The 55,197-nt window shown below is 74.4% G+C and carries 54 protein-coding genes (1 of these 54 cut by a window edge); 28 read left to right on the top strand and 26 right to left on the bottom strand.

The window, feature by feature from the left end:
- The 5 genes from moeZ to ACFVVL_RS16405 form a co-directional block, all read right to left on the bottom strand.
- Positions 1-1,064 carry the 5' portion of an adenylyltransferase/sulfurtransferase MoeZ gene (gene moeZ / locus ACFVVL_RS16425; protein ID WP_380288634.1) on the bottom strand. Its footprint begins 115 nt before the window's first position, so the window shows 1,064 of its 1,179 coding nt (coding positions 1-1,064); the start codon lies at positions 1,062-1,064; the stop codon falls past the left edge of the window.
- A gap of 241 nt (positions 1,065-1,305) precedes the next feature.
- Positions 1,306-2,307, bottom strand: a complete 1,002-nt coding sequence (locus ACFVVL_RS16420) for an NAD-dependent epimerase/dehydratase family protein (protein WP_380288635.1) — start codon at positions 2,305-2,307, stop codon at positions 1,306-1,308.
- Positions 2,304-3,452 (bottom strand): hypothetical protein, encoded by a 1,149-nt coding sequence (locus tag ACFVVL_RS16415; RefSeq protein ID WP_387675570.1) that lies wholly within the window; start codon positions 3,450-3,452, stop codon positions 2,304-2,306. Before ACFVVL_RS16415 ends, ACFVVL_RS16420 begins: the two co-directional genes overlap by 4 nt.
- Positions 3,452-6,043, bottom strand: a complete 2,592-nt coding sequence (locus ACFVVL_RS16410; protein WP_387675567.1) for a DUF3492 domain-containing protein — start codon at positions 6,041-6,043, stop codon at positions 3,452-3,454. The genes ACFVVL_RS16415 and ACFVVL_RS16410 overlap by 1 nt, the downstream gene beginning before the upstream one ends.
- A 375-nt stretch (positions 6,044-6,418) precedes the next feature.
- The gene (locus ACFVVL_RS16405) at positions 6,419-7,348 is read right to left on the bottom strand and encodes an alpha/beta fold hydrolase (RefSeq protein ID WP_380288641.1); all 930 of its coding nucleotides are present in this window, start codon (positions 7,346-7,348) and stop codon (positions 6,419-6,421) included.
- A 234-nt stretch (positions 7,349-7,582) separates the two neighbouring features.
- Here ACFVVL_RS16405 and ACFVVL_RS16400 point away from each other — a divergent pair, with 234 nt between their 5' ends.
- Positions 7,583-8,224, top strand: coding sequence for a TetR/AcrR family transcriptional regulator (locus ACFVVL_RS16400; protein ID WP_380288643.1), 642 nt, complete (start codon positions 7,583-7,585; stop codon positions 8,222-8,224).
- 152 nt (positions 8,225-8,376) lie between these two features.
- On the top strand, positions 8,377-8,604 hold the full coding sequence (locus ACFVVL_RS16395; RefSeq protein ID WP_380288645.1) for a DUF3107 domain-containing protein: 228 nt from the start codon (positions 8,377-8,379) through the stop codon (positions 8,602-8,604).
- Between the two features lie 532 nt (positions 8,605-9,136).
- On the opposite strand, the gene ACFVVL_RS16390 is transcribed toward ACFVVL_RS16395, so the two are convergent.
- The gene (locus ACFVVL_RS16390; protein ID WP_380288649.1) at positions 9,137-9,868 is read right to left on the bottom strand and encodes a ferritin-like fold-containing protein; all 732 of its coding nucleotides are present in this window, start codon (positions 9,866-9,868) and stop codon (positions 9,137-9,139) included.
- Positions 9,869-10,525: 657 nt separating this feature from the next.
- On the opposite strand from ACFVVL_RS16390, the gene ACFVVL_RS16385 reads away from it, so the two are divergent.
- From ACFVVL_RS16385 to ACFVVL_RS16365, 5 genes are all read left to right on the top strand, one after another.
- Positions 10,526-12,274: a DEAD/DEAH box helicase gene (locus ACFVVL_RS16385; protein ID WP_387675562.1), complete on the top strand. Its 1,749-nt coding sequence runs from the start codon at positions 10,526-10,528 to the stop codon at positions 12,272-12,274.
- A 115-nt stretch (positions 12,275-12,389) separates the two neighbouring features.
- A complete protein-coding gene (locus ACFVVL_RS16380; protein WP_387675559.1) occupies positions 12,390-13,277 on the top strand; it encodes an alpha/beta fold hydrolase in 888 nt (295 codons plus the stop codon).
- A 371-nt stretch (positions 13,278-13,648) separates the two neighbouring features.
- Positions 13,649-13,795, top strand: a complete 147-nt coding sequence (locus ACFVVL_RS16375; RefSeq protein ID WP_380288655.1) for a hypothetical protein — start codon at positions 13,649-13,651, stop codon at positions 13,793-13,795.
- 330 nt (positions 13,796-14,125) lie between these two features.
- Positions 14,126-14,764, top strand: a complete 639-nt coding sequence (locus tag ACFVVL_RS16370; RefSeq protein ID WP_380288657.1) for a DUF6758 family protein — start codon at positions 14,126-14,128, stop codon at positions 14,762-14,764.
- 100 nt (positions 14,765-14,864) lie between these two features.
- Complete coding sequence (locus tag ACFVVL_RS16365; protein WP_380288659.1) at positions 14,865-15,725, top strand: PHP domain-containing protein; 861 nt, start codon at positions 14,865-14,867, stop codon at positions 15,723-15,725.
- Positions 15,726-15,831: 106 nt separating this feature from the next.
- Here the strand turns inward: ACFVVL_RS16365 and ACFVVL_RS16360 are convergent, their stop codons facing one another.
- Positions 15,832-16,473, bottom strand: a complete 642-nt coding sequence (locus ACFVVL_RS16360) for a suppressor of fused domain protein (protein WP_387675554.1) — start codon at positions 16,471-16,473, stop codon at positions 15,832-15,834.
- Between the two features lie 496 nt (positions 16,474-16,969).
- Between ACFVVL_RS16360 and corA the strand changes: the two genes are divergently transcribed.
- Complete coding sequence (corA, locus tag ACFVVL_RS16355) at positions 16,970-18,091, top strand: magnesium/cobalt transporter CorA (RefSeq protein ID WP_380288663.1); 1,122 nt, start codon at positions 16,970-16,972, stop codon at positions 18,089-18,091.
- 37 nt (positions 18,092-18,128) lie between these two features.
- Here the strand turns inward: corA and ACFVVL_RS16350 are convergent, their stop codons facing one another.
- Positions 18,129-19,100, bottom strand: coding sequence for a DMT family transporter (locus ACFVVL_RS16350; RefSeq protein WP_387675550.1), 972 nt, complete (start codon positions 19,098-19,100; stop codon positions 18,129-18,131).
- 120 nt (positions 19,101-19,220) lie between these two features.
- Here ACFVVL_RS16350 and ACFVVL_RS16345 point away from each other — a divergent pair, with 120 nt between their 5' ends.
- From ACFVVL_RS16345 to ACFVVL_RS16325, 5 genes are all read left to right on the top strand, one after another.
- A complete protein-coding gene (locus tag ACFVVL_RS16345; protein WP_380288667.1) occupies positions 19,221-19,781 on the top strand; it encodes a hypothetical protein in 561 nt (186 codons plus the stop codon).
- A gap of 152 nt (positions 19,782-19,933) precedes the next feature.
- On the top strand, positions 19,934-21,229 hold the full coding sequence (locus tag ACFVVL_RS16340; protein WP_380288669.1) for a magnesium transporter MgtE N-terminal domain-containing protein: 1,296 nt from the start codon (positions 19,934-19,936) through the stop codon (positions 21,227-21,229).
- Between the two features lie 76 nt (positions 21,230-21,305).
- Complete coding sequence (locus tag ACFVVL_RS16335) at positions 21,306-21,854, top strand: DUF1003 domain-containing protein (RefSeq protein WP_380288713.1); 549 nt, start codon at positions 21,306-21,308, stop codon at positions 21,852-21,854.
- Positions 21,855-21,910: 56 nt separating this feature from the next.
- Positions 21,911-23,071, top strand: a complete 1,161-nt coding sequence (locus ACFVVL_RS16330) for an Mrp/NBP35 family ATP-binding protein (protein ID WP_387675546.1) — start codon at positions 21,911-21,913, stop codon at positions 23,069-23,071.
- Positions 23,072-24,218: 1,147 nt separating this feature from the next.
- Complete coding sequence (locus tag ACFVVL_RS16325) at positions 24,219-24,350, top strand: hypothetical protein (RefSeq protein WP_387675543.1); 132 nt, start codon at positions 24,219-24,221, stop codon at positions 24,348-24,350.
- A 299-nt stretch (positions 24,351-24,649) separates the two neighbouring features.
- Here the strand turns inward: ACFVVL_RS16325 and ACFVVL_RS16320 are convergent, their stop codons facing one another.
- Positions 24,650-25,459, bottom strand: coding sequence for a protein phosphatase 2C domain-containing protein (locus tag ACFVVL_RS16320; RefSeq protein WP_387675541.1), 810 nt, complete (start codon positions 25,457-25,459; stop codon positions 24,650-24,652).
- Position 25,460: 1 nt separating this feature from the next.
- The gene (locus ACFVVL_RS16315; RefSeq protein WP_387675538.1) at positions 25,461-26,306 is read right to left on the bottom strand and encodes a sigma-70 family RNA polymerase sigma factor; all 846 of its coding nucleotides are present in this window, start codon (positions 26,304-26,306) and stop codon (positions 25,461-25,463) included.
- Between the two features lie 223 nt (positions 26,307-26,529).
- Between ACFVVL_RS16315 and ACFVVL_RS16310 the strand changes: the two genes are divergently transcribed.
- The 6 genes from ACFVVL_RS16310 (at position 26,530) to ACFVVL_RS16285 (ending at position 33,379) form a co-directional block, all read left to right on the top strand.
- Positions 26,530-26,976, top strand: coding sequence for a hypothetical protein (locus ACFVVL_RS16310; protein ID WP_387675536.1), 447 nt, complete (start codon positions 26,530-26,532; stop codon positions 26,974-26,976).
- Positions 26,973-27,725 (top strand): helix-turn-helix domain-containing protein, encoded by a 753-nt coding sequence (locus ACFVVL_RS16305; protein ID WP_387675533.1) that lies wholly within the window; start codon positions 26,973-26,975, stop codon positions 27,723-27,725. The genes ACFVVL_RS16310 and ACFVVL_RS16305 overlap by 4 nt, the downstream gene beginning before the upstream one ends.
- A gap of 699 nt (positions 27,726-28,424) precedes the next feature.
- Positions 28,425-29,000, top strand: coding sequence for a hypothetical protein (locus ACFVVL_RS16300; protein ID WP_387675531.1), 576 nt, complete (start codon positions 28,425-28,427; stop codon positions 28,998-29,000).
- Positions 29,000-30,310 carry a DUF3987 domain-containing protein gene (locus tag ACFVVL_RS16295; RefSeq protein WP_387675529.1) on the top strand — a complete coding sequence of 437 codons (1,311 nt, stop codon included), beginning with the start codon at positions 29,000-29,002 and terminating at the stop codon, positions 30,308-30,310. The genes ACFVVL_RS16300 and ACFVVL_RS16295 overlap by 1 nt, the downstream gene beginning before the upstream one ends.
- A 1,208-nt stretch (positions 30,311-31,518) precedes the next feature.
- Positions 31,519-31,749 carry a helix-turn-helix domain-containing protein gene (locus tag ACFVVL_RS16290; RefSeq protein WP_387675526.1) on the top strand — a complete coding sequence of 77 codons (231 nt, stop codon included), beginning with the start codon at positions 31,519-31,521 and terminating at the stop codon, positions 31,747-31,749.
- Positions 31,750-32,140: 391 nt separating this feature from the next.
- Complete coding sequence (locus ACFVVL_RS16285; RefSeq protein ID WP_387675523.1) at positions 32,141-33,379, top strand: tyrosine-type recombinase/integrase; 1,239 nt, start codon at positions 32,141-32,143, stop codon at positions 33,377-33,379.
- A 126-nt stretch (positions 33,380-33,505) separates the two neighbouring features.
- On the opposite strand, the gene ACFVVL_RS16280 is transcribed toward ACFVVL_RS16285, so the two are convergent.
- From ACFVVL_RS16280 to sigE, 4 genes are all read right to left on the bottom strand, one after another.
- Positions 33,506-34,180: a hypothetical protein gene (locus ACFVVL_RS16280; RefSeq protein WP_380288673.1), complete on the bottom strand. Its 675-nt coding sequence runs from the start codon at positions 34,178-34,180 to the stop codon at positions 33,506-33,508.
- Positions 34,181-34,394: 214 nt separating this feature from the next.
- Positions 34,395-34,841, bottom strand: coding sequence for a sec-independent translocase (locus ACFVVL_RS16275; protein ID WP_380288675.1), 447 nt, complete (start codon positions 34,839-34,841; stop codon positions 34,395-34,397).
- Between the two features lie 139 nt (positions 34,842-34,980).
- Positions 34,981-35,982, bottom strand: a complete 1,002-nt coding sequence (locus ACFVVL_RS16270) for a zf-HC2 domain-containing protein (RefSeq protein WP_387675520.1) — start codon at positions 35,980-35,982, stop codon at positions 34,981-34,983.
- On the bottom strand, positions 35,979-36,722 hold the full coding sequence (gene sigE / locus ACFVVL_RS16265) for an RNA polymerase sigma factor SigE (RefSeq protein ID WP_380288715.1): 744 nt from the start codon (positions 36,720-36,722) through the stop codon (positions 35,979-35,981). Before sigE ends, ACFVVL_RS16270 begins: the two co-directional genes overlap by 4 nt.
- 331 nt (positions 36,723-37,053) lie before the next feature.
- Here sigE and ACFVVL_RS16260 point away from each other — a divergent pair, with 331 nt between their 5' ends.
- Complete coding sequence (locus ACFVVL_RS16260; RefSeq protein ID WP_380288717.1) at positions 37,054-37,686, top strand: O-methyltransferase; 633 nt, start codon at positions 37,054-37,056, stop codon at positions 37,684-37,686.
- Positions 37,687-37,833: 147 nt separating this feature from the next.
- On the opposite strand, the gene ACFVVL_RS16255 is transcribed toward ACFVVL_RS16260, so the two are convergent.
- On the bottom strand, positions 37,834-38,001 hold the full coding sequence (locus ACFVVL_RS16255; protein ID WP_014137929.1) for a DUF3117 domain-containing protein: 168 nt from the start codon (positions 37,999-38,001) through the stop codon (positions 37,834-37,836).
- A gap of 298 nt (positions 38,002-38,299) precedes the next feature.
- Here ACFVVL_RS16255 and ACFVVL_RS16250 point away from each other — a divergent pair, with 298 nt between their 5' ends.
- On the top strand, positions 38,300-39,100 hold the full coding sequence (locus ACFVVL_RS16250) for an enoyl-CoA hydratase-related protein (protein ID WP_387675517.1): 801 nt from the start codon (positions 38,300-38,302) through the stop codon (positions 39,098-39,100).
- An 87-nt stretch (positions 39,101-39,187) separates the two neighbouring features.
- On the opposite strand, the gene ACFVVL_RS16245 is transcribed toward ACFVVL_RS16250, so the two are convergent.
- On the bottom strand, positions 39,188-39,775 hold the full coding sequence (locus ACFVVL_RS16245; RefSeq protein WP_380288681.1) for a DNA-3-methyladenine glycosylase I: 588 nt from the start codon (positions 39,773-39,775) through the stop codon (positions 39,188-39,190).
- Positions 39,772-40,224 (bottom strand): DivIVA domain-containing protein, encoded by a 453-nt coding sequence (locus ACFVVL_RS16240; protein WP_380288683.1) that lies wholly within the window; start codon positions 40,222-40,224, stop codon positions 39,772-39,774. Before ACFVVL_RS16240 ends, ACFVVL_RS16245 begins: the two co-directional genes overlap by 4 nt.
- A gap of 156 nt (positions 40,225-40,380) precedes the next feature.
- Between ACFVVL_RS16240 and folP the strand changes: the two genes are divergently transcribed.
- Positions 40,381-41,193: a dihydropteroate synthase gene (folP, locus tag ACFVVL_RS16235; RefSeq protein ID WP_387675613.1), complete on the top strand. Its 813-nt coding sequence runs from the start codon at positions 40,381-40,383 to the stop codon at positions 41,191-41,193.
- Positions 41,194-41,209: 16 nt separating this feature from the next.
- On the opposite strand, the gene ACFVVL_RS16230 is transcribed toward folP, so the two are convergent.
- Both ACFVVL_RS16230 and dapE read right to left on the bottom strand, forming a co-directional pair.
- The gene (locus tag ACFVVL_RS16230; protein WP_380285558.1) at positions 41,210-42,019 is read right to left on the bottom strand and encodes a TIGR00730 family Rossman fold protein; all 810 of its coding nucleotides are present in this window, start codon (positions 42,017-42,019) and stop codon (positions 41,210-41,212) included.
- A 100-nt stretch (positions 42,020-42,119) separates the two neighbouring features.
- Positions 42,120-43,193 (bottom strand): succinyl-diaminopimelate desuccinylase, encoded by a 1,074-nt coding sequence (gene dapE, locus ACFVVL_RS16225; protein WP_380288685.1) that lies wholly within the window; start codon positions 43,191-43,193, stop codon positions 42,120-42,122.
- Between the two features lie 135 nt (positions 43,194-43,328).
- On the opposite strand from dapE, the gene ACFVVL_RS16220 reads away from it, so the two are divergent.
- Positions 43,329-44,354, top strand: coding sequence for a hypothetical protein (locus ACFVVL_RS16220; protein ID WP_380288687.1), 1,026 nt, complete (start codon positions 43,329-43,331; stop codon positions 44,352-44,354).
- Between the two features lie 302 nt (positions 44,355-44,656).
- Positions 44,657-45,445 (top strand): hypothetical protein, encoded by a 789-nt coding sequence (locus ACFVVL_RS16215; RefSeq protein ID WP_387675512.1) that lies wholly within the window; start codon positions 44,657-44,659, stop codon positions 45,443-45,445.
- 138 nt (positions 45,446-45,583) lie between these two features.
- Here ACFVVL_RS16215 and dapC read toward each other — a convergent pair whose 3' ends face one another.
- Complete coding sequence (gene dapC, locus ACFVVL_RS16210; RefSeq protein ID WP_387675509.1) at positions 45,584-46,747, bottom strand: succinyldiaminopimelate transaminase; 1,164 nt, start codon at positions 46,745-46,747, stop codon at positions 45,584-45,586.
- 20 nt (positions 46,748-46,767) lie between these two features.
- On the bottom strand, positions 46,768-47,094 hold the full coding sequence (gene fdxA / locus ACFVVL_RS16205; RefSeq protein ID WP_030061559.1) for a ferredoxin: 327 nt from the start codon (positions 47,092-47,094) through the stop codon (positions 46,768-46,770).
- Positions 47,095-47,224: 130 nt separating this feature from the next.
- Between fdxA and ACFVVL_RS16200 the strand changes: the two genes are divergently transcribed.
- Positions 47,225-48,271, top strand: coding sequence for a GNAT family N-acetyltransferase (locus tag ACFVVL_RS16200; protein WP_380288693.1), 1,047 nt, complete (start codon positions 47,225-47,227; stop codon positions 48,269-48,271).
- 75 nt (positions 48,272-48,346) lie between these two features.
- Positions 48,347-49,219: a transglutaminase family protein gene (locus ACFVVL_RS16195; protein ID WP_380288695.1), complete on the top strand. Its 873-nt coding sequence runs from the start codon at positions 48,347-48,349 to the stop codon at positions 49,217-49,219.
- Positions 49,220-49,232: 13 nt separating this feature from the next.
- Here ACFVVL_RS16195 and ACFVVL_RS16190 read toward each other — a convergent pair whose 3' ends face one another.
- Entirely contained in the window at positions 49,233-49,865 is a 633-nt protein-coding gene (locus ACFVVL_RS16190) for a response regulator (protein WP_380288697.1), read from the bottom strand.
- Positions 49,866-49,942: 77 nt separating this feature from the next.
- Here ACFVVL_RS16190 and ACFVVL_RS16185 point away from each other — a divergent pair, with 77 nt between their 5' ends.
- Entirely contained in the window at positions 49,943-50,890 is a 948-nt protein-coding gene (locus ACFVVL_RS16185) for a MerR family transcriptional regulator (protein ID WP_380288699.1), read from the top strand.
- 108 nt (positions 50,891-50,998) lie between these two features.
- The gene (locus ACFVVL_RS16180) at positions 50,999-51,859 is read left to right on the top strand and encodes a GNAT family N-acetyltransferase (protein WP_387675504.1); all 861 of its coding nucleotides are present in this window, start codon (positions 50,999-51,001) and stop codon (positions 51,857-51,859) included.
- Here the strand turns inward: ACFVVL_RS16180 and ACFVVL_RS16175 are convergent.
- The 4 genes from ACFVVL_RS16175 to ACFVVL_RS16160 all read right to left on the bottom strand — a co-directional run bounded on the left by ACFVVL_RS16175 (position 51,828) and on the right by ACFVVL_RS16160 (position 55,011).
- Positions 51,828-51,959, bottom strand: coding sequence for a hypothetical protein (locus tag ACFVVL_RS16175; RefSeq protein ID WP_387675501.1), 132 nt, complete (start codon positions 51,957-51,959; stop codon positions 51,828-51,830). The genes ACFVVL_RS16180 and ACFVVL_RS16175 overlap by 32 nt on opposite strands.
- A gap of 84 nt (positions 51,960-52,043) precedes the next feature.
- On the bottom strand, positions 52,044-53,288 hold the full coding sequence (locus ACFVVL_RS16170; protein WP_387675498.1) for a sensor histidine kinase: 1,245 nt from the start codon (positions 53,286-53,288) through the stop codon (positions 52,044-52,046).
- Between the two features lie 8 nt (positions 53,289-53,296).
- The gene (locus ACFVVL_RS16165; protein ID WP_380288707.1) at positions 53,297-54,019 is read right to left on the bottom strand and encodes an ABC transporter permease; all 723 of its coding nucleotides are present in this window, start codon (positions 54,017-54,019) and stop codon (positions 53,297-53,299) included.
- Positions 54,016-55,011: an ABC transporter ATP-binding protein gene (locus ACFVVL_RS16160; RefSeq protein ID WP_387675494.1), complete on the bottom strand. Its 996-nt coding sequence runs from the start codon at positions 55,009-55,011 to the stop codon at positions 54,016-54,018. Before ACFVVL_RS16160 ends, ACFVVL_RS16165 begins: the two co-directional genes overlap by 4 nt.
- Positions 55,012-55,197: the final 186 nt, after the last annotated feature.

Raw genomic sequence — 55,197 nt, 5'->3', positions numbered from 1 at the left:
CGGACGCCCGACTTGCAGTGCAGCACGATCTTGCGGTCCTGCGGCAGCTGCTCCAGCGCGTTGCCCATCAGGAACTCGTTCTTCGGGATCAGCACGGCGCCGGGGATGTTGACGATCTCGTACTCGCCCGGCTCGCGGACGTCGATGAGGAAGATGTCCTCCTCCTCGTCCTGCCACTGCTTGAGCTGCTTGGAGGTGATCGTCGAACCGGCGGCCGCGGCCTGCGCCTCCTCCGACACGACGCCGCAGAAGGCCTCGTAGTCGATCAGCTCGGTGACGGTCGGGTTCTCGCCGCAGACCGCGCAGTTCGGGTCCTTGCGGACCTTCACCTGGCGGTAGTTCATCTCCAGGGCGTCGTAGATCATCAGCCGGCCGACCAGCGGGTCGCCGACCCCGGCCAGCAGCTTGATCGCCTCGGTGACCTGGATCGAGCCGATCGAGGCGCACAGCACGCCCAGCACGCCGCCCTCGGCGCAGGACGGGACCATGCCCGGCGGCGGCGCCTCCGGGTAGAGGCAGCGGTAGCAGGGGCCGTGCTCGGCCCAGAAGACGCTCGCCTGGCCGTCGAAGCGGTAGATCGAACCCCACACGTACGGCTTGCCGAGCAGCACCGCGGCGTCGTTCACCAGGTAGCGGGTGGCGAAGTTGTCGGTGCCGTCCACGATCAGGTCGTAGCCGGAGAAGATCTCCAGGACGTTGGAGTTGTCGAGGCGCTCCTCGTGCAGGATCACGTCGACGTAGGGGTTGATCTCCTTGACGGAGTCCCGCGCCGACTCGCCCTTCGAGCGGCCGATGTCCGACTGGCCGTGGATGATCTGGCGCTGCAGGTTCGACTCGTCGACCACGTCGAACTCGACGATGCCGAGCGTGCCCACACCGGCCGCCGCGAGGTACATCAGCGCGGGCGAGCCCAGTCCGCCGGCGCCGACGCAGAGCACCTTGGCGTTCTTCAGCCGCTTCTGCCCGGCCATGCCCACGTCGGGGATGATCAGGTGGCGGGAGTACCTGCGGACCTCGTCAACGGTGAGCTCGTCGGCCGGCTCGACCAGGGGTGGCAGCGACACGGGGACTCCGATGGTCGTCGGTTCAGGTGGCCAGGGCCAACCTCTAGGGGCTTGTTGCTCCGCCACCGCAGTGGCTCTGCTACGCCAACAGTGTCACGCCGCCCCGGTATTCCGAGACAGCTCGTCCGATGGGCGAGACGGCCCGAGCCGGATGGTGGGACCACGCAACAGGCCCCGGACGGGCCCCCTCCGGGGCGTCCGGGGCCTGTCGGAGGCCTCCTCGGGAGCTGCCGCCGGGGTGTCAGACCCGGCAGGCCGTCTCCAGCCAGACGTCCCCCAGCGACTCCTCCAGGGGCACCTGCGTCCGCCAGCCGAGACGGTCCCGGGCGGTGCGCACGTCCGCCTGCCGCCACGGCACCGGCTCGCCCGGGGCGGCCCGGCCCTCCCCCGGCCGGGGCTCCGCCGGACGGTGCCCCGGCAGGTGGTGCGCGGGCACGTGACCCGGCACGTGCTCGACCGGCCCGCCGGCCTGCGCGGGCAGCACGACCTGCCGGTTCTCCTCCACCACGGCCCCCTCGAAGCCGGACGCCCGGACCAGCAGCTGGGCCGCCTCACGGGCCCGGACGGCGTGCCCGCTGCCGATGTTGATCACCCCCGTCGCGGCCGACACCGCGGCCGCCTGGATCGCCCGCGCGACGTCCCGGACGTCCACGAAATCCCGGTATCCGGACAGGTCCGGCATCCGCACCTGGGACTCCTCGCGCTCCAGCGCCCGCCGCAGGCCCTCCGCCAGCCGCCCGAACAGCGAGGCGGTCGGAGCTCCCGGCCCCACCACGTCGAACACCCGCAGCACCGCCGCGTCCAGCCCCGAGGCCAGCACCAGCTCCGTACCGGCCAGCTTCGACACCCCGTACGGGCCCACCGGGCGGGGCTCGGCGCTCTCCGACACCGGGACCCCGCCCGGCACCGGCCCGTACTCGGCCGCCGAGCCCACGTGCACCAGCCGGGCCGGCTCCCGGCTGCGCCGGATCCCCTCGCAGACCGTCGCCACGGCGAGCGTGTTGGCCCGGATCAGGGTGCGCGAGCTGCCGTAGGTGGCGCCCGCGCAGTTGATCACCACCTGCGGCGCGACCGCGTCCAGGAAGCGGGCCAGCGCGCCCGGACTGCCGGTGGTGAGGTCGAAACGGATGTCGGCGGAGTCACGCCGGCCGAGCACCGTCACCTGCAACTCCGGATCCACGAGCAGGCGATCGGTGACCCGACGGCCGATGAAGCCGTCGGCGCCCAGCAGCAGCACCCTCATCGGGGGCGTCCTTCCACGAAGCCGGGCCGGGGATCGGCCTGGCGGTCCGAGTGAACAACGGGAACAGCGGGAACCACGGGAACCGCGGGAACAGCAGGAATCGCGGGAACCACGGGAAGACGAACGGGATCACGGCCGGGGGGCCCGGACGACCGGTGCGCCTCGGGCCGGCCCAGCACCGGCCAGGCGAACGCCAGCAGCGCCAGCACCACCGCGCCGCCCGCGAGCGGACCGGTGAACGGCCCCGCGAACGGTGCGGGCGGCGCCGCCGAGGCCGCCGCCCCGGCCAGCGCGCCCAGCGCGGCCGCCCCCGGCCGGCCGCAGCGGGCCAGCAGCGCGGACAGCACCAGCAGCAGGCCGAGCACCCCCTGCGCCGCCCACTGCGCGGGCCCGGCACGCTCGGCCGCCAGGTGCAGCAGCCCGCCGCCGTGGCCCGGCCCCGGGGGCGGCGCGAGGGCGGTCAGCACCGTGAGCGCCGCGAAGCTCAGCGCGGCCAGGACCGCCAGGTGCAGCGCCAGCGCCACCGGCAGCACCGGCCGCATCCGGGAGCGGAACCCGGCCAGCGTCTCCGCCGTCGCCAGGTGTCCCCGCCCGGCCCGGCGGAACCACCGGGCCGCCCACTCGGCCGACCCGGCCGACAGCGCCGCCGCCAACACCAGCGCCGCCGTCACCCGCCGCTCCCCCGGCCCGCCGGCCGCCACCGCCGGCGGCGCCAGCAGCAGCGCCGCCACCCCCGCCCGGTGCGCCGCCGCACCCCACCCGCGCCGCCGCCCGGCCCCCGCCGGAACCAGGGTCAGCGGGACGGCCGCCGCCGCCAGGACCGGCCGGCTCCCGCCGAGGGCGACCGCCGCCGCGCACGGCAGCACCGCCGCCCCCGCCGTCCGGACCGCCGCGGCGCACCGCCTCGGCCAGCTCTCGACCGGCCCGGCCGGCTCCTCGGCGGGCGGACGGCGCGGCACCCGGGCGTACAGCTCCTCGGCCAGCGAGAACAGATCGGCGTGGCGGCAGCGGGCGGCGGCGGCCGCGCCCAGCCCGGCCTCCTCCAGCCCGGCGGCGATCTCCAGGGGATCCACCGCCCTTTCGCAGAGCACCCGGTGCTCGGCCATCACGACCCGCACCGGGTCCCCCGACACCTCCCCCGCCATCAGACCGCCTCCGCGAGCACCCCGGCCCGCCCGGCCGGCACCCCGTCGGCGGCCGAGCCGACGGCGTCCACCCCGGCGACGCCGGACGACCGCCCGGCACCGGAACCACCCGCCGACCCCTCCGGCGCACCCGCGTCGGCCCACCCCTCGCGGGGGGCCGTGTCCACCGGCGCGCGGTCACCACCCGGCGCACCTGCCGTCGGGGCGACGACACCCGACGGCGGGCAGAACCGCGACGCACCGTCCCGACCCACGACATCCGCCCCCGCAAAACCCGCCCGCAGCCCGGCGCCGGAACCACCCGGCGCACCCACTGCCGGGGCGACGACACCCGACGGCGAGCAGAACCGCGACGCACCATCCCGACCCACGACATCCGCCCCCGCAAAACCCGCCCGCGACCCGGCACCGGAACCACCCGGCGCACCCGCCCGCGCGGCCGTCGCCGCGGCGGCCTCGGACCGGCCAACCGCCGACCCCCCACCGGACGGCGGCCGGTCCGCGACGTACCGGGCGCCGCCGACCTCTGCCACGTCGTCGGCGGCGGCCCGGCCGCGCCGCTCGCACCGGTCGCCGGGCACGGGCCGCACCTGTGCGAGCAGGACCTCCGTCACGGCGGGGCCGGCCACCGCCGGCCGGTCCGGGCCCTGCTGCTCGGCCACGTCCGGGCGCTCACCGAGGAGACCTGCCGGCGGGCCACCGGCCTCCGGGGCGGCGGCATCCGCCGGGGTGGAGCCCGCCCGCACGGCTATCGCCTCGGCGCCCGCCGCCACGGCGGCCTCCGCCGCACCGGACAGCGCCCGGGGCTGCGGCCCCCCGACCGGCCCCCGCGGCCCCGGGGCGTCCGGCCCACCCGCGTCCACCACGGCCGACGGCTGCGGGGCACCGCGATCAGCGAGCCAGTACCCGGCAGGGCGAGCGCCGGGGACACCAGCCGGGAATGCCCGCAACCCCGGCGCCACGGCATCCAGCACCCCGCCTTCCGGTCCACCCGCCTCCACCACGCCCGACGACCGCAGCGCACCACGATCAGCGAACCGGTACCCGGCAGGGCGAGCGCCGGGAACAGCAGCCGGAAAAGCCCGCAACCCCGGCGCCACGGCACCCGGCACCCCGCCCGACCCACCCGCCTCCACCACGCCCGACGACCGCAGCGCACCGCGATCAGCGAGCCAGTACTCGGCAGGGCGGGCGAAGGGGCGGGCGCCGGGGGCGGTGGCCGGGAAGGCGGGCCAGTGGGAGACGAGGTCCAGGTAGATCTCCCGGAAGGCCCCGGTCACCGGCTCGACGCCGAAGCGTTCCTGCGCCCGCAGGCGGCCGGCCAGCCCGAGCCGGGCCCTGCGCTCCGCGTCGCGCAGCAGGGCGAGGCAGGCACCGGCCAGGGCCCGCGGGTCGAGGGGCGGGACGAGCAGCCCGGTCGGGCCGACCACCTCACGGGTCACCCCGACGTCGGTGGCGACCACCGCGCGGCCGCTCAGCATCGCGTCGGTGAGCAGCCGGGGGCGGTGCCGGGAGGGCGCGGTGAAGACGGCGACGCTGCCGGCCGCCCAGGCCTCGGCGGCCGGGCGGGACCGGTCCGCGTACCCGACCGACGGCGCCACCCCGAGCCGCGCGGCGACCTCGCCGCAGTGCGCCCGGTAGCCGGGCACGGTCTCCTCGCCGTGGACGACCAGCCGCGCGGCGGGCAGCTCGGCGCGGACCCGGGCGAAGGCCTGGAGGAGGGGCCCGGGATCGCGGTCCGGTTCCAGGGGGCCGGCCCAGACCAGGGTGGGCGCGGCCGGTTCGGGGCCGGCGGCGGGGCGGTCGACCGCCGGGGTGCCCTCGTGGACCACCCGGATGCGTGCCGGGTCGGCCCCGCAGCGCAGCTGCCACCCCTGGTCGTGGGCGCTGCCCGGGGTGAGTGCCGCGGCCTGCCGGTAGGTCTCCTCGGTGAGCGCCCGGACGTGGCCGAGCAGCAGGGCCCGGACCGGGCACCGGTGGCCGGCCCCACCATGACGGAGGTACTGCTCGCGCAGGTGCGGCCCGTGCTCGGTGACCACGAACGGGACGCCGTGCAGGTGCTTGGCGACCAGCGCGGGCAGTGCGGCCGGGCCGCCGCCGACGACGTGGCAGAGGTCGGCGGCGCCGAGGCCGCCGGGGTCGGTGCCGTACCAGGGCGCGGAGAGCGGGCGCAGGCACTGTTCGAGGAGGTCGGCGGCGGCCAGCACGTCGCGCACCAGCGGCCGGCCGGCGGGGGTGGCGGCGCCGGCCGAGCGCCAGACCCGTTCGAGGATGCGCCGGGCGTGGGCGGAGGCCAGGAAGGCGGGCAGCGCGCGGTCCGCGCGGGCGAGGTCGGCGAGCCGGTACAGGGCGGGGCCGAAGGCGGCGCGTTCGCCGGGGATCAGCAGGGCGCGGACGAACTGCTCGTGGGCGGCGGCGTACCGGCGGCGGCGCGGCCCGCCCGGGACCCGGCCGGCCGGAGCGGGTTCCCCGGTGAGGACGTACCGCTCGAAGTCGTGCTCGCGCAGGCCGTCCACCAGCCGGTCGCACCAGTCACCGGTGCCACCGGCGGCGTGCGGACGCACACCCTCGGTGAGCAGTGCCACGCGCACGGGGGACCTCCAGAGCAGAGCGGTTCGACGGACGGCCGGGCGGACCTGGCGGGCCGAGCGGGCGGTGCGCGCTCGGCGGCGGCGGCCCGGGGCGGGGGGAGGCGGTCCGCCGGAGGCACCGCGGCCGGGCCCGCGGCCGCCACCGGCCGCTGGCGTCCCTCGCGCGGCCGCCCTCCGGCTTCGCCGGCGGGCGCGGTTCCCCCCACACCTGTTCGGTCCGACAGCAGAAAGGTAGGTCCGGCCCGGGGCAATCCATCGGTCACATGCCTGGCTGCCACCTGAACGAGTGAACCGGAGTGACCTCGTCCCGATGGCCGCGTTAACGGCCGCCGCTCACGGGGTGTCCGTCGAACCCCCGCGCCGGCGGCGCCGGGGTCAGGCCCGCCCGAGCAGTTCGCGCACCGCGCGGGCCACGGCGTCGGGGTGCTCCATCATGGCGACGTGCCCGGATTCCGGGAGCACCAGCAGCCGGGAGTCGGCGAAGGCGGCGCAGGCCCGGCGGGCGGAGCGGTAGGCGACGAGCTTGTCGCGCAGCCCGTAGACCAGCAGGACGGGGGCCTTCACCCGGGCGGCCTGCCGCCAGAGCGCCTGGTCGCCGCGTTCGGTGTAGGCGGAGACGATGCCGCGCGCCGAGCCGGCCAGCGCCGGCATCGCGTGGGGCAGCCCGACGCGCCGCCGGTACTGGGCGAGCGCCTCGGCACGGGCGGCCGCGGAGAGGCGGCCGGGGTCGCCGTAGACGAGCCGCAGCAGGTCGTCGGTGACCTGCTCGGGGCCGCGCCGGCCGGCGGGCAGCCGGCGCAGCAGCGCGGGCAGGCCGGGGACGGCGAGCAGTCCGGTGGACCAGGCGGTGCGCTGCGGGGGCAGTTCGGGCAGGGCGGGCGAGACCAGGGTGAGGCTGCGGACGAGGTCGGGGCGCAGCGCGGCGAGCCGGACGGCGACGGCCCCGCCGAGCGAGTTGCCGAAGAGGTGGACGGGGCCGCGGCCGGTAGCCTCCAGGTAGCCGATGACGGCGCGCACGTGCCCGGAGAGGCCGAGGTTGCCGTCGGCGGGCGGGGCGGAGTCGCCGAAGCCGGGGAGGTCGAGGGCCTCGCCGTCGAGCTGCCCGGCGAGCCGGGCCATCAGCTCCGTCCAGTTGGCGGCCGAGCCGCCGAGCCCGTGCACGAACAGCGCCGCTTCCCGTCCGCCGCCCGGGGCGGGGTCCCCGGCGGGCCGGTGCACGGCCAGGGCCGTGCCGGCGACCTCGACGGTGCGCAGCGGTGCCAGGGCGGCCGGTTCCGGGAGTATCTGCTGCTCAGCGCTGTCCATGGGGGACGATGGTAGTGAGCCGCTGCCGCCGCGGCCCAGGGGCGGCACGGCGCCGCGGGGTTCCCCTTTGACCGGTGCGCAGCACTGCCGACGGCCGTGGTGGGCGCCGTATTGTGGGCACCTGACAAGGGGGGCCGCCGGTTTTATCGCGCCCGGCAAGCGCGAACGCGGTTACCCGAAAGTAGAATCGGTCGTCTTGCCGACCCCGTACGAACCCGTGAAATGAGGAGCGCCGTGACGGCCATCCAGGAGGCGCAGGAGCGCCCGCGCGGTGCCCGCCTGCCGCGAAGCGCCCGCCGTGAACAACTGCTCGGTGCCGCCCAGGAGGTGTTCGTCGCGCAGGGTTACCACGCGGCCGCCATGGACGACATCGCCGACCGTGCCGGGGTGAGCAAGCCGGTCCTCTACCAGCACTTCCCCGGGAAGCTGGAGCTCTACCTGGCGCTGCTGGACAAGCACTGCGACGCCCTGGTCGACTCCACCCGGGAGGCGCTGGAGACGACGACCGACAACAAGCTGCGGGTGGCCGCGACGATGGAGGCGTACTTCAACTACGTCTCCAGCGAGTCGGGCGCCTTCCGGCTGGTCTTCGAGTCGGACCTGACCAACGAGCCGGCCGTGCGGGAGCGGGTCGAGCGGGCCGCCGAGGCCAGTGCGACGCTGGTCAGCAAGGTGATCCAGGAGGACACCGACCTGCCGGAGGCGGAGTCCAAGCTGCTGGCCGCGGGTGTCTGCGGCCTGGCCCAGATCACCGCCCGGTACTGGCTGTCGCAGGGCCTGGAGATCCCCCGCGACGAGGCGGTCCGGCTGGTCGCCAGCCTGGCGTGGCGCGGGCTCAAGGGCTTCCCGATGCACCCGAGCACCGACGCCCCGTAGGCCCCCGCCGCCGGCCGGTGACCCGTGGATCTTCGCCGGGGTGCCGATCCGGTGCTCTAAGGTGAAGCCGTACGGCGCGGTCGCCGGGCCCGCTTGTCCCAGGCGGTGCGGTGACCGCGCGTGGATGGCTGCAACCCGGAGGGACGGAAGCCGTGGAGGTCAAGATCGGCGTGCAGAACGCGCCCCGCGAGATCGTGATCGAGAGCTCGCAGACTGCCGATGAGGTCCAGAACGCGGTCGCGAAGGCGCTGGAGGGCACCGAGAAGCTCTTCTCCCTGAGCGACGAGCACGGCCGTCGCATCATCGTCCCGGCCGACCGCCTGGCGTACGTGGAGATCGGCGAGCCCGCCGCGCGCAAGGTCGGCTTCGGCACGCTCTGAGCCACGGGCCTCGCCCGGTGCCCCGTCCCCTCGGCCGAGGGGACGGGGCACCGTCGTTCCCGGGGGCGGGTGGGGGCGGGGTGTACGGCCGGGGCGGCGGGGGTACGGCGACAGTGCGACCGGCCGCGCCGGGCGCCCGTACCCCGGGGAGGCATCCTTGCTGGTCGAGACGTTCGCCTTCGCGCTCGTCGGCGTGGTCGTCGGCGCCGCCGCGCTGCTGTCCTGGCCCGCCCACTTCCGGGACGCGCGGGCGCTGGTGCCGGCCACGGCCCTGGTCTCGGCGCTGCTCGCCGGGGTGATCGCGCACTTCGCCCTGGACGGCCGGTACCCGGCGGCGAGCATCGCCGTCTCGGCGGTCGCCTCGGCCCTGCTCACCTCGGTGCTGGCCCGGCCCGACCTGGCCGCCGGACGGGCGCCGGCGCACCGCCACCGCCCGTCCCGGGCGGGCGCCCACCGGGGACGGGTACGCACCGGCGCCACCGGCACGCCTGAGCGGCCCGCCGGGGGCGGCCGCCGGGGAACGGGAGCCGGGTCAGGAGGCCAGGCCGAGCGCCGCCATCCGCCGGGTGTGCGCCTCGGTGATCCGGTTGAACATCTTGCCGACCTCGACCAGGTCGAAGCCCTGCACCCGGACGCCGCCGACCAGCAGGTTGGACAGCGCGTCGCGCTCGGCGACCACCCGCTGCGCCTGGCTGAGCGCCTCGCCCATCAGCCGCCGGCCCCACAGGGCGAGCCGGCCGCCGGCCCGCGGGTCGGCCTCGATGGCCCGGCGGACCTTGTCGACGGCGAACTGCGCGTGCCCGGTGTCGGACATGACGCCGAGGACCAGGTCGCGGGTGTCGTCGTCGAGCCGGACGGCCACCTCGCGGTAGAAGTCGGTCGCGATGGCGTCGCCGACGTAGGCCTTGACCAGGCCCTCCAGCCAGTCCGAGGGCGCGGTCATCCGGTGGAAGAGCTCCAGCGGCTCGACGAACGGCCGCATCGCCTCCTGCGGGTCGGCGCCGATCTCGGCGAGCCGGTCGTGCAGCCGCTGGTAGTGCTGGAACTCGGCGCTGGCCATCCGGGCCAGCGCCGCCTTGTCGGCCAGGTCGGGAGCGAGCTTGGCGTCCTCGGCGAGCCGCTCGAAGGCGCTCAGCTCGCCGTACGCGAGGGCGCCGAGCAGGTCCAGTACGGCGGCCCGGTAGCCCGGATCGGCCGAGCAGGCGGCCCAGTCGCCGATCGAGCCGGCCGCCACGTCGTCCTGCGTCTCACCACGGTTCTCCATGACCCGCCACCTTAGTGCCGGTCCGTCCCGGGACACCTCTTCCACCCCTCCGACCTGCGATGTCGTCCGCGTCACGTGTTCGAGTCGTCGGGTGACTGTATGGTGGTACGGAGGCCCGTCGTGCTCGCACGGTGTCACCGCCGTCTCGGTGTGCCGGGCAAGCCCGCTCCGCAGCGACTCCGTCCCCGAAGGACGTGCCGCGCGGAAGCCGGGTACTCAACGTACGCGGATGCCCGGTCGGAGAGCCGATCGGCTCCGACCAGGGCTTGGACTTCAAGCCTTGGCACCGCATCAGTGGCCGAGCGAGGGCCGCCGAGACCGCGCCAGCCGGCGCAGGTCCCGCGCAGGTCCCTCACGGGAATCCTCCCCGACGCCGCCGGCGACGCGCCCCCTTGACCGGGCCGCGCGCACCGGCCGGCCGCAGGGACCGGCGCGGTTGTGCGTCCGCGCAGCTGTATTCGGGGCCGTCCAGGCCCGTACGCAGCCGCGCGGCTGCCCGCCCGCCGCTCGCTCTCGGCCCCTCCACACGGAAGAGGCAGCACCCTGTCCACCACCGCTGAACCCACGAAGACGACCTTCCGGGACCTGGGGATCCTCCCGGAGACCGCCGAGGCCCTGGAGTCCGTCGGCATCGTCCATCCCTTCCCGATCCAGGAGATGACCCTGCCGGTCGCGCTGACCGGCCACGACGTCATCGGCCAGGCCAAGACCGGCACCGGCAAGACCCTCGGCTTCGGCCTCCCGCTGATCGAGCGGGTCGTCGTGCGGGCCGACGTCGACGCCGGGCGCGCGCAGGAGGAGGACCTCTCCGACTGCCCGCAGGCGCTCATCGTCGTGCCGACCCGCGAGCTGTGCACCCAGGTCACCAACGACCTGCAGACCGCCGGCAAGGTCCGCGACGTGCGCGTGCTCGCCGTCTACGGCGGCCGGGCCTACGAGCCGCAGGTCGAGGCACTGAAGAAGGGCGTCGACATCGTCGTCGGCACCCCCGGCCGTCTGCTCGACCTGGCCGGCCAGAAGAAGCTGAACCTCTCCAAGGTCCGCTCGCTGGTCCTGGACGAGGCCGACGAGATGCTCGACCTCGGCTTCCTGCCGGACGTCGAGAAGATCATCACCATGCTGCCGGCCAAGCGGCAGACCCTGCTGTTCTCGGCGACCATGCCGGGCCAGGTCATCAGCCTCGCCCGCCGGTACATGAGCCAGCCGACGCACATCCGCGCCGCCGCGCCGGACGACACCGGCACCACCGTCGCCAACATCGAGCAGCACATCTTCCGCGCCCACTCGCTGGACAAGGTGGAGATGGTCTCGCGCATCCTCCAGGCCGAGGGCCGCGGGCTGGCGATGATCTTCTGCCGCACCAAGCGGACCGCCGCCGACGTCGCCGACCAGCTGACCCAGCGCGGCTTCGCGGCCGGCGCGGTGCACGGCGACCTCGGCCAGGGCGCCCGTGAGCAGGCGCTGCGGGCGTTCCGCAACGGCAAGGTCGACGTGCTGGTCTGCACCGACGTCGCGGCCCGCGGCATCGACGTCGAGGGCGTCACGCACGTGATCAACTACCAGTGCCCCGAGGACGAGAAGACCTACCTGCACCGGATCGGCCGCACCGGCCGGGCCGGCGCCTCGGGCACCGCCGTCACCCTGGTCGACTGGGACGACATCCCGCGCTGGCAGCTGATCAACAAGGCGCTGGACCTGCCGTTCAACGAGCCGGAGGAGACCTACTCCACCTCGCCGCACCTGTACGAGCTGCTGAAGATCGCGCCGGGGACCAAGGGGATCCTGCCGCGCTCGGAGCGGACCCGTGCCGGGCTCGGCGCGGAGGAGGTCGAGGACCTCGGCGAGACCGGCGGGCGCGGTTCGCGCTCCGGTGGCCGCGGGCGCGGCGGGCGGGGCGGCTCCGGCCGGCCCGCGGCCGCCGAGCCGGCCGCGGCCGAGGAGAAGCCGGCCCGCAAGCCCCGTGAGCGCCGGCGCACCCGCCGGGGTGCCTCCCTCGACGGGGTCGTGGACGCCGTCGAGGGGGCGCCCGTCGCGCCCGTCGCGCCGCAGGCTCCGGCCGGCACCGCCGTCGAGGGCGCCGAGGGCGAGTCGGCGCCGCGCCGCCGCCGTCGCCGCTCGCGCGGTTCGGCGTCGGGCGAGGGCGCGGCCGCCGAGGCCGTCGCCACCGCCGTCGCGGAGGCCGCCGTCGTCGAGCCGGCCGCCGCCGAGGCCCCGGCCGAGGAGAAGCCGAAGCGCACCCGCACCCGTTCGCGGGCGAAGGCCGAGACCCCGGCCGAGACCGTGACCGCCGCCCCGGCGGAGGCCGCCCCGGCCGCCGCCGAGGCCCCGGCCGCCGAGAAGCCGAAGCGCACCCGCACCCGCACCCGCCGCCCGGCGGCCGCCGCCGAGGCGACCCCGGAGAGCTGATCCGCGTTCCCGCGAAGGGGCGGCCCGGACTCCCGGGCCGCCCCTTCGGCGTTCCCGCGCGACGCCTAAGCTCGGGGCCACCTGCCCGTTCGCGCCGGTCGCCGGAGGTCCGTCCATGAGCACGCCGCCGTTCCTCACCCTCCCGCCCTGTGCCCGTGCGCTGCGGGTGGTGACGGCGCGCGGGGAGTTCGCGGCGCTGCGGGCGGAGCCGGCCGGGGCGGTGCGCGGCTCGGCGCTGCTGGTGCCCGGCTTCACCGGCAGCAAGGAGGACTTCATCGCGCTGCTGGAGCCGCTCGCCGCGGCCGGCTACCGGGTGACCGCCGTCGACCAGCGCGGGCAGTACGAGACCGGCGGTCCGCAGGACCCGGCCGCCTACACGGTGGCCGCGCTGGGCGCGGACGTGCGGGCGCTCACCGCCGCGCTGCGGGCCGAGGACGCCACCGGCCCGCTGCACCTGCTGGGCCACTCCTTCGGCGGCCACGTGGTCCGCGAAGCGGTGCTGGCCGAGGCCGCGGACGGCGCGGAGCTGCCGTGGGCGTCGCTGACGCTGATGTCCACCGGCCCCGGGGCGATCGATCCGGCCGAGGCGGAGCGGACCCGGCTGCTGATCGGCGTCCTGCCCACCATGGACATGGAGGAGATCTGGCAGGTGATGCAGGAGATGGAGGAGGGCGGCGGGGACCGCGCCCGCCGCCCCTCCCCCGAGGTGGCCGGGTTCCTGCACCGCCGCTGGCTGGCGAACGTGCCGCAGGCGCTGATCACCACCGGCGGCCACCTGGTCGCCGCGCCGGACCGGGCGGACGAGCTGGCCGCCGTGGTCGCCGCCGGCCTCCCCGCCCTGGTGGTCTCCGGGGTGCGGGACTACGCGTGGCCGGTGCCGGAGCAGACCGCGATGGCGCACCGGCTGGGCGCCCGCCGGGTGGTGGTGGACGGCGCCGGCCACTCCCCCAACGCCGAGCGGCCGGCCGCCACCGCCGCGGCCCTGCTGGACCTCTGGGGCTGATCCGCGGGCCCTTCCGGGCCGGCATCGGGGCCCCGCCTCGACGTCTCCCGCCGACTCCTGGTACAAGGGGGGCGACAAAATTCGTTAGTTGCGGTAATATTTGATTCGGTCCTGGAAACATCGTCGACAGTGCCGTCGGCGTTCCGTCGACGCGATCCATCCGAAACCAGGACTTCACGGACGGGCAACGACCCGGTAGCAGCGCCACCGCAGCGTGGTTCACGAGGGGCCACGCGCCACTGGCGAGCAGGGGGGAGCCCTCTTTGCCACGACAACGGACGGTCGACGACTCGACCCGACCGACCCCGACGAGGCTGATCCCGACTCAGCCACGACCGCCCCGCCCGACGGGGCCAGGAAAGGACAGGCCCATGCGCTTCGAGATCCTCCGACTGGACGACGCCCACGGCACCGCCGCCGACCCCCTCATCGCCGACGCGGAGACCGTCCGCGAGCTCGTCCAGGCCGCCGCCCGCACCGGCGAACGCCTGCTCATCCGTCCGTGCCCGACCGTCTGACCGGGCGCGGCCCCCGGGAGCCCGAGCGCTCCCCCGCCGCCGACGAGCCCGGCCCGTCCGACCCGGACGTTCCGATACCCGACTGACGCCCCGTCATCGCACCAGCGACAACGGGGCGTCAGCGTGTCCGGGCCCGCACGCCGCCCCGCCCCGGCGTGCGCCGCCCACGTTTGCCGCCGCCCCCCGCTGGACATTTCCCAACAGGAGCCGCCCGCACCGCGCCCACCCCGCGCCGCGCGGGCACCCGCCACCGACAGGTGCCGCCGAAGCGCCCTCCGTACGGGTGATCGTCCTTGACGCGGCGGTCCGGAGGGAGGAGCGTTGACGGCTATGAGGGGCGAGCCCAGCTGCCCGAGGTGCGCCGGTCGGGTCCGCGCCCCCGGTCTGTTCTCAGACACGTGGCAGTGCGACCGGCACGGCGCCGTGCACCCGATGCAGCCGGTGCTGCCCCCGAGCGTGGAGGCCCTCGGCGTCGCCGTCGCCCGCTCCCAGGTCCCCGTCTGGATGCCCTGGCCGCTGCCGGTCGGCTGGCTGTACACCGGGATCGCGCACGTCGGCGACGACGTCTCGGGCGCCCGCGCCACCGCCGTCGCCTGCTCCGGGCCGGCGCCGCTGGGCGGTTTCGGCGAACTGGTGCTGGTCGCCGAGGAACTGGGCGTGGGGCTCGGCGCCCGGTACGCGGGCCTGTCCGGGCCCGACCCGGGCGATTCCGTCGGCCTCTACAAGCCCGCCGACGCCAAGCTGATGGCGGCCGGCCGGCCGACGCCGATGTTCCACGTGCCGGACGCGCCGGCGGACCGCGCGGTGTTCGTCGGCGAGGCGCGCGGCCTCTGGCTCTGGGCGGTGGCCTGGCCGGAGCAGTCGGCGCTGGTGATGTACGACGAACTGGTGCTGACCGACCTGCGGGAGGCCGGCGCGGAGCTGGACCTGCTGCCCTGCGGGGCCCTCTCCCCCCGTCTGCTGGGCTGACCCTGCCCCGGGCCCGTCGCACTATCCTGGGCGTCACCCCGCCGGCAGGCCGTGCCGGCGCCAGCGCCGCCCGGCGCCGACCCCCGAGGGAGCACCACCCGTGCGCATCGACCTCCACGCCCACAGCAACGCCTCCGACGGCACGGACAGCCCGGCCGAACTGGTCGCGGCGGCCGTCGGGGCCGGGCTGGACGTGGTGGCGCTGACCGACCACGACACGGTGGCGGGCCACACCGAGGCGGCCGACGCGGTGCACGCGCTGCCGCCCGGCACCCGGCTGACGCTGGTCCCCGGCGCGGAGCTGTCCTGCGTGGTCGACGGCATCTCGATGCACCTGCTCGCCTACCTCTTCGACCCGGCCGAGCCCGCCTTCGCGGCGGAGCGCGAACTGGTGCGCACCGACCGCTTCCGGCGCGGGCGGGCGATCGTCGAGCGCTGCCGCGAACTGGGCGCGGACATCAGCTGGGAGCAGGTGCGGCGGATCGCCGGGGAGGGCTCGGTGGGCCGTCCGCACATCGCCAGCGCGCTGGTGGAGGCGGGCGTGGTGGCCTCGGTGTCGGACGCGTTCACCGCGCAGTGGCTGGCCAACGGCGGGCGGGCGGACGTCCGCAAGCACGAGACCGACCCGGTGACGGCGGTCCGGCTGGTCCGGGACGCCGGCGGGGTGCCGGTCTTCGCCCACCCGGGGGCGGTCAAGCGCGGGCGGACCGTCTCCGACCGGGTCATCGCCGACCTCGCGGCGGCCGGGCTGGCCGCGCTGGAGGTCGACCACGTCGACCACGACGAACCCACCCGGGAGCACCTGCGCGGCCTGGCCGCCGAGTTGGGGCTGCTGACCACCGGGTCCAGCGACTACCACGGCGCCCGCAAGACCGTCCGGCTCGGCGAGAACACCACCGACCCGGCCGTCTACGAGGCGCTCGTGGACCAGGCGACCGGCGCCAAGCCGATCGGCGGCTGAACGCCACCGGAGGCCGTGTGCCGTGACGGCGGGGACCGTGTCGCCGAGTGCCGTGACGCCGAGTCCGTGACGCCGAGTCCGTGACGCCAGGACCCCTGACACCGGGTCAGTCCAGCCGGACGCCCCGGCGCTGCGGGTCGCGCAGGTCGGTGCCGTGCTGGAGCCAGCGCTCCTGGAGGGCCGCCGCGCCGTGCACCCGCTTCCAGCCCGCCTCGTTGGGCGTCATCGGCAGCAGCGGCAGGAAGCGGACCGGGTCGGCCGGCTCGTCCAGCTCCACGTCCTCCACCAGTCCGCCGGGTTCGGCGGCCAGGACGGAGGTGAACGGCGCGCCGTCCCAGAGCGGGGCGCCGAGGTCCAGCGAACCGCCGGGGGCCACCACCAGGCCCTCCACCTGGGGCGCCGCGGCGAAGGTGGCCAGCGACCGGAGCACGCTGTCACGCCCGCCGCGGATCGTCAGGACCAGTTCGGCGCGCGGGCCGCGGACCTGGTCGATCACCGCCGCGGCCGGGTCGGCCATCGGCGCGGCGGACATCCCGAGGGTGGCGTAGCGGACCAGGCCCTCCGCGTCGGGGCCGAAGCGCAGCACCTCGATGCGGTCGGCGCCGAGGAAGGTGACGGCGGCGCGACCGCTCGGCTCGCCGAAGACGGTGAGCAGCCGGGCCTCGACGGCGGCCAGCGCCGCCGCGCGGGAGGGGCCGTGCGGGCTGCCGCCGGAGGGGTCGCCGAAGAGCGGGAAGTCGTGGGCCATGCCGGTGAGCGTAACCCGCGCACCGCGGGCAGTTGGCACGGCCTTTACGTGAACGCGGGCGCGGCAAAGGCGGCTCGGGTGTTAGTGTGAGCGACTGGCTACCGGGGATCCCCGTCCCACGGGGCAGCGGCGCGAAGGAGGTGGTTGCGGTGGATACCAGCCGACCATGCAGTACCGGCAGCTCTACCCGGCCCGATCGCCTTCCCCGTACCCCTCGGCGCGCGGGCTGAAACAGCGGGCCTGAGAGGCCACGGCAAGCGCCGGCCTCCTCCCCAGCACCGCGGACCCCAGCCCTTCCCGTGCGGACGCACGGCGGAGCTCCGGTCCGGCCGGGAGAGCACCCCACCGACGTCCGGCCGTTCCGTTCCCCCGTGCCCCGGCAAGGCACCCAGGGACGGCCGTGGGCGCCGGAGTCCATCGGTGTTCCTCCGCCGTCGCACCGCGGCCGTCCGTCATCACGCCGTCGTGCGGCGGTTCCTGCCCAAGGGAGCCAGCCATGTCGATGATCAACAGCCTGCGCGCAGCCGTCCGCACCAACCGCCGCCGCTCCGCGGCCCTGTTCGATTCCATCCACCCGGGCGAGACCCCGTCGGCGGTGGTGGACTGCGCCGTCTACCAGCACGGCAAGCGGCACGGCGAGACGTGCAGCCCGCGCGAGGCGGCCCGGCTGGTCAAGGCGTCGAAGCAACTGCCGGACGGTGAAGGATCGTTCAGCTGGATCGGGCTGCACGAGCCGACCGAGGCGGAGTTCGAGGGCATCGCCCAGCGCTTCGGGCTGCACCCGCTGGCGGTCGAGGACGCGGTGCACGCGCACCAGCGCCCGAAGGTCGAGCGCTACGACGACGTGCTGTTCGCGGTCTTCAGGACGATCCGGTACGTCGACCACGACCAGCTGACCCCGACCAGCGAGGTGGTCGAGACCGGCGAGCTGATGGTGTTCGCCGGGCGGGACTTCGTCATCACCGTGCGGCACGGCGGGCACAGTTCGCTGAAGGAGCTGCGGCACCGGCTGGAGGCCGACGCGGACGGCTCGGGGCTGCTCGCCAAGGGCCCGTCGGCGGTGCTGCACGCGATCGCCGACCACGTGGTGGACAACTACCTGCTGGTCGCGGACCAGTTGCAGAACGACGTGGACGAGATCGAGTTCGAGGTCTTCTCCAACCGGGGCGGGCGGGGCGCGGACGTCGGGCGGGTCTACCAGCTCAAGCGCGAGGTGCTGGAGTTCAAGCGGGCGGTGGCGCCGCTGCTGCGGCCGATGCAGCAGCTGTCGGAGCCGCTGCAGCGGCTGGTCGACCCGGAGATCCAGAAGTACTTCCGGGACGTCGCCGACCACCTGGCCCGGGTCACCGAGCAGGTGCACGGCTTCGACGAGCTGCTGAACTCGCTGCTCCAGGCCAACCTGGCCCAGGTGTCGGTGGCGCAGAACGAGGACATGCGCAAGATCACCGCCTGGGCGGCGATCTTCGCCGTACCGACCATGATCACCGGCGTGTACGGGATGAACTTCGAGTACATGCCGGAGCTGCACCACAAGTACGGCTACCCGATGGTGCTCGGCAGCGTGGTGCTGATCTGCGTCGGCATGTACCGGGGCTTCCGCCGCAACGGCTGGCTCTAGGACGGGTCCCGCGCCCCCGCGGCTGCCACCGGCCCGGCTACCGCCGGTCGGCGCGGGCGACCAGGACCAGGCCGGCCAGGATCAGCACCACCGCCGGGTAGGCGGCGAGCGGCGGCCACTGGCCGAGCCAGAGCGCGGCGATCAGCGCGGCGCCCGGGGTCTCCAGCAGAATCGCGGTCGACGTCACCGAGGGACCGAGGCTGCGCACCACCCGGTTGCTGAGCGAGTGGCCGAGCAGCTGGGCGGTGACCATCAGCAGCACGATCTGCCACCAGGCCCCGGCGGGCCAGCCGGACAGCGGCGTCCCGGCGGCCAGGCAGACCACCAGCAGCACGACCGCCGTGGTGGCGTAGCAGACCAGCGTGTACGCGGTGGTGCTGACGGTGCGCCGGACCTCGGCGCCGAGCAGCATGTACCCGGCGGCGGCGAGCCCGGCGGCGAGCGCGAGGGCGTCACCGGCCAGGGCGCGGGACGAGAGCGAGAGGTCGACGCCGGTGAGCACCAGGACACCGGCGAAGGCCACCGCGGTGCCGAGCCACACCATCCGGGGCGCCCGCACCCCGAGCAGCCGCATCAGCACGATGGTCCACAGCGGGGTGGTGGTGACCAGGGCGGTCGCGGAGGCCACCGAGGTCATCCGCAGGCTGGGCATCCAGAGCGCGAAGTGGACGGCGAGCAGGGCACCGGCCGCCATGGCCAGCAGCAGCGCGCGGCGGGAGACGGCGCGCAGTTCGGCGCGGTGGCGCAGCAGCGCCCAGGGGCCGAGCACGCCGACCGACATGAGGTTGCGCCAGAAGGCGATGGCCAGGGCGGGCGCGGCGGTGGCGCTGATCAGCGGGGCGGAGAGCGAGATGCCCGCGACGGAGACGGCGAGCAGCAGCAGGTCCGTCCTGGGCAGCGGGTGCACGGGGCCGGCCGGTGCGACGGACGCCGGGGCGGAGGCCGGGGCGGGGCCTGGGGCGGGGGCGGTCGCGGCGGGCGCGGCGGTCTCGGGCCGGGCGGCGGGCACGGCGCTCCTCGGGTCGGCGGTGCGGGGCGGCTCCTACCGTAAGGCCCGTGCGCCGTCCACGGAACTGTCGACCGAACCGCGGACCCTCGCCCGGCCGGCGCAGGCCGTACGCTGTGCGCCATGGACCGTACGCCTGCCGCAGCCGCGACCGCCGACGACTTCCTCGACCGGGCCCTGCTGGAGGAGGCCGCGAAGAAGTCCGGTCTGCTCTGGGTCCGGGCGGACGGCCAGGAGCACGCGCGGGCGCTCTGGCACGCCTGGCACGACGGCGCGGTGGTGGTGGTCGGCGACGGCGCCGAGCAGCCGCTGCACGGGCTGGCCGGCGGCGCGGGCGCGACGGTGACCGTGCGCAGCAAGGACAAGGGCGGCCGGCTCACCGGCTGGCCGGCCCGGGTGGTCGAGCTGGCGCCGGGCGGCGAGGCCTGGCTGGGCGCCGTCGAGGAGCTGAAGGGCAAGCGGCTGAACGCGCCCGACACCGACACCATCGCCGACCGCTGGGCCCGGGAGTGCCGGGTGCTGCGGCTGGAGCCGGCCGGTTCGGCGGGCGCCGAACTCGCCGAGCGGCCCGGCGCGATGCCGCAGGACTCGCACGTCGCGGCCCCGATGCCCACCCCGGCCACCACCCGCCGCCCGGTCCCGGCCGGTCTGCCGAAGCTGCTGCTGAAGCGCCGCAAGGGCTGACGCCCCCTCCTCTCCCCTCTCCCCTACCGACCCCGCCGACCGATTCGCCCGGTTTCACCGAGCCCGGGCGGGAATGCCCGAGTAGCCTTGGCCGCGGGGCGTGCCCGCGCGCCCGACCAGGCGTCGAGCGAGGCGAGGGAGTCCAGAAGTCCATGGCAGGGCCAGGCAACCGGGTCTTCATCTCGCACCTGTCCGGCATCGCCGTCTTCGACCCGAACGGCGACCAGGTCGGCCGGGTCCGGGACGTCGTGGTCACCCTGCGCCTCGGCGGCCGCCCGCCCCGGGTGCTCGGCCTGGTGGCGGAGGTGGTCGGCCGGCGCCGGATCTTCCTGCCGATGACCAGGGTGACCAGCCTGGAGTCCGGCCAGGTGATCACCACCGGCGTGATCAACATGCGCCGCTTCGAACAGCGCCCCGCCGAGACGCTCGTCCTCGCCGAGCTGCTGGACCGCACCGTCACCTGGACCAAGACCGGCCAGGACGTCACCGTCCTGGACGTCGCGATGACCCAGACCCGGCTGCGCGAGTGGCAGATCGGCAAGGTCTTCGTGCAGGTCGGCCGGGTCGGCCGGCTGCGCAAGGCGCGCGGCGAGACGCTCACCCTGGACTGGCAGGACGTCACCGGCTTCACCCTCCCCGAGGAGAACCAGGGCGCCGCCAACCTGCTCGCCACCTTCGACCAGCTGCGCGCCGCCGACCTCGCCAGCGTGATGCACCACCTGTCCGCCAAGCGCCGCGCCGAGGTCGCCGCCGCGCTCGACGACGAACGGCTCGCCGACGTCCTGGAGGAGCTGCCCGAGGACGACCAGGTCGAGATCATCGGCAAGTTGAAGGACGAACGGGCCGCCGACATCCTGGAGGCGATGGACCCGGACGACGCCGCCGACCTGCTCTCCGAGCTGCCCGGCGACGAGGCGGAGCGGCTGCTCCAGCTGATGGAGCCGGACGAGGCCGAGCCGGTGCGCCGACTGCTGACCTACGAGGAGAACACCGCCGGCGGCCTGATGACCACCGAGCCGATCGTCCTGGAGCCGGACGCCACGGTGGCCGAGGCGCTGGCCCGGGTGCGGGTCTCCGACCACAAGCCGGCCCTCGCCGCGCAGGTCTTCGTCTGCCGCCCGCCCAACGAGACCCCGACCGGCAAGTACCTGGGCACCGTGCACTTCCAGCGGCTGCTGCGCGAGCCCCCGTACACCCTGGTCGGCTCACTGGTCGACGACGACCTCGACCCGCTGCCGCCGGACACCCCGCTGTCGCTGATCACCAGCTACCTGGCGACCTACAACATGGTCGCCGCGCCGGTCGTCGACGACGCGGACCACCTGGTCGGCGCGGTCACCGTGGACGACGTGCTCGACCACCTGCTGCCGGAGGACTGGCGGGAGGCCGCGCTGCACGGCGGACCCGCCGAGGAGAGCGACGAGAGGGAGGCGGCCGGTGGACGCTGACCGCAAGGGCCGGCGGGACGAGTCCCCGCGCCAGCGGCTCCAGGGCGAGCTGCGGCAACTGCGCCAGCTGCGCGAACTGCGCGCCCGCGAGGGCGCCCGGGACCGCCGCACCGAGGCCCCCGCGACCGGCCCGGCCCCCCGCAGCCGGCTCGACCAGCCGCGCACCGCCCGGCCCGGGCTGATCACCCTGCCGTCCTACGACCCGGAGGCCTTCGGCAAGCTCTCCGAGCGGATCGCCCGCTTCCTCGGCACCGGCCGGTTCATCGTCTGGATGACGGTGGTGATCATCCTCTGGGTCGCCTGGAACACCCTGCTGCCCGACGCCGCCCGGTTCGACGACTACCCCTTCATCTTCCTGACCCTGATGCTCTCCCTCCAGGCCTCCTACGCGGCGCCGCTGATCCTGCTGGCGCAGAACCGGCAGGACAACCGGGACCGCGTCAACATGGAGCAGGACCGGGCCCGCAGCGACCGCAACATCGCCGACACCGAGTACCTGACGCGCGAGGTCGCGGCCCTGCGCCAGGGCCTCGGCGAGGTCGCCACCCGCGACTTCGTCCGCTCCGAACTCCAGGCGCTGCTCAAGGAGATCGACGAGCGCCGGGAGGCGCCCGAGATGCTGTGACCCGCAGCACGCTACCGACCGGTTCTGCACCCCGCGCGGCGCCGTACCATCAAGGCATGGCCAACGAGACAGAGGTCGCGACCGGCGCCACGGAGGAGTCCGTGCGCCAGGCGCTGGCGACCGTCAACGACCCGGAGATCAACCGCCCGATCACCGAGATCGGCATGGTGAAATCGGTCGAGATCGGCGAGGGCGGCGCCGTGCGGGTCGCGGTCTACCTGACCGTCTCGGGCTGCCCGATGCGCGACACCATCGTCACCCGGGTCCGCGAGGCCGTCGGCCGCGTCCCCGGCGTGACCGGCGTCGAGGTCGAGCTCGACGTGATGAGCGACGAGCAGCGCAAGGAGCTCTCCCAGCTGCTGCGCGGCGGCGCCCCCGAGCGGGAGATCCCGTTCGCCAAGCCCGGCACGCTGACCCGCGTCTACGCGGTCGCCTCCGGCAAGGGCGGCGTCGGCAAGTCCTCGGTGACCGTCAACCTGGCGGCGGCGATGGCCGCGGACGGCCTGAAGGTCGCCGTGGTGGACGCCGACATCTACGGCCACAGCGTGCCGCGCATGCTCGGCGTCGAGGGCCAGCCCACCCAGGTCCAGGACATGATCATGCCGCCGCAGGCGAACGGCGTGAAGGTCATCTCGATCGGCATGTTCACCCCGGGCAACACCCCGGTGGTCTGGCGCGGCCCGATGCTGCACCGCGCGCTGCAGCAGTTCCTGGCCGACGTGTACTGGGGCGACCTGGACGTCCTGCTGCTGGACCTGCCGCCCGGCACCGGCGACATCGCGATCTCGGTGGCGCAGCTGGTCCCCAACGCCGAGATCCTCATCGTCACCACCCCGCAGATGGCCGCCGCCGAGGTCGCCGAGCGGGCCGGCACCATCGCGGTGCAGACCCACCAGAAGATCGTCGGCGTGATCGAGAACATGTCCGGCATGCCGTGCCCGCACTGCGACGAGATGATCGACGTCTTCGGCACCGGCGGCGGCCAGACCGTCGCGGACGCGCTCACCCGCACCGTCGGCGCCACCGTCCCGGTGCTCGGCTCGATCCCGATCGACGTCCGCCTGCGCGAGGGCGGCGACGACGGCCGCCCGGTCGTCCTGGCCGACCCCGACTCCCCCGCCGGCGCCACCCTGCGCGCCATCGCCGGCAAGCTCGGCGGCCGCCAGCGCGGCCTCTCGGGCCTCTCCCTCGGCCTCACCCCGAAGAACAGGTTCTGATCAAGCACCGGGCTGGTCAGCGGCTGGGCATCCGCCCACCCCGCTGACCAGCCTTTTTGCTGTCACCAGTGGTCAACGTTGGTCGACCCCGGCACACCTTGCACGGCCCACCGACGGCCCGGCGCAGGCCATCCACATGAGTCCGCGCTTCAACGATGAGCGCCCTCGCCATGGATTCAAAATCAGACTACCCGCATAGCAGACGAATCGAAGGCCAACCTCCCGCTGCAACTCCTGAGCCAACGCCAACGAATTGGGTTTGCGTTCACACGTTCAAATGAGGTAGGTTTAGATATCATGGAAGACCAGAGGACTCTTCAGAGGGCATTGGAGGTGGCCAAGGCCGAACTCGTCGCAGCTGAGACCCAACTCGTTGAACTTCGCGAACGCGTTCGTGCTCTGCGCGATGTAGTGCACGGACTGACATCGTTGCTCGACGCAACGGCGGGGCCCATGTCGGGCCAGACGGAGCTCTTCGGCACAAAGGGGCGGCGAGTCGTACGTGTGCCGCGGAGTGCTCTACGAGATCGCAATGCCATCGTGCACTCGATCGACCAGAGCCTCAGATCTGGCGTCGAGCCTGCCTCGGCTCCAGAGCGCGCAGTTGCCGTACTGGCGGACGCCGGCCGTCCAATGAGGATGAAAGAAATCCAGGCAGCCTGGAAGCAGCGCGGCTGGGTCGACCCCGAGTGGAGAAACCCTGCATCAGCGATCAACATGACCTACCAGCGGGCACTCCGAGCCGGTCTGGTGGGCCGCACCAACGACGGGGCCTGGGTCTTGCCTCTTAGCGTCCAGGAAGAGCTAGGTCAACAGTCCAAGGAGGAAACAGAACGAGAGGGCTAGGAAGGCACCCACACCTTGCCGCACTCAGCGCAGTGCGGCACTCCAACGTAACCGGACACTGTGCCGTCACGCTCCAAGCAAACGGCCCCCGTCGACCGGCCATTCATGGTCAGTGGCATGCGGAGTTCGAACCACCCACTGCCACAAGGGCACTGAACCCCGGTCGAAGTGCTGGCCAGAGTCGCGGTCCGCCGTGCACTCAAGTCCACAACGTTCATCTAACCCAACCAGAAAGTGAGACAAAGTGAAGCGAGTACCAAAGGGTCCCAACGGGTCCTGGAAAACCGGTCAGCGCGTTCCAGTGACTGGCACCTATGTCGACCAGTACGGCATCCCCAGCCTGCACCAGGCTGGCGCGACCTTCCCGCCGTGCATCGACCGAAAGGGCGAGTGCGCGTACCGGACCCTGTACCGGGCGGCTGCCACCGCCTGACGCAGGTGACGTCAGGAAGATGCACCTACCTGACGACCTAGAGTTACCCTAGGGGTGGTCGGCTGCGCCGGCCACCCCGCCTTTTTGCCCTTCGGTCGAGCACATGCCCGGCGGCACCAGCCAATTTGATCTGATCAACAGGCCCCTGTCTAGACCTGCCCACCATCTCAACTGGCCGCGTGCCTTCCTACGCGCTCTTTGAAGAGTACCCGAGGGTACTTCGTTCTGCGCCTCGGGGGGAACAGTAGAAGGCGAAGTTCACCCCTGGTAGGTACCGCAGCTTGATCAGGTTGGCTTGGTCAGTGGACCCGACAGAAGGCCACTGCGGCATCGTCTCCGACCTTGAAGCGCGGCCACCGAAGACCCTCCGGATCTGTCGCCTCAACTCGTCTAACCGAAGCGATCAGGCCGTGAGCACCAGCTGTTCGCAGAGTCGAAAACGCCTCGTCCCAGCTTGCAGCCTGGTATTCGGTCACTAGCCGCGAGACTCCGTCAGACATGACCGCGACCGCAGTGACGTCGGCGAACGGCATAACACCGGTCAACGCGAAAGGAGCTGCGTCTCCACTCGACGCCGCCACCCAGTAACCACTCGGCGTGTTGCGAGTGAGACGCTGTGCCTCGACCATGCGGCGAACAGCAGCACCATGCTCAGGTGTTCCTGTCGCATAGCGCTCCGTCTCGGCACGGAGCTCCGGCACGACGGTGTCCACTCGCAGGTCGGTCTTCACCAGGTACTCGCCGTCCCGCTCGAAGACGATCGGCGAGTCGGCGAGCACCAGGTAGTCGAACTGCTCGGCGCCAGCGCGGAGGATCGAAACCGTTGCCGATGGCGTCCCCGGGTTGGCCAGGTCGCAGCCTGGGTGCAGCTCGGCCACCTGGTCCAGAGCCTGGGCGAGCCCATCGGCCAGCGGCCGGCCAGGGTCGGCCAGAGCAGCGAACAGGTGGCCGCCGAGCTGGGCGACGTACCACGGAACTCCGTGACGGCAGCCGGTGTCGAGTCCGGCCGTGCTGAGGCCGTCCAGCACGACCGCGAGCGATGAGGTGGCACCCACCCAGTCTTCGTTGGGGTTCGGTCCGCCGGGGGCGGTGGCGATGGAGACGCACATCTCAGGCCTCGTGTCGGTAGATCGGGGTGACCCTGCTGCTCTCCAGAACGTCCAGAGTCTTCGGGTCGTAACGGCATGAGATGAGGGTGGAGAAACGCTTCGTCCGCACCTCGCGGTACAGCTCGCCCAGGTGGTTCTCCAGGTAGTGAACGACGCCGTTCGCCCCGATCGCATGGACGCCCGCGATGTACAGGAACGTGCCCTTGCCGTCGAGTCGGGGCAGCCGCGCCAGGTAGCCGACGTCGCCGGCCGTGCCGTCTTCGTCGAGCGGTGAGCGGTACTCGGTCCCGGTCCGTAGATCCGCCAGGTGCCAGGCGTGATCCTTGCGGAAGCGCAGGTTGTCATCGCCTTCGAGCACCTGGGCCACGATCGGGGACAGCCGCGGCCCGCAGATGACCACCAGATGGTCGCGGTTCAGGTTGACGATGCCGGACGGCGGGATCACCTCGGAGTCGGAGTCCAGCTTCAGGCTCGCGAACAGCTTGCGCAGGTGCTCATAGTTGTTGAGGTCTTCCCGGGTTACGACCTCGCTCGGGTTCTCGTCCTGCGACTTCCCCGCCTCGTACTTGCCGCCGAGCGCCACCGTCATCGGCCCCAGCCCGAAGAACGCCCGCTCCGGCGCGGGGCCGGCCGACGCGAGCTGGCCGACACGCCCACGGCTTACGCCAAGCAGAGCAGCAATCTCGGTCTGCGTCATGCCGGACGCCGACGCCTCTTCGATGGCCTCTCGCCGAACACGGGACAGTTCGACCACCCGGTTCTGATAGTCCGCCATCAGGGCAATCGCGGCCTTGGCCCGTTCGATCGGAACGGCGACGTTGGCCACCCGCTCCAGTTCCTCGTGCATGGTCGTCCCTTCGCTGCCTAGGGGGGCGAAGCAAGAGTACCGCGAGGGGGACTTGACGCACAGACGGCACCTGCCTACCTTGGGTATCGCGAGAGAACGAAAGCCCCCCTAAGCAGCGAGAGGGATGGGCTTGGACCTTCTCTGACCTGCCCATATGCAGCGGAGCGACGCCCAATCCGCCAAGAAAGACCGTCGCTCCGCGCCCCGCGAAGGGAGTTCCATCATGCACGGAACGCTTGTGTCGCAGCCATCGCTCACGGTCGGTGCGGTGGAGGAGAACGTGTCGCTGTTCGGCGAGGCAGACCCGGGTGAGCCGGAGCCGCGCCTGTCGGTGCGGGTGTCGGTGTCGCTGCGGTTCTTCGACCTGGTGGGCCTGCTGGCCTTCCAGCCCGAGATGGAGCTGACCGCCTCGGACCTGCTGAACTCCGAGTCGCTGGCCGAGGCGCTGCGGTACGCGGTGGTGAACTCCGACACCTTCCAGATCGAGGAGTACGCGGAGCTGGCCCGGACCGCGCTGGCGCACCCGCGCCGGCCGTTCCACGCCTACACGCGGCTGGTGGCCGAGGCCGTGACCCGCACGTTCGGGCTCGGCGCGCCGCAGCCGCCGGCCCCGCTCGCCCCGGTCCTGCCCCTGGCGGTCCCGGCGGGTGTGCGGGCGGTGGCGGCGTGAGCGCCACGACGACGGCGGGCAACGCGCGGCTGCGGGCCGCGCTGGTGGCCTCTCGGATGACGGTCGAGGCGCTGGCCCACGCGGTGGGCGCCGACCCGCGCACGGTGGAGCGCTGGCTGAACGAGCCGGGCCGCATGCCCTACGCCCGGCACGCCCACGCGGTGGCCAAGCTGCTGCACGCCGACCCCTACGAGCTGTGGCCCACCCTCGGCAGCCGCCGCAAGACCACCGCGCAGCCGCGTGACGAGCTGCTCGCCTGGTACCCGACCCGGGGCGCCGTCCCGGCCGCGCTGTGGGCGACGGTGCTGCGCGGCGCCACCGACCGGATCGACCTTGCGCTGTCGTGCGGCCTGTTCCTCGCGGACGCCGTCACGGACCTGGTGGAGCTGCTGGCCGAGCGCGCCGGCGCCGGGGTTCGGGTGCGCCTGGCGCTGCCGGACCCCACGCTCGCCGCCACCCAGAACGAGGCGACGCGCCTGCTGCTGGTCGAAGACCTCTACGCCCCGCTCCACCAGGCGCCCGGGGTGCGGCTGGTCCGCCACGGCGGAGTGGCGAACGACGTCGTGCGGGCCGACGAGCAGCTGCTCGTCCTGCCGAAGGTGGACGGCTGCCCGCCGGCCGCCGCCCCGGTCCTGCACCTCAAGCGCCTCGACCACGCGCCGCTCACCGGCGCCTACCTCCTCGGCCTGGACCACGTGTTCACCACCGCCACCCCGCTGCTGAACACCCGCAGGTTCACCACCGCCTGACACCCCGCCCGGTGAGCGCTCACCACCGCTCACCACCCGCTCACGGGGTGCTCACCGGCCCGGCCGACCGGCCTGGTTTCACCGGCGGTCGGCCGGTCTTCAGGGGCACGCGCGGGGCGGTGAACACCCGGCTGTTCACCGCCGCTCACGCAGCCGTTCCCGGCGCTGCCCGCCGACCGTTCCCGCGTTCCGGGAAGCGCTTCCCGCCCTTTACCCCCAAGCATCGGTCGCCCACTGACCAGGCGTCACGACCCGACCGCCACCCGACTCGTTCACCGCGTTCCCGCCGACCTTTCCCGCGTTCCCAAAGCGCTTCCCGCCCTTGCAGGAGTAGCTGTGACCAGTCAGAACGGGGCCGACTCCCGCGCCCCCGAACCACCACCACCCGGAGCTGAAACCCCGCCCCGCGCCACTGAAACGGGCCCGGCCGTGAGCGGTGAACACCCCGCCGTGAGCGCCGTTCAGCCGGGCGTTTACCACCCCGTTCACCCCGCCGCCGAAGCGCTCACCGGTACGGCTGAAGCCCAGGCCCGCGCCCTCGAAACGGCGCCCGGCGCACCTGAAACGGGCCCCGCCGTGAGCGGTGAACACACTGCCGTGAGCGCCGGTGAGCACCCGGTGAACACCCCCTCCGCCGGTGCCGCTGAAACGCCGGACGGCGGCGCTGAAACGGACCCGGACGCGGTTGAAGCGGCGCCGATGCCCGACCCGATCGCCCTCCCGGCGCCGGTGCGAAACGCGCACCGCTCCACCGCCCGGTGGGCCGCCGAGCGCTTCCTGAGCGTGGTCCGCAGGATCAGCCCGGCGGTGGTGTTCGACCGGTGGGGACAGCCCGTCGGCATCCCCGAGTACGGGTCGCCTGCGTTCGCCGCGCTGGCCCCGGCCGACCCGCGCCGGGAAGCCGCGCTCATCACGGCCGCCGAGGCCTGGCGCCAGCAGGCCGAGCACGCCCCCGAGGCCATCCACGCCCGTCTGCGCACGGACCTGGTGCTCGGCGAGCAGGCCCGCGCCGCGTGGGTGGCCGAGGACGAAGCCGCGTGGAAGGACCTCGTGCGGACCGTGCGCGCCTGGTCGAACCACCCGACCGCGCTGGAGCTGGCCGAGCGGCGTACCCGTGCCGCCGAGGCCGCCCACCGCCCGGTGAGCGCTTCGCCCGGGTGGCCGCCGGTAGCGATCCCCGGGCGTCCCGGATGGCACCGCCACCACCGCCCCGACGGCCGGCAGGCCGACCTCCCCGACACCACCACCTCCCCCCAGCTTGCGGAGAGCGCCTGATGCCCGTCGAACTCCACCTCGCCACCGCCGACGGCCGACCACAGACCCGACCGAACCCGCTGTACGACCCCGCCCCCGGCACCGTCCGGCCCGAACGGCCCGGCCCCGTCCCGGACCCGGAAGTGTTCTGCGGGTGGGTCGGCTCCACCGTCCGCGACCTCGACCCGACCACCGAGGCCGACCCCGTCGGCATCCTGGTCAACCTCCTGTCCGCCGGCGGCGCCGCGATCGGCCCCGGGCCGTTCATGTGGATCGGCAACGACCGCCACCCCGCCCTCATCTGGGCCCTCACCGTCGGCGCCACCGCCGCCGGGCGCAAAGGCGCCGGGACGAACACCGCCAAGCGGCTGTTCAAAGCCGCGGTCCCGGAGTTCCTCGCCTGCAACACCCGCTCCGGCCTGTCCTCCGGCGAGGGCCTGATCGACATGGTCCGCGACGGCGACGGCGACAAGGACCCCGGCGTCACCGACAAGCGCCTGTGGGTCGTCGAGTCCGAATACGGCGTCACCATGGCCCGGGGACGGCGCGAAGGCTCCTCCCTCAGCGGCATCCTCCGGCAGGCGTGGAACGGCGAAGACCTGGGCGTGATGAACCGGGACGCGCTGCACGCCACCGCCCCGCACATCGCCGTCATCGGCCACATCTCCCCCCGCGAGCTGCGGGCCAAGATGCAGGACGCCGAGATGGCCGGCGGCACCTACAACCGCTTCCTGCCGGTCTTCGTCCACCGCAACCTCCTCGACCCCGACGGCCAGGGCGCCCCCGACGAGCTGATTGACAACCTCGCCACCGCCTGGCGCACCGTGCTCGCCGACGCCCGCCGCGTCGGCGAAGTCCAGCTCGACCAGCAGGCCGCGCAACTCTGGCGCGACGAGGTCTACCCGGCGCTGTGCGGGGACGAGGGCGACGAGGGCCCGATCGCGGAGTTCACCGCCCGCGCCGCCCCCTACGCCAAACGCGCCGCCATGGTCTACGCCCTCCTCGACCACACCGACCGCATCCACGAACACCACCTGCGCGCCGCCTGGGCCCTCGTGCGCTACGCCCGCGCCAGCGCCGCCCACATCCTCGGCCCCACCGCCGCCGCCAGCACCGGCGACCCGCACCTCGACAAGCTCATCCACGCGGTGAAGACCGCCGGCCCCTCCGGCATGACGCAGTCGCAGGTGCAGGTGCTACTGAAGCGGCTGAACGCCACCCAGCGCGCCGACGTCACCGCCCGCCTGGTGCAGCTGCCCGGATTCGCCGCCGCCCAGCTCGCCACCGGCGGACGCCAGCAGACCGTCTACCTCTACGCCCCGCCCGACTGACAGGCGGTCCGGAAAGGCCGAAAAGGCCGGAAAGCCCTCCGACCTGCGGAAACGGCTGGCGGAAAGTGGTCCGGAATGGTCCGCAAAGCCGTCCGCGATCCCCCGGCCCCGAACCTCCCGGACCCTTTCCGGACCATTCCGGACCACTTTCCGCCACGCAAAACCCCAGCTCAGCCCCCTTTACGGCCTTTCCGGCCTTTCCGGACCACTCTCGACCCGACGGAGACCACAATCATGCCCGCCATCCATGCCCCGTCGACCGCCCGGCCGTCCAGAAAACTGGACACCCCACCCGCCACCCCGACGCCCCGCGCCCGCTCCCCACCAAGGCCGCCGGGAAGACACCAACCCCGCCGGCGCCCGGCGGGCGGGTGGCCTCTTCAGGACCACACCGCGTCACCGGGGCAGGGCCACACAACCGCCCGTGTGCCCCACACAGCCGCGTGTGACCCCCTGACCTGCCCGTGTGACCCGTGTAGGGCACACACCGAGGGCCACACAAACCCCCTCCCCGGGCCACTGAGCCCCACACACAGACCGCTGTGTGCCCCGCACGGGCCACACGGCGACCATCACCCACCGTCACCAAAAGAGATCACCCCGACCGTCAGGCGTCAGGTGTCAGAAACCGTCTGACGCCGACGGGCCCGGATTCCCCGGGTAACGCGCACGCGCGCGAGCTGACGCGTCTGACACCCCGATCTGACGGCCCTGACACCCCGACCGGCACCCGCCCTGACGGTCCTGACACCCCGCCGCGAGCCGGTTCTGACGGCCCTGACACCCCCCGAACCCCGCCCGCCGGACCGAACTGACGGTCCTGACACCCCTGACGGCCGCCCTGACACCCCGGCGCCGTCACCCACCGCAGCCAGACCGACCACCGGCCCGCTTGTCGCCTGTCGCCTCACCCCCGCCGATCCACCCCCAGACCCCGGAAACCCCCCTCCGACCTGCGGGGCGACAAGCGACAAGACAGGCAGACGACAAGCCACACGACAAGCGAGACGACAGCCCCACCACCCACCTGTCATCTGTCGCCTGTCACCTGTCTTCCCCACCCCGAAACGGGCCCCACAACCCCGAAACGCCCCCCTGACCTGCGCCTTACAGGCGACAGACAGGTGACAGGCGACAGGTGACAGACAGGCCACACGACAGGCGACGCAACAGGTGAGGCGACAGCCCAACCAACCCCGGAGGAGACCTTGGCCAACCGCCGTACCCCGCCCGACAACCCGCCCACCGCCGTCCCCCTGCCCGCCCGCTTCCTCACCCCCGAGGACATCGCCTCCCTCTTCGGCGTCCCGCTGGAGACCGTCTACCAGTGGCGCCGAAAGCACACCGGCCCGCCCGGCTTCCGCGTCGGCCGGCACCTGCGCTACCACCCCGACGCCGTCGCCCAGTGGGTCACCGACCAGACCCAACAGGCCGCCTAACCGATCAGGGGCCCGCCGGGGAGGCGGGGAGGCGGGGAGGCGCCCCGCAGACCCCGCCCGACGCCCCAAAAACGGCCCCTCTCCCGGCGCCGGACGCCTCCCTCCTTGCCCCACCACACGCCCCCTCCCGGCTCCCAACCGGCCAGCCCACCCCGGCCGGCCGCCGGCCAGCCACCCTGCGGGCCATCCCCGGGACGCTCCCCATCACCGCCCCCGGACGCTGGCCCGGCCGTCGCTCACCGGGCCACTCCAGCCCCTCCCCCAAGGATCGCCGAACGCCCCGCCCCACTCGACTACACCCACCACGCGACCTGCGGAAACGCCTCGACTACAGGCCCGACTACACCCCGACTACACGTCGACTACAGCCCCGACAACAGAGGAGCGGCCCATGGCCGGCCACATCCAAGACCGCTGGTACAAGACCGAGAACGGCCCCGACGGCAAGCCGCGGCGCGTCCGCACCGACCGCTACGGCACCGGCAAGCGCTACCGCGCCCGCTACATCGGCCCCGACGGCACCGAGAAGAGCAAGAGCTTCCCCGACCGCCAGAAGCGGCAGGCCGATCAGTGGCTCGCCCAGGTCGAGGCGGACATGGCGCGCGGCCAGTTCATCGACCCGAACGCGGGGCGGGTCACCGTGAAACAGCACGCGGAGAAGTGGCTGGCCTCGCTCACCATGGACCCGCAGTCGTACGTGAGCACCGAGCAGCGGATTCGGCTGCATGTGGTGCCGCACCTGGGGACCCGGCCGCTCAGCTCGCTCCGGCCGTCGGACATCCGCGAGTGGCTGGTGACGCTGGCCGAGCAGGGGCTCTCCCCCGCCTCCCAACGCGTGGTGTTCGCCAACCTGGGGACCATGCTCACGGCGGCGGTGGAGGACCGGCTGATCCCGAGCAACCCGTGCCGGTCGACGTCGGTCCGGGCCCCGAAGCTGGCCCCGCGCCGTCTGGTCCCGTGGGTCCGGGAACGGGTGCTGGCCGTACGTGCGACGTTCCCGGAGAACTACCGGCCGATGGTCGACCTGGCCGGGGGCTGCGGTCTGCGGCAGGGGGAGATCTTCGGCCTGGCCGTCGGCGACGTCGACTTCACCGAGGGCGTGGTGCACGTGAACCGGCAGGTCCGGCTGATCCGGAACCGCCCGGTGTTCTCCCTGCCCAAGGGCAACAAGACCCGCAAGGTGCCGTTGCCCGCCTCGGTCGCGCGTGCCCTGCGGGCGCACCTCTCGGTGCACGCCCCGGTCCCCGTCACGCTCCCGTGGCGCGACATCGACGGGCCGCCGACCACGGCGGAGCTGTTGTTCGTCGACGGCAAGGCCCGACAGCTGAACCGCAATCGCTTCAACCGGGACGTCTGGCACCCGGCCCTCACTTCGGCCGGCGCACAGCCCGGCCGGGAGAACGGGATGCACGCGCTGCGGCACTTCTACGCCTCGGTGCTGCTGGACGCCGGGGAGAGCATCAAGGCCCTGAGCGAGTACCTGGGGCACCACGACCCGGGCTTCACGCTCCGGACCTACACCCACCTCATGCCGAGCAGCGAGAAGCGCACCAAAGAGGCCGTCGACTCCGCCTTCGGGGAGGGCCCCGAGACGGCCGACGGCCCGGAGACGGCCCAGGAGATCGGCTAGGGCCTCATCGTGGCAGGTCAGAGCCCAAGTGGGCTGACTTGAACAAGTTCTGACGCGGCACCAGCCGAAGCCCGCAGGGGCCCGCCGGATCTCCTCCGGCGGGCCCCTGCGGGCGTTGCGGGGGCCCTACGGGCGGGTGTAGGCGGTCAGGTCGGGGACGGCGGTGAAGCCGGCGCCGTAGGCGCTGACGCCGCGGCCGTAGGCGCCGAGCAGGACGCCGGGGGCCTCGCCGGCGAGCACCCAGCCGTACTCGGACTCGCGGTAGCGGAACGGCTGCGGCAGGCCGTTCACCGGGAGGCTGAGGGTGGACCAGCCGGGGCCCTCCAGATCGTCGGCGAGGTCCCAGGCGAGCGTGGACTGCTGGTCCAGCCAGTCCTGGCGCCGCGCGCGGTCCAGTTGGGCCGGCCAGGTGGCGGCGAGCAGGCCGGAGCCCGCCAGCCAGGCGGCGGAGGAGGCGGACGTCGCCTCCAGGGTGCCGGTGTTGTCGGCGCTGCGGCGGCTCTCCCGGCGGGCGACGGTGACGACGACGGCGAACTTCCGCACGTCGCGCGGCTCGAACTGGCGGGCCGGCTCCTCGCCGTGGCCGAGGCTGCCGTAGTCGACGGTGCCGTGGGCGCCGGCCCGCGGGCCGCCGAAGCCGCTCGGCAGCAGGAAGCGGCGGCCGCTCCAGCCCTCGTCCAGGCCGTACCAGCGGAAGTCCGCGGACAGGTACGGCACCAGCGGGTCCGCCGGGCCGGCCTGTCCGCCGACCACGGGTCCGCCGGCCGTGGCCGTCCCGACCGCCTGACTCGTCGCGTCCATCCCCGGGGCCTCCTCAAACGACGTTTGCCTGCCGTGGCGCGCTCCCATCGTGGCGCACCGCGGCGTCCCCGCCGAGCGTCTTCGGCCCGGGCGGGACCGGAAAGTGACAGACGGCACAGCGGGAACAATCAGCACAATAGCGGCGCGTGCGCCGGAGCCCCGCTCAACCGTCGGGTCGGCGCCCTGATTCCTCGCCCCGGAGGCGGGCGGCGGGCTACGTCGCGTCGGGGTCGAACGGGGGGCGCTCGCCGGGGGCGAGCGGGGCGCCGGCCGCGGCGGGGGCCGGGGCGGCGGCGGGCTTGTCGAAGGAGACGCTGCCCGTGCGGCCGGTGCCGTTCACCGGGGCGGCCGGCTTGTCGTCCAGCACCGAGCGGATGTCGAGGGTGTCCCGCATGTCCTTGAGGCCCAGCGGGTCCTCGTCGCCGCCCATCAGCTGCTTGCGCACGAAGGTCTTCGGGTTGAGGTCCTCGAACTCGAAGTCCTTGAACTCCGGACCCAGCTCGCTGCGGATGTCCTCCTTCGCGGTGTCCGCGAAGGACCGGATCTTCCGGATGAAGCCCATGGTGTCCTGAATCAGCTTCGGCAGCTTGTCCGGACCGAAGATCACGATGGCCATGATGACCAGGGTCAGGATCTCCAGTGTGCCCACGTCGCTGAACACCAAAGCTCCCTAAGCTCGCGATCGGATCGGACAAACGCTCCTCACAGCGTAATGGCCGCCGACGGGTCCATGACCCCCGATGTGATGAAGCCGTGGTGAAGACCCGCCGATGATCAGGGCCGCGAGTGCCCCCGGGGGCCTATCTGTTCTCGTGGTGCAGACCGGCGACGCCGGAGCTCGGCGAACGCTCGGGGAGCTCGTACGGCGACGTGCCCCGGGTGACCGCCACCGGGCGCAGCGGCAGGTCCACCGCCGGTACCTGGGCGTTCATCGGGACCATCCCGCCCCGGCCGCCGCCCGCCGGGCTGACCGTGGTGCCGTGCTGGTCGTCCCCCGGGCCGGCGATGTTGCCGACGCCGCCGAGCGTCACCGCGGCGACCGAGAAGGCGCCGGCCGCGGCGAACACGAAGCGCCGCCCGCGCGCCGGGGCCTGCCGGACCACCGGGGCGGCCGCGGCCGCCGCCAGCGGCTGGACGGGGGCGTCGGGGCGCGGCGAGCGCCGTCCGATCAGCGGGCGCAGCACCGAGCCGCGGCCGAACGCGCGGGGGTCGACGCCGGGCACCGGAGCGTCGGCGCCGAGCGCGCCCGCGCCGAAGGAGGCCCCGGCGCCGCGGCCGAACGAGCCGCCGTCCAGCCGGCTGCCGCCGAGCGTGCCGGCGGCCGTGACGCCGCCGCCGGGCAGGTCGTCGTCGTCCCGGTGGGAGCGGTCGCCGCGCGGCGGCTGTTCGTCCTCCGGGAGCGTGCCGACGGCCATCAGCCGGGCCATCAGCGCGGAGGACGGGCCGGGCGTGCCGGTGCGGGTCAGCAGGTGCTTGACGGCGCGGCCCTCGTCGGCCTCGGCGAGACACTGCGGACAGGTCGCCAGATGGGCCTGCACGCGGTCGCGCGAGTCGTGGCCGAGTTCGCCGTCGAGGAAGGCGGACAGCCGCTCCCCGAGGTGGTGCTCCTCGGCGGCGGGCTCGACGGCCCGCACGGCGCCGGCCCGCAGCGCCGGCTCGCCCGCGGGCGCCGGGTGCGGCGCGGCGTCGGCGGCCGGGCCGTCCTGGCCCCGTCGGCCCAGGGCGGGCCAGCCGCCCCGGCGGGCGGCGGTACGGCCGGGCGTCTCCGGGTGGCCCGGCCCCGATCGGCCGGTTCCGCTCACGATCGCCTCCGTCCGCGCCCGCCCGGCGCGACCGCGGCCCCGCCGGCGGCGGCGCCGACCGGCACCGGCTGCTCCTCGGCTCCGCCGCCGCGGCGCTCACGGCCGGGGGCCGAGCCGGGGGCGCGGTGCTTGAGCGCGGCGCGCAGGTGCGAGCGGCCGCGGTGGATGCGGCTGCGGACGGTGCCGAGCTTGACACCGAGCGTGGCCGCGATCTCCTCGTAGGAGAGGCCCTCGATGTCGCAGAGGACGACGGCGGCACGGAACTCGGGCGCCAGGGTGTCCAGCGCCTGCTGGACGTCGGCGTCGAAGTGGGTGTCGCTGAAGTGCTGGGCCGGGCTGGGCTCGCGGGAGGCGAGGCGCTCGGCCGCGTCCTCGCCGAGCGCGTCGAAGCGGATGCGCTGGCGGCGGCGGACCATGTCCAGGAAGAGGTTGGTGGTGATCCGGTGCAGCCAGCCCTCGAACGTGCCGGGGGTGTAGGTGGACAGCGAGCGGAACACCCGGACGAAGACCTCCTGGGTGAGGTCCTCGGCATCGTGCTGGTTGCCCGTCAGGCGGTAGGCGAGACGGTAGACGCGGGCGCTGTGGGCCTCGACGATCTCCTCCCAGCTGGGCGGAGTCCAGGTCTGCGCGTCGGGGCCCTCGGCGAAGGTCGCGAGGGCGGGGGCCTCGGCGGTGCCGGCGGCGCGCGCCTCGGGCGCGGGGGCCGGCTGGTCCAGGGTGGAGTGCGCAGGCTGGTTCATCACGGGCTTCGGCGTACGGGTCGACGCGGTGCCGCGGGGGTGCCGCCGCACAGGGACGTCGCCCTCGGCCACACCTCCTCGGTCGGCTCTTCTGCCCAGCAGGGCCACCACCATATCCACCTCGCCCGTCAAGCCCGGATAAGAAGTGTCCGGGACCACCCGGCCCGGATGCCGGTCCCGGAGGGTCTCCGGGACGTCCCGTTCACCCGGTCCCTGCTCCACCAACGGCCCGCCGCCGTACGCGGTTCCCGTCCGGACAGTAATCTGTGGCAGGAAATATCGACATCCGCTCGGCGCCGGGCCGTCACCCGGGGCTCCGAAAGAGGCAGCCATCAGCGAGTTCGGGCCCGCGCGCGCGGCCCTCGCCGACACCTACGTCGGCGAGGACGCGGTGCTGACCTACGCCCGGGCGCAGTCCGCGCGGACCGGGATCAGGGCGATCGGCCCCAGTGGCGGCGCGTGCCTGCGGCTGCTGGCCGCCGCGCTGGACGCCAAGGCGGTGGCCGAGATCGGCACCGGGACGGGCGTCTCCGGGGTGTACCTGCTGCGCGGGATGCGGCCGGACGGGGTGCTCACCACCGTCGACTCCGAGCCGGTGCGCCAGCAGTTGGCGAAGGAGGCCTACCAGGCGGCCGGGTTCGCGGCCAACCGGTCGCGGTTCATACCGGGCCGGGCGCTGGAGGTGCTGCCGCGGCTCGCGGACGGCCAGTACGACCTGGTGTTCTGCGACGGTGACCCGGCGGAGTCCCGGGAGTACCTGGCGGAGTCGCTGCGGCTGCTGCGGCCGGGCGGGATGGTCTGCTTCGAGGGCGTGTTCCAGGAGGGCCGGCTGGCCGAGCCGGAACTGCAGGACCCGCAGACGCAGTCGGTGCGGGACCTGGTCCAGGCCGTCCGGGAGAGCGAGGCACTGCTGCCCGCGCTGCTGCCGGTCTCGGACGGGCTGCTCTGCGCCGTGAAGCGCTGACGGCCCGCCTCCCGGCTCCCCGCCGGTCCGCGGGGCCCGGCGGGCAACGTTCCGGGCGGCCCGGAAAAGTACGGGGCCCGGGCCGACACGACGGTCGTACCCGGGCCCGGCAGCACATCTCCAGGAGATGGCGAGCACCTGCTGCGGTCAGCCGCAGGCCTTCTTCAGGGCCTCGCCGAGGGCGTCGGCCTCGTCAGGCGTGAGCTCCACCACAAGGCGTCCGCCGCCTTCGAGCGGAACGCGCATGATGATGCCCCGCCCCTCTTTGGTGACTTCGAGCGGGCCGTCACCCGTCCGCGGCTTCATGGCCGCCATGCTCGTTCCCCTTCCTGCAACCGCTCAGCTACGCACCGGCAGTCCGTCCACCGCCGGTATCGAACGCATTGATCGGAAGCCATTATCCCGCATGCCACGGCCTGATGACCAACATCACTCTCGGTGCAACCTCGTCCGGACCACCGCAATCCCGGTCAATTTCCGGCATAAGCCCCGGCGCGGCGGCGGTCCGTACGCCGCGGAAAGGTGCGATACCTCACACTCCCCAGGTGACCGGGCGCTCCGGCATCCTGGCAGCGACGATCAGAGCCGATCACGACCGAGGGAGCCCTCGCCCATGTCCGATTCCGTGCTGTACGAGCTGGACGGCGGCCTGGCCGTCATCACCGTCAACCGCCCCGAGGCGATGAACGCGCTGGACGTGGCGACGAAGGTGGCGCTGCGGGACACCGTGACCGCCGCCGCCGGGGACCCTGCGGTGCGGGCGGTGCTGCTGACCGGGGCGGGCGACCGGGCGTTCTGCGTCGGCCAGGACCTCAAGGAGCACCTGGGCCTGCTGAAGCGGGCCGAGGAGACCGGCGAGGGCGCGCTGAGGACCGTCGCCGAGCACTACAACCCGCTGCTGCGGGCGCTGGCCGGGATGCGCAAGCCGACGGTGGCGGCGGTCGGCGGGGTGGCGGCCGGTGCGGGCGCCTCGCTGGCCTTCGCCTGCGACTTCCGGATCCTCTCGGACACCGCCGGTTTCAACACGGCGTTCGCCGGGATCGCGCTGACCGCCGACTCCGGTGCCTCCTGGACGCTGCCGCGGCTGGTCGGGCACGCCCGGGCGACCGAGCTGCTGATGCTGCCGCGCACTGTGAAGGCGGCCGAGGCGATGGAGCTGGGGCTGGCCACCAAGGTCGTGCCGGCCGTCGAACTGGCCGCCACCGCCCGGGTGTTCGCCAAGGAGCTGGCCGAGGGCCCGACGGTGGCCTACGGCGCGATCAAGGAGTCGCTGGCGTACGGCGCCTCGCACTCGCTGAGCGAGCTGCTCGACAAGGAGGACGAGCTGCAGACGCTGGCCGGCGAGAGCGAGGACCACCGGATCGCGGTCCGCGCCTTCATCGCCAAGGAGAAGCCGGCGTACCTGGGCCGGTGACCGGACCCCCGGACCCGCCCCCCGGACCCGCCGGCCCCCGCCGCGCTCACCGGACCCGCGGCACCCGCCGAAGCACCCGCCGCAGGCTCAGCGCGCGGCCCGGACGTGGCAGTCGGCGAGGTGGTCGTCGACCAGTCCGCAGGCCTGCATCAGCGCGTACGCGGTGGTGGGGCCGACGAACCGGAAGCCGGCCTTCTTCAGGGTCCTGGCCAGCGCCGTCGACTCGGGCGTGACGGCCGGCACCTCGCCGAGCGTGCGGGGCGCCGGCCGGTCCGGGTCCCCGGCGAACTGCCAGATCAGCGCGTCCAGTCCGCCGTCGAGGTCGCGGGCGACCTTCGCGTTGGCGATCGCCGCCTCGATCTTGGCCCGGTTGCGGATGATGCCGGTGTCGGCGAGCAGCCGCTCGACGTCGGCCTCGCCGAACTCGGCCACCGCGGCGATCTCGAAGCCGGCGAAGCCCGCCCGGAAGCCCTCGCGGCGGCGCAGGATGGTGATCCAGGACAGGCCGGACTGGAAGGCCTCCAGGCAGACCCGCTCGAACAGCGCGTCGTCACCGCGCACCGGGCGGCCCCACTCGGTGTCGTGGTAGACGCGGTAGTCGTCCGCCGAGTCGCCCCAGCCGCAGCGGCGCAGCCCGTCCGCGCCGAGGACGGCGCCACCGGGTTCGGCGCTCACCGCGCCCCCTCGGGCTTCGCGTCCTCGGGGCCCTGCTCCGGCGAGGAGTGCGCCGCGGGGGCCTTGGCGAGGGCGCCGGCGGGCTCGACGACCCGGGCGAAGTCCTCCAGGCCGGGCAGCGGTTCGGCGCCGGGCTCCGGGCCGTCGCCGGCCTCGACGGCGCCGCGCACCGCGGCCAGCGCCTCCAGCTCGGCGATCCGGGCGTCCCGGTGGGCGAGTTCGGCGCCCAGCCGGTCGAGGACGTCGTCCACCTCGTCCATCCGGTAGCCGCGCACGGCCATCGGCAGCCGCAGTGCCTCGACGTCGCCCTGGCCCAGCGGACGGTCCTGCGGCAACCGGGCGGAGATACGGTCCTGCACGGCCTCCGGCAGCGAACCCCCGCCGCCCAGTGCCACCAGGGCGGCGCCGCCGACCACCACGGCCATCGCCACCACGATCACCCAGAACACGAGCGGTCCTCCCGATTTTCCGGCCGGCCCCGACTGGAGTGGGATCATGGTCCCGATGGGCCGGGGGCCATCATCGCACCCGCAGCAGCTGTGGAGGAGACATCGGTGGCACTGCGCCTGGGACCACGGGAATTCGGCGACGACGAGCTGGTGATCATGGCGATCGTCAATCGCACACCGGACTCCTTCTTCGACAGGGGCGCGACCTTCGCGGACGAGGCCGCGTTCGCCGCGGCCGACCGCGCGATGGCCGAGGGCGCCGCGATCCTGGACATCGGCGGGGTGAAGGCCGGCCCGGGCGACGAGGTGACCGTCGAGGAGGAGCTGCGGCGCACCGTGCCGTTCGTGGCGGAGCTGCGCAAGCGCCACCCGGAGGCCGTGATCAGCGTCGACACCTGGCGGCACGAGGTCGGCGAGGCGGTCTGCGAGGTGGGCGCGGACCTGCTGAACGACGCCTGGGGCGGGGTGGACCCGCGGCTGGCCGAGGTCGCCGCCCGGTACGACGCCGGGCTGGTCTGCACCCACGCGGGCGGCGCCGAGCCGCGCACCCGGCCGCACCGGGTCGGCTACGAGGACGTGATGGCGGACATCCTGCGGGTGACCGTCGGGCTGGCCGAGCGCGCGGTGGAGCTGGGCGTGCGGCGGGACGCGGTGGTCATCGACCCGGGGCACGACTTCGGGAAGAACACCCGGCACTCGCTGGAGGCGACCCGGCGGCTGCCGGAGATGACCGCGACCGGGTTCCCGGTGCTGGTGTCGCTGTCCAACAAGGACTTCGTCGGCGAGACGCTCGACCGGCCGGTGGACGAGCGGCTGCTCGGCACGCTGGCGACCACGGCGGTCTCCGCCTGGCTGGGCGCCCGGGTGTACCGGGCGCACCAGGTGGCGGAGACCCGGCAGGTGCTGGACATGGTCGCCTCGATCCGCGGCACCCGCCCCCCGGCGGTCGCCCGCCGGGGCCTGGCGTGATCCGGACGGCGAGGGCTCAGATCTCGGTCGCCGGGCGGCGGGCCTCGGCGAGGATCTTCATGACCTCGTCGATCTCGTCGGTCACGTGGAACAGCTCCAGGTCGTGCGGGGCCGCCTTGCCCTGCGCGACCAGGGTGTTGCGCAGCCAGTCGACCAGCCCGCCCCAGTAGGCGCTGCCGAAGAGGATCACCGGGAAGCGGGTGACCTTCTTCGTCTGCACCAGGGTGAGCGCCTCGAACAGCTCGTCCAGCGTGCCCAGCCCGCCGGGCAGCACGACGAAGCCCTGCGCGTACTTCACGAACATCGTCTTGCGGACGAAGAAGTAGCGGAAGTTCAGGCCGAGGTCGACGAACTCGTTGAGCCCCTGCTCGAAGGGCAGCTCGATGCCGAGCCCGACGCTGAGCCCGCCGGCGTCCGAGGCGCCGCGGTTGGCGGCCTCCATCGCGCCCGGACCGCCCCCGGTGATCACCGCGTAGCCGGCCTCGGCCAGCGCCCGGCCGATCGCCACGCCCGCCGCGTACTCGGGCGAGTCGACCGGGGTCCGGGCGGAGCCGAAGACGCTGACCGCGGGCGGGAGTTCGGCCAGCGCGCCGAAGCCCTCGACGAACTCGGAGGTGATCCGCAGCACCCGCCAGGGGTCGGTGTGCAGCCAGTCGGTGGGACCGGTGGTGTCCAGCAGGCGCTGGTCCGTGGTGCTCTCGCCGACCTGGTCCCGGCGCACCAGCACCGGGCCCTTCTGCTTCTCGGGCCACGCCTTCTTCGGGCGCGGCTCGCCCACCTGCTCGGGGCCGTGACCGTAGTGCTTTTCGTCTCCAGTGCCTGTCATGACGAAACCCTACGCCCGCCCCTCCCCATTTTCAGGCAACGGTGGAAGGTCGGTTGGGCAACCGGAAGATGGCCTTCGGCCGCCGGCCGGCCGGGCCGCCTCAGGCGGTCAGCCAGGCGCGCAGCCGCTCCTCGGTCGCGGCGATCGCGCTCAGCGAGCAGTACTCGTCCCGCTTGTGCGCCATGTTCGGGTCGCCGGGGCCGTAGTTGACCGCCGGGACGCCGAGCGCGCTGAACCGGGCCACGTCCGTCCAGCCGAACTTGGCGCGGGCGGTGCCGCCGGTCGCTTCGAGGAACGCGCGGGCGGCGGGCTGGTTCAGGCCGGGCAGCGCCCCCGGGGCGAAGTCGGTGACGGTGACCTCGAAGCCGTCGAAGACCTCGCGCACGTGCTTCTCGGCGTCCGCCTCGTCGCGGTCGGGGGCGAAGCGGAAGTTGACCGTCACCACGCACTCGTCGGGGATGACGTTGCCGGCCACGCCGCCGTCGATGCGCACCGCGTTGAGGCCCTCGTGGTACTCCAGCCCGTCGATCTCCACCAGCCGCGCCCGGTACCCGGAGAGCCGGCGCAGCACCTCGCCGGCCTTGTGGATGGCGTTGTCGCCGAGCCAGCTGCGCGCCGAGTGGGCGCGGACGCCGCCGAGCCGGACCTGCGCGCGCAGGGTGCCCTGGCAGCCGCCCTCGACGACCGCGCCGCTGGGCTCCATGAGCACCGCGAAGTCGGCGGCCAGCCAGTCGGGGTGGGCCTCGGCGAGGTGGCCGAGGCCGTTGCGGCTGGCCTCCACCTCCTCGCAGTCGTAGAAGACGAAGGTGAGGTCCCGGTTGGGCTCGGGCAGGGTGGCGGCGAGCCGGAGCTGCACGGCGACGCCGGACTTCATGTCCGAGGTGCCGCAGCCGTGGAGCAGGTCGCCCTCGACCCGGGAGGGCACGTTGTCGGCGATCGGCACGGTGTCGATGTGGCCGGCGAGCACGACGCGCTCGGCGCGGCCCAGGTTCGTCCGGGCGACCACGTTGTTGCCGTAGCGGTCGACCGTCAGGTGCGGGTGGGCCCGCAGGGCCGCCTCGATCGCGTCGGCGAGTGCCTGCTCGTCGCCGCTGACGGAGGGGAAGTCGACCAGCTGGGCGGTCAGCGCGCCGCCGTCGAGGGTGAGGTCCAGGGGCGTCTTCGGGCTGCTCATGGTTGCCCAGCCTAGTCCGCCGGGCGGCGCCCCCCGGAGCCATTCCGTGACACGGCGACGGCAACCGCCCGTCACCGCACATCCGTCCGAGTGGGTACGGTGTCGGTTCGGATGTGCTCGGCGAGAGGGGCGGCGGTGGCGACGCGAGAGGGCGGCGGCGGTGGCGAGGGTGCGGCGCCGCGGCGGCGCCGGCGGCCGCTGCGGGTGGTGCTGGTCGGGCTGCTGGTGCTGGCCGTGGTCGCGGTGGCGCTGTTCTGGCTGCGCGACAACAAGCTGCTGACGCCCGAGGGCTGCTCGGTGAAGACGCCGGCCGGCGAGGGCACGCTGGAGGTCCCGCAGGCGGCCAACGCGGCGACCATCGCCGCCGTCGCGCACGCCCGCGGCCTGCCGGACCGGGCGGTGACCATCTCGCTGGCCACCGCGATGCAGGAGTCCAAGATCCGCAACCTGTCCGGCGGCGACCGCGACTCGGTGGGCCTGTTCCAGCAGCGGCCCTCGCAGGGCTGGGGCACCGTGCAGCAGATCATGGACCCGGTCTACGCGACCAACAAGTTCCTGGACGGCCTGGTCAAGGTGCCCGGCTACACCCGGCTGCCGCTGACCGACGCGGCCCAGCAGGTGCAGAAGAGCGGCTACCCGCAGGCCTACGCCAAGCACGAGACCAAGGCCACCCTGCTGGCCTCCGCGCTGACCGGCCGCGAGGCGGCCTCGCTGAACTGCGTGGTGCACGACTTCGCCGAGCCGGACACCGACGGGGAGAGCGCCGCGCCGGCCGCCCAGGCCGGGGCCACCGCGGGCGCCGCCGCACCGGCCCGCCCGGACCGGGCCCAGGTGCTGAGCGACCGGGTGCGCCGGGAGTTCGGCCGGACGGTGACCCCGGCCACCGGCTACGCGTCCACGATCAAGGGCGCGGAGAACGCCGTCTCGCTGACCCCGGACCCGACCGCCTCCACCGACTCCGGCCCGGACGCCGAGCGGCAGAGCGGCTGGGCGGTGGCGCACTGGGCGGTGACGCAGGCCCAGAAGCTGGGCATCGAGACGGTCGCGTACGACGGGAAGATCTGGCGGCAGGCGAAGTCCGAGGACGGCTGGAAGCCGCAGCCGACCGGAACCTCGACCACGCTGGTGCTGGTCTCGCTGGCCGCCCCCGCGAAGGGCTGAGGGCGCCGCTCCCGGGCGGTTGACGCACTGGTGTCCGGGTTGCCGCCGCCCGGGTGATTCGCGTCAATCCGGGTGGACGGCCCACCCGCCGGGACCGGCGGGGCGCAGAACCGTCACTCCCCTTGGGCCGTCCTGGACCCGCGCCCCCGGCCCGGGGCCCGCACCGGCTCCCCGCACGGTCCGACCGTCCGATCGTCGGACCGGCGTTTTCCTTGCACGGCCCGAAACCTTCTGGCTTCTCAAGCGGTAACAATCCCGTCCGCCCGGCGGACGGAACGGACCCAGACCCTCCGAGGAGCCCCATGTCTCACCCCCTCACGCGCCGGATCGCCCAGGCCGCACTGCTCGTGGCGGCCGGCGCGACCCCGCTGGTCGCGGCCGGCTCCGCGTCCGCCGCCGACGCCCTGCTGCCGAAGGGCGACCTGGCCGCCCCGCTGGGCCAGCTCACCAACACCGACGCGGGGTCCACCCTGCAGCACACCACCCACCAGCTGGGCCAGGCCGCCGGCACCACCGGCGCCGCCACCGTCGCCGCGGGCGTGCCCGCCACCACCGACGCGACCGGCAGCATCATCGCCCAGCAGCTCCCCGAGGCGAACGAGAAGGCCGGCTCGCTGACCGCCCCGATCGACCAGACCGCCGCCACCACCGGCGAGCTCTCCACCATCACCCCGAAGGTCGCCCGGGCGCTGGCCGGCAAGCTCGGCGAGGCCGTCACCGGCAAGAGCGCCGCCCCGCAGCGCAGCGCCCAGGCCGGCCTCAGCCCGGTCGGCGGCCTCGCCGAGACCGGGAGCACGCTGACCGGCGCGGTCCCGGGCGGCAGCGGGGTCGCCCAGGCCGTCCCCAGCACCACCGCCGTCACCGACGCGCTGCCGATCGGCACCGTCACCCGGGCGCTGCCCTCCGGCCTGCCCGCCGCCGACCTGCTCGGCCTCGCCGAGCACGGCTCGGCCAACCGCCTCGGCGGCGCCGACCTCGGCCCGAACAGCCCGCTGAGCGGCCTGTCCGGCCTGACCGGCGCGCTCGGCCCGATCAGCGGCCTGCTGGGCGGCCTCAACGGCGGTTCCCTCAACGGCCTGCCGATCGGCTGAGCCCGCGTCGGCCGGGCCCGCCGCCCGCACGACGGCGAGGGGCCGGCGTCCGGAAACCCGGACGCCGGCCCCTCGTGCGTTCCCGCGCCGACCGCGCCGACCACGCCGACCACGCCGGCCGCGCGGGCCGGCGCACCGCTAGCGGGCGGCGGCCGCCGCCCGCAGCCGCTCCACGGCCGCGGCGACCCGCTCGTCGGTCGCGGTGAACGCGACCCGCACGAACCGCCCGCCCGCCGGACCGTAGAAGTCGCCGGGCGCCACCAGGATGCCCAGCGCGGCCAGCTCGGCCACCGTCTCCCAGCACGGCCGGTCCTGGGTCGCCCACAGGTAGAGGCTGGCCTCGGAGTGCTCGATCCGGAAGCCGTAGGCCTCCAGGGCCCCCCGCAGCGCCGCCCGCCGGGCCGCGTAGCGCTCCCGCTGCTCGGCCACGTGCGCGTCGTCCCCGAGCGCGGCGGCGGTCGCCGCCTGCACCGGGGCCGGCACGATCATGCCGCCGTGCTTGCGCACCTCCAGCAGCTCCCCGACCACCACCGGGTCGCCCGCCACGAAGGAGGCGCGGTAGCCGGCCAGGTTGGAGCGCTTGGACAGCGAGTGCACCGCGAGCAGGCCCTCGTGGCCGCCCTCGCCGCACACCTCGGGGTGCAGCACGGAGACCGGCTCGGCCTCCCAGCCGAGCTCCAGGTAGCACTCGTCGCTGACCAGCAGCGCCCGGTGCTCGCGCGCCCACTCCACCGCGCGGCGCAGCTCCCGCGCGCCGAGCACCCGCCCGGTCGGGTTGGACGGCGAGTTGACCCACAGCAGGCGCACCCGGGAGCCGTCCAGCTCGTCCACCGAGTCGTACTCGACCGGCTCGGCGCCGCACAGCCGCGCGCCCACCTCGTAGGTCGGGTAGGCCAGGCGCGGGTAGGCGACCTGGTCGCCGGGGCCGAGGCCGAGCTGCGTCGGCAGCCAGGCCACCAGCTCCTTGGAGCCGACGGTCGGCAGGACCGCCTGCGGGCCGATCCGGGCGCCGAGCCGGCGGCGCAGCCAGCCGGCGATCGCCTCGCGCAGCTCCAGCGGCCCCCAGACGGTCGGGTAGCCCGGGGTGTCGGTGGCCGCGGCGAGCGCCTTCTGGATCACCTCGGGCACCGGGTCGACCGGGGTGCCGACGGAGAAGTCGCAGAGCCCGCCGGGGTGGGCCAGCGCGGTCGCCTTGTACGGCTCCAGCTTGTCCCAGGGGAACACCGGCAGCAGGTCGGAAACGCGGCGCGCCGCCCCCGGGTGGCCCGGGAACGGCGCGTGCGTGCTGTTCTTGGTACTCACAGCTCAGTTGCCACCAGTCGTCAGTGGTCGGCGTTCTGCGGCGGCAGAGCGGCGATGAACGGGTGGTCGCGCTCGATCAGGCCGAGCTTCGAGGCACCGCCGGGCGAGCCGAGGTCGTCGAAGAACTCGACGTTCGCCTTGTAGTAGTCCTTCCACTCCTCCGGCGTGTCGTCCTCGTAGAAGATCGCCTCGACCGGGCAGACCGGCTCACAAGCGCCACAGTCGACACACTCATCCGGGTGGATGTAGAGCGATCGCTCGCCCTCGTAGATGCAGTCAACCGGGCACTCTTCGATGCACGCCTTGTCCTTGACGTCGACACAAGGCTGCGCGATGACGTAGGTCACGCTGTCGTTCCTCCTCGGAAGGGCTCGGCGGCCCATTCTGTTTTCTCGCGTGCGCGGGTGAGCGCGGCGTCGTCGATGCCCGCCCCTAGTATCGCGGGTCGGAGACCGCAAATGCACAGGAGGTGCCCAGATGGCCGCCGAAGGGCCGGTTCACGACCGTCCGGAGGTCCGGATAGATCGCTCTGACGTGGGCCGCAGGGTCAGTGTCCGGCGGCTCTCCGGGTTCACCGGCGACAACCGGCCAGTGTTCCGCGATGTGATCGGCGTGCTCGCATCCTGGGACGACGCCGGGCTCACGGTGGTGCCCCGCAGCGGCGGTCCGGTCTCCTTCGAGGAGAAGCTGCTGGTCGCGGGCAAGGCCGTGCCGCCCTTCCCGGCCCGGCGGGCGCCGCTGCCGCAGGCCGCTCCGGACGCGCTCCAGCGGACCGCCGCCCGCGGCTGGCCCGCCGTCGAGCAGGAGCCGCTGGGCGGGTGGACGCTGCGCGCCTCGGCCGGCTTCACCCGGCGCGCCAACTCCGTGCAGGCGCTCGGCGACCCCGGTGTGCCCCTCGACGAGGCGCTCACCACCGTGCGCGGGTGGTACGCGGCACGCGGGCTGCCGGCCTGGGTGGAGGTCACCGCCCCCGGCTCGCCGGAGGCGCTGCGCGCCGAGCTGGACGCGCTGGGCGCGCGGTACGCGCCGACCCTGGTCCGGGTCGCCGCGCTGGCACCGCTGAGCAGGCCCGGGGACCGGACCGGCCTGGAGCGGGTGCGCCTGTCCCGGACCGCCTCCCCCGGCTGGATGTCGCTGTACCGGCGGGTGACCGGCGACCCGGCGGCGGAGGAGGCCGCCCGCGCGGTGCTCCACGGCGGCCCCTCGGTCTGGTTCGCGACCGTCCACGACACCCCCGACCGCTCGGCCGGGGGCGACGCCGCCCCGCCCGTCCTGGCCATCGGGCGCTGCGTCGTCGACGGGCCGTGGGCCGGCTTCGGCGCCGTCGAGGTGGCGCCCCGGGCCCGCCGCCGCGGCCTGGCCACCGCGGTGATGGCGGTGCTCGCCGCCCGGGCCGCCGAGGAGGGCGCGAGCGGCGCCTACCTTCAGGTGGAGGCGGACAACGACGGGGCGATCGCGCTCTATGACGGATTGGGCTTCACGACCAGTCACACTTACCACTACGCGCTCCTGCCGCAGGGGTAGGGCGCCCCGCACCCGCCCGACCGTCCAGGAACCGCCTGACTGTCCGCCCGTCCTACGAAAGCCGCCGCCACCGCCGTGACCGAGCAGAGCAGAGCACGCTTCCGGACCGAGGCCCGGGCCGAGCACCCCGATCCGGTGCTGCTCTGCCTGCTCGCGGCCGCCGAGCACACCCACGCCCCCGATCCGGACGACCTCCAGGGGCCGCCCTCGGTCGACGCCCTGCTCGCCGCCTGCTCGGCGGCCCTGGAGCGGCACGCGGCCGCCGTCCGGCTCGCCGTGGCCGAGCGGGCGCCCGCCGGGCCGGAGGAGACCGCGGCCCTGCTGGCCGCCGTCCTCGGCGGGCGCGAGCGCTTCCACGGGCGGAAGTCCGACTACCGGCGGCTGGAGTCCTCGCTGCTGCCCGACGTGCTGCGGCGCCGGCGCGGGCTGCCGATCATGCTCGCGCTGGTCTGGTGCGCCGTCGCCCGGCGGGCCGGGCTCACCGCGCACGGCATCGCCCTGCCCGGCCACTTCGTCGTCGCGGTCGGCGGGCCCGCCGGCGGCGACGACTACGTCCTGGCCGACCCGTTCCACGGCGGCCGGCTGCTCGACCTCGACGACGTGGCCCGGCTGGTGCACGCCGCCGGACACGAGTTCACGCCCGAGCTGCTCACGCCCGCGCAGCCGCTGGACATCGTGCTGCGGGTGCTCGGCAACATCCGGACCTGGGCCGCCGACCGCCCCGAGCACGCCCGCACCCAGCTGTGGGCCACCGAACTCGCCCTGCTGCTCCCCCGCCACCCCGCCCAGCTGCGCCTCGAACGCGCCGAGCTGCTGGTGCGCACCGGCGACTTCCTGGGCGGGGCGGAGGAGATGGACGAGTACGCCGGGATCCTGGACGCCTTCGACCCGGACGCCGCCGCCAAGGTCCGCCAGGAGGCCAGGGCCGCCCGGCACCGGCTGAACTGAACGGCCCGGCCGGCTACAGCCAGCCCTTCTCGCGGGCGATCCGGACCGCTTCGGTGCGGTTGCGGGCACCGGTCTTCTGGATCGCCATCGAGAGGTAGTTGCGAACCGTCCCCTCGGACAGGTGCAGCCGCCCGGCGATGTCCGCGTTCACCGCGCCGTCCGCCGCGGCCGCCAGCACGTCCCGCTCGCGGGCCGTCAGCGGGTTCGCCCCCTCGGCCAGCGCGGCCGCGGCCAGCGCCGGGTCGATCACCCGCTCGCCGCGCAGCACCCGGCGGATCGCCTCGGCCAGTTCGGCGGCCGGCGCGTCCTTCACCAGGAAGGCGTCCGCGCCCGACTCCATCGCCCGGCGCAGGTAGCCGGGGCGGCCGAAGGTCGTCGCGATCACCACCTTGGTCTGCGGCCGCCGCTCGCGCAGCAGTGCCGCCGCCTCGATGCCGGTCATCCCCGGCATCTCGATGTCCAGCACCGCCACCTGCACGTCGTGCGCGACCGCCGCGTCCACCACCTCGTCGCCGCGGCCGACCTGGGCGACGACGTCGATGTCGCCCTCCAGCCCGAGCAGCGCGGCCAGCGCCTCCCGGACCATCCCCTGGTCCTCCGCCAGCAGCACCCGCACCGAGGGCCGGTCGTTCCGAATGTCACTCATGGCGCCCGACCCTACGGCGTACCGGCGGGCGGCGGCCCCTTGAGTCTCCCCCGGGGGGAGACGCCAGGCTGGGGGCCATGCGGGACGACGAGCTCCACCCCACCCTGTATTCCATCGGCGAGCTGGCCCGGCGCACCGGGCTGACGGTGAAGGCCGTCCGGTTCTACGCCGACGCCGGACTCGTCCCGCCCACCACCCGCACGCCGGCCGGCTACCGCCGCTTCGACGTGCACGCCCTGGCCCGGCTCGACCTGGTCCGCACCCTGCGGGAGCTGGGACTCGACCTGGCCACGGTCCGACGGGTGCTGGACCGTTCCGCCCCGCTGCGCGAGGTGGCCGCCGCGCACGCCGACGCGCTGGACGTGCAGATCCGCACGCTCCGGCTGCGCCGGACGGTGCTGCGGGCGATCGCCGAACGCGGCTCCACGACCGAGGAGATGAGACGCATGCACCAACTCGCGAAACTGTCCGACGCCGAACGCCGGCGCCTGGTCCACGACTTCATCGACGCCGTCTTCGGCGACCTGGACGCCAATCCGGAGTTCGTCGCGATGATGCGCGCCGCCATGCCGGAGCTGCCGGACGACCCGACCCCCGAACAGATCGACGCCTGGGTGGAGTTGGGCGAACTCGTGCAGGACGAGGACTTCCGCGCGGCGGTCCGCCGGATGGCCGTCCACCAGGCGGCCGAGCGGGCGGCGGGCGACGACACCGGCCTGCACGCCGCCCTCTCCGAGACGGTCCGCACCACCGTGACCGCCGCCGTCGCCGAGGGCATCGCCCCCGGATCCCCCGCCGCCGCCCCGGTCCTCGCCTCCCTCACCGCCGCCTACGCCGCCACCTTCGCCCGCCCCGACGACGCCGCCCTGCGGGCCTGGATCCTCGACCGGGTGGAGACCGCCGACGACCCCCGCGCCGAGCGCTACTGGCACCTGCTGGCCACCGTCAACGGCTGGCCGGTCCCGGAGAGCCTGCGCGAGGTCTCCGCCTGGTTCACCGCCGCCCTGCGGGCCTCGCTGGAGTAGGACGTCGGACCGGCCGACTTCCTGCTCCGCGGCCCGGAAACCCGGTTGCGCCCGCCCGGCTCCCGGGTGTGGCATGCGGGGGAGCAGCCGAGCGGGAGGCGGGCGGGGATGGGCGTGGAGTGGCGCGAGGCACTGCCGGACGACGATCCGGCGGCGGTCCTGGGCCTGGTGCGGCGGTGCCTGGCGGTGGACGGCGGGCTGCCGGTGACCGGCGAGCCCTCCTTCGTCGCCCGGCGCTACGGCGGGCCGGGGACGGTCCGGATCGGGGCGTACGAGGACGGGAGGCTGGTGGCCTGCGGCGCGGCGCGGCCCCTCGCCGGCCGGTGGGCGCTGGTGGGCGCGGTGGACCCGGACGCCCGGGGGCGGGGGCTCGGCGGGGAGCTGCTGGACCGGCTGATGCCGGCGGCGGGGACCGTCGTCCAGGTGGAGACGGAGGCGCTGACGCCCGCCACCGAGGAGCTGTTCCGCTCCCGGGGGCTGCGGCAGGTGTTCGCGGAGGACGTCTTCCGGCTGGGGCCCGAAGCGCCGCTGGAGTGGGCCGCCCTGCCGGCCGGGGTGCGGGTGGCGCCGTGGGGCGAGGAGACCCGGGGGGCGTTCTACCAGGCCTACTGCGCGTCCTTCGCCGACCGGCCGGGGTTCCCCGGCCTGACGCTGGAGCAGTGGGCGGACTGGCTGGTCGAGGACGACTTCCGGCCCGCCGCCTCGCTGGTGGCGCAGGACGCCGACGGCACCCCGGTCGGGTTCGTGGCCTGTGCCGAGGGGTTCCTGGTGCAGGTCGGGACGGTGCCCGGCCGGCGCCGGCAGGGGCTCGGGCGGGCGCTGGCCGTGGCGGCGCTGGAGCGGCTGCGGGCGGCCGGGGACCAGGAGGTGTTCCTGGACGTGAACGTGAACAACCCGGCCTCGGCGGCGCTGTTCCGGGAGCTGGGGTTCACCCGCGTCACCCGGCGGGCGCGGTTCGAACGTCCGTAGCCGCCGGCCCCACCCCGGCGGCGCGGGCCTCGGTGAAGGCGGCGCACGGGATCAGCGAGAGGAGCAGGACGACGAGCACCACCGCGACAGGCTTCGGCATGCCCGTCATGCTGCCCGCGCCCGGGATCGGCGGCGCCGTGCCGGGGGGTGCGGGGCGCCGAGTTCCTCCGCCCGGACCAGCCCGTCAGGGCCGGGTCGGCACCGACGCCGTCCGCAGCGGCACCGAGGCCCGCAGCCGGAAGCCCCGGCCCCGCTCCCCCGGCCCGGTCTCCAGCCGCCCGCCGACCAGCGCCAGCCGCTCCTCCAGCCCGGACAGCCCGTTGCCCGGGTGGGACTTGCCCGGTCCGGGACCGTCGTCGGTGATCTCCAGGACGGCGAACCGCTCGCCGCTGCCCTCCCAGGTCTCGTCGGCCCGCACGGTGCAGACGGTGGCGCCCTCGCCGTGCCGGACGACGTTGGTGACCGCCTCGCGCAGTGCCCAGGCCAGCGCGCCCGCCTCCTCCGGGGCCAGGCCGGGCCAGGCGTCGAGCAGTTCCGGCGCCGCCTCCAGGCCGATCCGGGCGGCCGCCAGCGCGGTGCGGGCGGTCGCGAGCTCGACCGGCAGGGTGGGCCGGCGGAAGCCGGTGACCGCCTCCCGGACGTCGACCAGCGACTGCCGGGCGACGTTCTCGATGTCGGCGACCTGCGCCCGCGCCGCCTCGTCCTTGCCCGCGTCCATGAACCGCCCGGCCAGCTCGCTCTTCAGGGTGATCAGCGACAGCGAGTGCCCCAGCAGGTCGTGCAGGTCGCGGGCGAGCCGCAGCCGCTCCTCCGAGGCGGCCAGGTGGGCGACGGCGGCCCGGGCCTCGCGCAGTTCCCGCATGGCGGCGACCAGGCGCTGCAGACCGGTCATCGCGGCGCCGGAGAGGAAGGCGCTGAGGGTGAAGGTCCACACGTTGTCGGCGTCGGCGTGGGTCAGCAGCCCGACGGTGGCGGTGAGCGCCGCCATGGCCAGGAGCGCGCGCAGGGCGTAACGCGCCGGCGTGATGATCGCGACGCACACCGAGGCGTAGATGAACAGGGTCAGGAAGGCGTCACCGAGCACGAAGGCGGAGGCGACCGCCAGCGCCACCATCGTCGCGACGATCACCCGGCAGGCCCTCGGCCGCATGCCCGCCAGCGAACGGAAGACCACCAGCAGGACGTAACCGCCCACGAAGGCCGCCAGACAGGTCCAGCCGAGCACCCGGGCGGCGGTGCCGTGACCGCCGTCCAGCAGGTTGCCCACCGGGTACGCCAGGTAGATCATCCACAGCAGCATCCAGGAGACCTTGACCAGCAGCTGCCGCCCGGTCTCCACCGGTGCCCCGGGGACGTTCATGAACGACGCCCGCGCCGCACCCGCCTCCGGGTGCTCGTCGGCGGGGCGGGTCGGGCGCGGGTCGCTCATACCGGTCATCATGCCTGCCGGGTGTCACGGCGGTACAGGGCCGCCGCGGCGGTGGCGAACACCGCGAGGAAGGCGGCCAGCCCGGCGACGGCGGCGGTGTCCAGGGCGTGCCCGGGTTCGGTGAAGGCGGCCAGCCGGTTGTAGAGGTAGACCGGGTCGAAGCGGGCGAACCGTTCCAGCGACCCGCTCACCGGGAACCACGTGCCGCCGAACAGGGCCATCGCCATGTAGGTGATCATCACGATGGTCTGCACCGAGTCCGGCGCGGCCGCGTAGCCGAGCGCCACCCCGAGCGCGGCGAAGACGAAACTGCCGAGCCAGAGCGCGGCCGCCAGCCCGGCCCACTGCCCGGCGTCCAGCGAGACGCCCTGGCTCGCGCCGACCGCGAAGACCACCAGGATCGCGGGCAGCGTGGTCACCGCGCTCGCCGCGATCTTGCCGAGGGTGTACGCCCGGCCGGGCAGCGCGGTCAGCCGCAGCTGGCGCACCCAGCCGCTCCTGCGCTCCAGCGAGATCCGCTGCGCGCTGCCGGTCAGCACCGCGCCGACCGCGCCGAAGGTGGCCATCGAGACCATGAAGTACGTCTTCACCGGCAGGCCTCCGGCGAGGTCGCTGCCGCCGTAGGCGTGGATGAAGAAGACGTACATCAGCGCCGGGTAGGCGATGGTGAAGAGCAGGTAGCGGCGGTTGCGGAAGGTCCGCAGGATCTCCAGCCGGATCAGGGTGGTCATCGCGCACGCTCCAGGGCGGATTCGGCGGATTCGGCGGACTCGGCGGACGCTGCGGACCGGGCCGACTCGGCGGCGTCCTGCTCGCCGGTGATGGTCAGGAAGGCCTGCTCCAGGCCCAGGCCGGTGACCTCCAGACCGCGCGGGTACAGGCCCGCCCGGTAGAGGGCGGCGACGGCGGCGTCCGCGTCGGCGGTGCGGATCCGCACCGTCCGCACGCCCGGCACCCGGGCCGTGAGCTCCAGCCCCTGGACACCGGGCAGCCGGCGCAGCGGGCCCTCGTCGAACGGGCCGTCCGCCTCGTGCAGCTCGAAGGTGACCCGGCGGGCACCGGCCCGGGCCTTGATCTGCGCGGAGCTGCCGTCGGCGATCAGCCGGCCGCGGTGCAGGACGAGGACGCGGTCGGCGATCGAGTCCGCCTCCTCCAGGTAGTGGGTGGCGAACAGCACGGTGCGCCCGGCGTCGGCCTGCGCCCGCATGCTCGCCCAGAAGGCCTGCCGGACCGGGACGTCCATGCCGGTGGTGGGTTCGTCCAGGACGATGAGGTCGTTGGCGCCCGCGACGGCGAGCGCGAAGCGGACCCGCTGCTCCTGGCCGCCGGAGAGCCGGTCGACCCGGCGCTCGGCGAGTTCGGTGATGCCCGCGTCGGCGAGCACCTCGGCGACCGCCCGGCCGCGCGGGTGCACGTCGCAGGCGAGCCGGACCAGTTCGCGGACCTTGACGTCGGTCATCAGGCCGCCGCTCTGCAGCATCGCGCCGACCCGGCCGGCCGTGATCGCGGCGCGCGGGGCGCCGCCGAACAGCGTGACGCTGCCGCGGTCGGGCTCGCGCAGGCCGAGCAGCAGGTCGAGGCTGCTGGACTTGCCGGCCCCGTTCGGGCCGAGCAGGGCGACCGTCTCGCCCGGCCGCAGGACGAGGTCGAGGCCGTCCACGGCCCGTACCCGCCCGTAACTCTTGCTGACGCCCCGGAAGGCGGCGACTTCTCCCGCACCCATGGCCCGGTCCTCCCTGCTGGTGCCGTGCTTGCCCCCTCAGGGTCCCGCCGGGCCGGGGTGCGGCGGCAGTGGCCGCCGTCGTGGGGGGGGGGGGGGGTAACGGGAGCGGCGCGGGCGACGCCCCGGGGAGCGCGGCGCGCCCCCCCCCGGGGGGGGGGCGGGGCCCGGGGGGGGGGGGGCCCGCGG

The sequence above is a fragment of the Kitasatospora sp. NPDC058115 genome (assembly GCF_042884635.1).
Taxonomy (GTDB): domain Bacteria; phylum Actinomycetota; class Actinomycetes; order Streptomycetales; family Streptomycetaceae; genus Kitasatospora.
Note: the sequence above shows the minus strand (reverse complement) of the source record. Positions and strands in the feature narration are given on the sequence as shown.

Bases quoted from the DNA above. Each gene is read 5' to 3' on its own strand.
- ACFVVL_RS16420 (WP_380288635.1), bottom strand. From the start codon at position 2,307: ATGAGGGTGCTGCTGCTGGGCGCCGACGGCTTCATCGGCCGTCGGGTC.
- ACFVVL_RS16415 (WP_387675570.1), bottom strand. From the start codon at position 3,452: ATGGCGGGGGAGGTGTCGGGGGACCCGGTGCGGGTCGTGATGGCCGAG.
- ACFVVL_RS16405 (WP_380288641.1), bottom strand. From the start codon at position 7,348: ATGGACAGCGCTGAGCAGCAGATACTCCCGGAACCGGCCGCCCTGGCA.
- ACFVVL_RS16390 (WP_380288649.1), bottom strand. From the start codon at position 9,868: ATGGAGAACCGTGGTGAGACGCAGGACGACGTGGCGGCCGGCTCGATC.
- ACFVVL_RS16385 (WP_387675562.1), top strand. From the start codon at position 10,526: ATGACCCTGCCGGTCGCGCTGACCGGCCACGACGTCATCGGCCAGGCC.
- ACFVVL_RS16380 (WP_387675559.1), top strand. From the start codon at position 12,390: ATGAGCACGCCGCCGTTCCTCACCCTCCCGCCCTGTGCCCGTGCGCTG.
- ACFVVL_RS16375 (WP_380288655.1), top strand. From the start codon at position 13,649: ATGCGCTTCGAGATCCTCCGACTGGACGACGCCCACGGCACCGCCGCC.
- ACFVVL_RS16370 (WP_380288657.1), top strand. From the start codon at position 14,126: ATGAGGGGCGAGCCCAGCTGCCCGAGGTGCGCCGGTCGGGTCCGCGCC.
- ACFVVL_RS16360 (WP_387675554.1), bottom strand. From the start codon at position 16,473: ATGGCCCACGACTTCCCGCTCTTCGGCGACCCCTCCGGCGGCAGCCCG.
- corA (WP_380288663.1), top strand. From the start codon at position 16,970: ATGTCGATGATCAACAGCCTGCGCGCAGCCGTCCGCACCAACCGCCGC.
- ACFVVL_RS16345 (WP_380288667.1), top strand. From the start codon at position 19,221: ATGGACCGTACGCCTGCCGCAGCCGCGACCGCCGACGACTTCCTCGAC.
- ACFVVL_RS16340 (WP_380288669.1), top strand. From the start codon at position 19,934: ATGGCAGGGCCAGGCAACCGGGTCTTCATCTCGCACCTGTCCGGCATC.
- ACFVVL_RS16330 (WP_387675546.1), top strand. From the start codon at position 21,911: ATGGCCAACGAGACAGAGGTCGCGACCGGCGCCACGGAGGAGTCCGTG.
- ACFVVL_RS16320 (WP_387675541.1), bottom strand. From the start codon at position 25,459: ATGTGCGTCTCCATCGCCACCGCCCCCGGCGGACCGAACCCCAACGAA.
- ACFVVL_RS16315 (WP_387675538.1), bottom strand. From the start codon at position 26,306: ATGCACGAGGAACTGGAGCGGGTGGCCAACGTCGCCGTTCCGATCGAA.
- ACFVVL_RS16310 (WP_387675536.1), top strand. From the start codon at position 26,530: ATGCACGGAACGCTTGTGTCGCAGCCATCGCTCACGGTCGGTGCGGTG.
- ACFVVL_RS16300 (WP_387675531.1), top strand. From the start codon at position 28,425: ATGCCCGACCCGATCGCCCTCCCGGCGCCGGTGCGAAACGCGCACCGC.
- ACFVVL_RS16295 (WP_387675529.1), top strand. From the start codon at position 29,000: ATGCCCGTCGAACTCCACCTCGCCACCGCCGACGGCCGACCACAGACC.
- ACFVVL_RS16285 (WP_387675523.1), top strand. From the start codon at position 32,141: ATGGCCGGCCACATCCAAGACCGCTGGTACAAGACCGAGAACGGCCCC.
- ACFVVL_RS16280 (WP_380288673.1), bottom strand. From the start codon at position 34,180: ATGGACGCGACGAGTCAGGCGGTCGGGACGGCCACGGCCGGCGGACCC.
- sigE (WP_380288715.1), bottom strand. From the start codon at position 36,722: ATGAACCAGCCTGCGCACTCCACCCTGGACCAGCCGGCCCCCGCGCCC.
- ACFVVL_RS16255 (WP_014137929.1), bottom strand. From the start codon at position 38,001: ATGGCGGCCATGAAGCCGCGGACGGGTGACGGCCCGCTCGAAGTCACC.
- ACFVVL_RS16250 (WP_387675517.1), top strand. From the start codon at position 38,300: ATGTCCGATTCCGTGCTGTACGAGCTGGACGGCGGCCTGGCCGTCATC.
- folP (WP_387675613.1), top strand. From the start codon at position 40,381: ATGGCGATCGTCAATCGCACACCGGACTCCTTCTTCGACAGGGGCGCG.
- ACFVVL_RS16230 (WP_380285558.1), bottom strand. From the start codon at position 42,019: ATGACAGGCACTGGAGACGAAAAGCACTACGGTCACGGCCCCGAGCAG.
- dapE (WP_380288685.1), bottom strand. From the start codon at position 43,193: ATGAGCAGCCCGAAGACGCCCCTGGACCTCACCCTCGACGGCGGCGCG.
- ACFVVL_RS16215 (WP_387675512.1), top strand. From the start codon at position 44,657: ATGTCTCACCCCCTCACGCGCCGGATCGCCCAGGCCGCACTGCTCGTG.
- ACFVVL_RS16200 (WP_380288693.1), top strand. From the start codon at position 47,225: ATGGCCGCCGAAGGGCCGGTTCACGACCGTCCGGAGGTCCGGATAGAT.
- ACFVVL_RS16190 (WP_380288697.1), bottom strand. From the start codon at position 49,865: ATGAGTGACATTCGGAACGACCGGCCCTCGGTGCGGGTGCTGCTGGCG.
- ACFVVL_RS16185 (WP_380288699.1), top strand. From the start codon at position 49,943: ATGCGGGACGACGAGCTCCACCCCACCCTGTATTCCATCGGCGAGCTG.
- ACFVVL_RS16180 (WP_387675504.1), top strand. From the start codon at position 50,999: ATGGGCGTGGAGTGGCGCGAGGCACTGCCGGACGACGATCCGGCGGCG.
- ACFVVL_RS16175 (WP_387675501.1), bottom strand. From the start codon at position 51,959: ATGCCGAAGCCTGTCGCGGTGGTGCTCGTCGTCCTGCTCCTCTCGCTG.
- ACFVVL_RS16170 (WP_387675498.1), bottom strand. From the start codon at position 53,288: ATGAGCGACCCGCGCCCGACCCGCCCCGCCGACGAGCACCCGGAGGCG.
- ACFVVL_RS16165 (WP_380288707.1), bottom strand. From the start codon at position 54,019: ATGACCACCCTGATCCGGCTGGAGATCCTGCGGACCTTCCGCAACCGC.
- ACFVVL_RS16160 (WP_387675494.1), bottom strand. From the start codon at position 55,011: ATGGGTGCGGGAGAAGTCGCCGCCTTCCGGGGCGTCAGCAAGAGTTAC.